Source organism: Arthrobacter sp. FW306-1B-F12A (assembly GCF_058781865.1).
The window spans coordinates 57,672-106,522 of the sequence record NZ_JBYSXD010000010.1 but is presented as its reverse complement, the minus strand read 5'-3'; the positions used below and the strand labels follow the sequence as shown (position 1 = coordinate 106,522).

Below are 48,851 nucleotides of genomic sequence, written 5' to 3'. Positions count from 1 at the left end.
CCAGCTCACAAGGAAAGTCCCATGGCATGGCGTGTCGCCGACCTGCAGAAACGACCGCATTAGCCGGTTAAGAGGGAGTTGCCCTTGCGGGACATTGACTGGACGGCGCCAGCGCCCTGAAGGAGATCGCGCCAGGAACGGTGCTGGTACTGAAAGCCTTGATCCGAATGCACCAGCGGCTGCTCGCCAGGATTCAGGCACGTCAGGGCCTGCCGTAGAGAGGCGTTGGTGAGGGTCAGGTTTGGGGATGTGCCGACCGTGTAGGAAATGATCTGACGGTCGAACAGGTCCATGACCGGTGAGAGGTAGAGTTTCCGTTCATTGACGCTGAATTCGGTCACGTCGGTCACCCATTTCTGGTTCGGGGCCGCGGCGTGGAACTCCCGGTTCAGTAGATTGGGCGCCACGACACCCTCGTTGCCCTGGTAGGAGTTGTAGCGTTTCTTCCGCCGGACCTTGCAGGCCAGTCCCAGGACACGCATGAGCTTCAGTACCGTCTTCTTCGCGACGTTCCAGCCCCGTTTGAGCAGTTCGGAGTGGATGCGCCGGTGCCCGTACCGTGCGTGATTGGCCGTGAAGATCTTTGTGATCCCGGCTTTGAGGTCCGCTTGCGGGTCAGGCGCTTGGAAACGTGCTTGGTGGTAGAAGAACGTCGAGCGGGCCAACCCGGCAATGTCCAGAAGCACATCGAGGCGGTGTTCGGCCTTGAGAGCGATGACGGCGCGGACCTTCAGCGCCGTTCCTCGTCCCTCAAGGCCTGCACTTTTCCCAGGAACGCCACCTCGGCCCGCAGCCGCTCGTTCTCACGGCGCAGCCGCTCCAGTTCCGACTCGGGTTTCGTTGCCACCCCTGGGGTCGTCCTCGGACGGCCTTTTGGTTTGGGACGCAGTCCTTCTTCGCCTTCGTTCCGGTACTGCCGTGCCCACTTCTCGATCAGCAGCGGAGAGGACAGCCCCAGCTCTTTCGCAAGGGCGCCTTTGGTCTCACCTGCGCGGAACCGCTGCACGGCATCAAGTTTGAACTCAAACGAGAACACCGGTCGGGTTGGCTTAGCCACCAGGGTCGTACCTCCGCGTATCCGCCACCGACCGTACAGCCGCTTGATGGCATTCCTACCAATTCCGAGTCGGGTCGCTACCGCCCGATCACCCCAGCCCTTTTCAAACAACGCTACCGCGGCCTCGCGCTGCTCCTCGGACAACGAACTTCTTCCATGCATAAAACTGCTCCCCGAAAGTCAGAACTGATTTCTCAGTCCAACTTCCGGGGAGCAGTTCAATGTGGACGGGGCCTTCTTTCGTTTGCGGGCTCAAGCGGCCGGTTCCCGGGCTTTGAGCTAGTGGGTACGGTACCCCGTGGATTGGCTTCGGGTGGACCGGACGCCCGGCCGCTGCAACGGGACCCACAACTTGTACCGGTCGGCACGGTAGTAGGACACGGAGTAGTCCACCATGGCACGGGCAACGAAGGCGTGGCGCTGAATCTTGAGCAACGGAGTACCGACGTCTACGTTCAACAGCCGCGCCGTTGATGGGGAAGCTGCCGTCGCTTCGATCATGTCCTCTCCCCACTCCATCACCAACCCGTATTTCTCACTCAGAACGTTGTATAGCGAAGTGGGGGGCGCATCGTCCAGGAGGCCTGGCACGCGATGGGCCGGGATGAAGTTCTCATCCACGCTCATGGGTTCGTTGTCCGCGAGGAGGAGCCGGCGGAAGCGGACCAACGGCGTACCTTCCTCCAGCTGGAGTTCCCTCGCCAGGAAGGCACTGGCTGCGATCTGTTCAAAGCTCAGGACCTTCGCTGCCGGAACCATGCCGCGGCGTTGCATTTCCTCGCTGTAGGACGTGAGCTTCACCTGGAGGTCCAGCTTCGGTTTGCGGACGAAGGTTCCCAACCCAACCACGCGTTCAATGACTTCCTCGCCGACCAGGGCGTCGATGGCCTGCCGCACCGTCATGCGGGCAAGTCCGAACCGTTCGGAAAGGTCCCGCTCCGAAGGCAACGCCGCACCGGGTTTGCACGACGCGGAGATATAGCTGCGCAGGATCTCGCGCAACTGAACGTAGATGGGAGTGCCGCTCTTGCGGTCGATCTCCCCCGCGATGCGGGATGCCTCAGCGGGCACAGCGGTCTCCGGCCACGAAATCTGTCATGAAATAAGCGTAGGCCAATCCACCGGCAGGTCTAGACCAGCTCGGCACTGTAAACGCTGGCGCCGTGTGGCGGCGCTACGCTTGTAGGGATCAAAATCGCAGTCGGCATCTGGCCGTCCGAGTCAAAGGAGCCGGTTTGCCCGAGCACAAAGCCATCGTCGCCGCAGAGATCGGCCTCCATGCACGGGCTGCCGCCGTGTTCGTGCGGGCTGTGACGGCCACGGGCCTTCCGGTGACGATCCGTAAGCCCGGGCAGCAAGCGGTGGATGCCCGGTCTTTGCTCGAGGTCATGACCGAGGATTTCGGCCATGGGTGCGAAGTGGTTCTGTCCGTCTCCCGAGAAGCGCTGCAAGCCGGCCGCACGCTCAATGAGGTCAACGATGCCTTGGCCGCTCTTTCGGCCGTCCTGGAGGCCGTAGAAGGGCAATGAGCGGGCCAGTGCGCTACGACGCACCGGCATGCAACATCCAGATACAACGACGGCGGGCCCCACCAAATGGTGGGGCCCGCCGTCGTTGTTCAAGTGCTTCTAGTGCGCGTGGTCTCCACGGCTGTATTCGAAGACCCAACCGACCAAGGCCACGAGGGCCAGGCCAGCGGCGACAAACGTGATCCAGAAACCTACGGCAAGGCCAAGGAAGCCACCGGCACAGGCCAGGCCGAGGACCAACGGCCACCAACTCCAGGGGCTGAAGTGTCCCTGCTCGCCGGCGCCCTCGTGGATCTCAGCGTCCGGACGGTCTTCCGGGCGCATGCCCACTCGCTTGCCCGTGAAACCGAGGTAGCCGCCGATCATGCCTGCGAGGCCACCGACCAGGAGAATGCCGAGGGTTCCGACCCACTCGGACCAGTGGGTCAGGAAGCCGTAGGCCACCGCGACAGGGACGAAGAAGAAGGTCCCGGCTCCGAAGATCCATGATTCGATTTTCACTTGGCGTCCTTCTGATCAGCGTTGCCGAGTACCTTTGCTGCCGGCTCGGGGCTCTGTGCAGTGTGGTGCTGGGCGAGTTCCGGATGGTGGAGGTCCAAAGCAGGACGTTCGGAACGAATACGGGGCAACGAGGTGAAGTTGTGCCGCGGCGGCGGGCAGGATGTGGCCCACTCGAGCGAAGCGCCGAAGCCCCAGGGATCGTCCACTTCTACCTTCTTGTTGCTGCGCCACGTGATGTAGACGTTCCAGAAGAACGGCAGGAGCGAGGCGCCAAGCACGAAGGACGAAATGGTGGAGAACTGGTTCATCCAGGTGAAGCCGTCCTGCGGCATGTAGTCCGCGTAGCGGCGGGGCATGCCCTCGACGCCGAGCCAATGCTGGATCAGGAACGTGCCGTGGAAGCCCAGGAAGAGGAGCCAGAAGTGGATCTTGCCGAGGCGTTCGTTGAGCATCTTGCCGGTCCACTTGGGCCACCAGAAGTAGAAGCCTGCGAACATGGCGAACACGACGGTTCCGAAGACGACGTAGTGGAAGTGCGCTACGACGAAGTAGGAGTCCGAGACGTGGAAGTCAAGCGGCGGGGAGGCCAGGATGATGCCGGTCAGGCCACCGAAGAGGAAGGTGACCAGGAAGCCGATGCTCCAGAGCATGGGGGTCTCGAAGGTGATCGAGCCTTGCCACAGTGTTCCGATCCAGTTGAAGAACTTCACGCCGGTGGGTACCGCGATCAGCATCGTCATGAAGGAGAAGAACGGCAGCAGCACCGATCCGGTGACGTACATGTGGTGGGCCCAAACGGTAACCGACAGGGCGGCAATGGCGATGGTCGCGTAGACCAGGCCCTTGTAACCGAAGATCGGTTTGCGGCTGAACACCGGGAAGATCTCGGACACGATGCCGAAGAACGGCAGCGCAATGATGTAAACCTCCGGGTGGCCGAAGAACCAGAACAGGTGCTGCCACAAGACAGCTCCGCCGTTCTCCGGGTCGAAGATGTGGGCGCCGAAGCGGCGGTCGGCACCGAGCGCGAAGAGCGCGGCGGCGAGCGGCGGGAAGGCCATGAGAACCAGGATTGCCGTCACAAGGGTGTTCCAGGTGAAGATCGGCATGCGCCACATCGTCATGCCGGGAGCGCGCATGCAGATGATGGTGGTAATGAAGTTCACGGCACCCAGGATGGTTCCGAAACCGGACAATGCCAGGCCGAAGACCCAAAGGTCTCCGCCCACGCCCGGGGTGAACGTCGTGTCCGACAAAGGCGCGTAGGCGAACCAGCCGAACGAGGCGGCACCTTGCGGGGTGATGAAGCCGGACACCGCGATGGTGGAGCCGAACAGGAAGAACCAGAAAGCCAGCGCGTTCAGTCGCGGGAAGGCGACATCGGGGGCGCCGATCTGAAGCGGCATGATGACGTTTGCGAAGCCTGCGAACAGCGGCGTCGCAAACATCAGCAGCATCACGGTGCCGTGCATCGTGAAGAGCTGGTTGTACTGTTCCTTGGTCTGCAGGATCTGCATGCCGGGCTCGAAGAGCTCGGCACGGATCAGCAGCGCCATGACGCCACCCAGGCAGAAGAACACAAAGGACGCGATCAGGTACATGTACCCGATGGTCTTGTGGTCAGTGGAGGTGATCCAGTTGACGACGATGCGTCCCTTGGACTTCGGTACTACCGGAGCGTCAAGGACTCCGGCGGATTGAGTGTAAGTAGCCACGTCGCTTCCCTTAATTCTTTGCGTTCAGGTTCGGGTTGCGGTCGTACTTCGAATCGAGAAGACCGGTGTTGCCGCTCTGGCGAAGCTGGTCCATGTGAGCCTGGAACTCAGCCTCGGAAACGACCTTCACGCGGAACAGCATCTCTGAGTGGTATTCACCGCAAAGTTCGGCGCACTTGCCGTCATAGGTGCCCTCCTTGGTGGGGGTCAACCTGATGTAGTTGGTCTTGCCCGGGATCATGTCGCGCTTCTGAAGGAAGGCGGGTACCCAGAAAGAGTGAATGACGTCGCGGGAGTTCAATTCAAGGTCAACGGACTTGTTGACCGGCAGGTACAAGGTGGGGAGCTTGTCCTTGTCCACGTTGTTGCCCGTGAGGTGCGCCTGGACGCCGGCCTCGTGAAGGTCTTCGGTGATGACCGGGCCCTTCACGTAGTTGAAGTCCCAAGCCCACTGCTTGCCGCGCACGTCAATCGTGACGTCGGCCGCCTGGGAGCGGTCATCGATTGCACGCTGGTCCTGGTCGGTGAAGTAGAAGAACACCAGCACCATGAACAGCGGAATGGTCAAATAAAAGACCTCCAGAGGGAGGTTGTAGCTAAGCTGCTTCGGGAAACCCGTGGTGCCCTTGCGGCGGCGGTAGGCGATGATGCACCAGACCAGCAGGCCCCAAGTAATAATGCCGACGGCGAGGGCGGCGATCCATGAGTTGACCCAGAGGTCCATGATCCGATCGGTGTTGCTGGTGGTTCCACGTTCCGTGGGCAACCAGCCTTTTTCTACCTCTGGTGAACATCCGGTCAAAACCAACGCGCCGGCTAGTGCCAAGCCAGTGATCGAGGTGATCTTTATGCGTCGGCTGCCGGTTCGGTTCTGCGAACTCACAGACGGCCCTTCCTCTTGTTGCTGCAGCCCGGCCGGCCGGAAGCCCACCGGGCACACTAAAGTTTTACTACCCGATGTAGAGCTTACCGCTACCGAGCGGTTTTCGCCGACATGCTGGCCCAGTGCGTCGGACCGGGTTCAACCCGTTCCTGAACTGGGCCAACAGCCTGCGAATGCCCGGGTTAGTGGAACGAATCGCCGCAGGCGCAAGACCCGCCGGCGTTGGGGTTGTCGATGGTGAAGCCCTGCTTCGAGATCGTGTCCTCGAAGTCGATGCTGGCACCGCTCAAGTAAGGCACGCTCATCTTGTCGACAACCACTTCGACGCCGTCGTAATCGCGGACGGCATCGCCGTCGAGCAGGCGCTCGTCGAAGTAGAGCTGGTAGATCAGGCCCGAGCAGCCGCCCGGCTGAACAGCGACGCGGAGCCGCAAGTCCGTGCGGCCTTCTTGTTCGAGAAGGCTCCGGACTTTACCCGCGGCGACATCGGTCAACTTGACCTCGTGCTCAGGAAGCTCGCCGCCCGCGAGCTGCGCTCCGGTGCTGTTTTCGTTGGTTGCAGTGCTCATTGGCCTACCTTCTTATGAAGCTCTTGGCGGCTGCGCCTTCGCGCGGCCTGCCCTTACCCAAATACGTGCGGGCTATAGCTACATGCTACGTCGAGCCGACGCATAGCTATAACTCCTAACGTAACCGGCCGGACCCTTACGTTGTTCCCGGTCGATGCAGGCGCGGGCTCAGAGGCCTTCCGTGTTCAACCGGGCGAGCATCAGCGCCTCAGCGAGCACAGCGTTGCGGAAATCGCCGATGTGGAGCGATTCGTTGGCGCTGTGGGCCCGTGAGTCGGGGTCCTCGACACCAGTCACCAGGATCTGGACATCCGGATAGGTTTCCGTCAGATCCGCGATGAACGGTATGGATCCACCAATCCCCATTTCAACGGCGGGCACGCCCCATGCTTCACCGAGTGCCCACATAGCGATCCGGGCTGCAGCTGACGTTGTATCGGTGGAGAAGGCGTTGCCCCGCTCCCCCGGCACAAACGTCACCTTCGCACCGAAGGGCGCGTTCGCCTCCAGGTGCCTGCCGACTGCGTCCATGGCGGCATCGGGATCCTGCCCAGGAGCCAGGCGCAGGCTGAACTTTGCCCGCGCGGCGGGGAGCAGCGTGTTGGATGCGACATCGACGGCGGGTGCGTCGATGCCGATGATGGACAACGCGGGCTTGGTCCAGAGCCTCGAAGCGATGCTCCCGTTGCCTGCGAGCCGTACGCCGTCGAGCACTGAGGCGTCAGCGCGGTACTGTTCCTCGTCCACGTCCTCTAGGACGTCATCCTTGGCAACCAGGCCCTCGATGGCCACGTTGCCCTCGTCGTCGTGCAGGGTCGCGATGAGTCGGGACAGAAGGGTCGGCGCATCCAGTACGGGACCACCGAACATGCCGGAGTGCACGGCGTGATCCAGCACCCGCACTTCGAAGGTGCCGTCCACCAAGCCGCGGAGACTCGTTGTCAGCGCGGGTACACCGACTTTCCAGTTGCTTGAATCCGCCACAACAATGACGTTCGCCTCGAGGAGCTCGCGGTGGGTTTCGAGGAAAGTGCGGAACGTCGGCGAGCCCGCTTCTTCTTCGCCCTCGAAGAACAAGGTGACCCCAAGGCCGAAATCGTCTCCCAGCACCTGGGTTACGGCGGCGTAAGACGCCAGGTGGGCCATGATTCCCGCTTTGTCGTCGGCTGCGCCACGGCCATAAAGGCGGCCATCGCGTTCCTCTGCGACGAAGGGCTCGCTGTCCCACAAGGTCACATCGCCCGGCGGCTGCACGTCGTGGTGCGCGTAAAGCAGGATTGTTGCTTTGCCCGGCGCGGCGACGCGGCGCGCAACTATGGCAGGTCCACCGGGATTCCCGTCGGCCTTGTCGCAGCGCAGGATCTGGACGTCCTGGAAGCCCGACTCGCGGACCAACGCAGCAACAGCCTCGGCACTCCGCTCCAGCTCCGCCGGGTCAAAGCTGGGCCAGGCGATCCCAGGGATAGCGACCAGGGCTTTCAAACGGGTCATGGTCTCGTCGAAGGAAGCATCGATCGAGGACTTGAGCGCATCAACATTGATTGTGCCGGAGCCGCTGGAAAAGGTCTGCGGGATCTCCGCATTCATTGAAGTCATGGCGAAAAGACTACCTCCGCGAGTGGTGCCGGGGAACCGGACCGGGCGGCGTGGCGGGCCCATTCGGGGGGCGGCACGTCACGGCGACTTTGGCGCGGTTCCTGCGGGGTATTCTGTAGTGGTGTTTGGACGTAAAAAGGATGAGCCGAGCGCTCAAGACCAAGTAGACCAGCTTGCCGCCGACGCTGCCGTGAAAGGCGTTGGCAAGGGCGCTCCCACGCCCAAGCGCAAGGAACAGGAAGCGGCCCGTAAGCGCCCCCTCGTCCCGACGGACCGCAAGGCTTCGAAGGAAGCCGAGCGCATTGCCGTGCAGGATCAGCGCCAGAAAATGCGCCAGGCCCTGGACACCGGGGACGAAAAGTACCTGCCGCTGCGGGACAAGGGACCCCAGAAGCGTTTTGCGCGCGACTATGTCGACGCCCGTTTCAGCCTGGGTGAGTACCTGATGTTCGGTGCCCTGCTTTTCGTGGTCATCTCCTTCATCATTCCTTCAGGAAGCGACGCCCTGAGCTATATCCTGATCGGCTTCTGGGTCATGTTCCTCGCGGTGTTCGCGGATGTGTTCATCCTTTCCCGCAAGTTGCGCAAGGGCTTGACGCAGAAGTTCGGCGACATCGAGCGGGGCACCGTCTGGTACGGCAGCATGCGTTCCCTGCAATTCCGTCGCTTGCGCCTGCCGAAGCCGCAGGTACAGCGAGGCCAGTACCCCGCTTAAGGCCCCCGATCCCCGAGGACAAGCGTCCGACGAAGCAGAAGGACCCTGGAACAGTTGTTCCAGGGTCCTTCTGCTTGACCGCACTTGGCTGTTCAGGAATGGTCCAGGTGTCTGGTTATCGGTTCCCTGCCTGGCGGCGACGCTTAACTGCGCCGTTTGGCCAAGGCCCTGTTGATGCCGGCGGCCCAGAATGGACCTTCGTAAAGGAATGCCGTGTAACCCTGCACGAGAGTTGCTCCGGCGTCGAGCCGCTCCTGGACGTCGGCCGCGGACTGCACTCCGCCGACCGCGATGAGCACAAGGCCCTCCCCCACCGCGGCCTTCAGCCGGCGCAGAACCTCAAGCGAACGCGCCTTGAGCGGCGCACCGGAGAGTCCGCCGGCACCGCACGCATCCACTTTGCCCGGGTCGGTTACCAGGCCTTCCCGGCCGATGGTGGTGTTTGTGGCAATGATCCCGTCAAGCTTGAGGTCCAAGGCGAGGCGGGCGACGTCGTCAATGTCTTCGTCACTCAGGTCCGGTGCGATCTTGACGAGTAGCGGCACGTGGCGGCCGGCCGATTCGTCTGCGGCGTCGCCGACGGCGCGAAGGAGCGGGCGAAGCGTTTCGACGTTCTGGAGCAGGCGCAGTCCCGGAGTGTTGGGCGAGCTGACATTGACTACGAGGTAGTCGGCGGCGGGTGCCAGGCTGCGGGCACTGACCAGATAGTCCTCGACTGCGTCGTCGAGCTCGACAACCTTGGTCTTGCCGATATTGACTCCGATCACGGGACGAACCCCTGAATGGGTCCGCTGCAATGCCGCCCGAGCGGCCTTGAGCCGCGGGGCCACGGCCGCCGCGCCGTCGTTGTTGAAGCCCATGCGGTTGATGACGGCCTTGTCCTCGATCAAACGGAAAAGCCGTGGCTTCTCATTGCCGGGCTGCGCCTGGCCGGTGATTGTTCCCACTTCGACGTGGCCGAACCCCAGTTCAGCGAGGGCCTCGATTCCGTGGCCTTCTTTGTCGAAGCCGGCCGCAAGGCCAAAGGGCGACGGGAACGTCAGCCCGAAAGCCTCCGTGCGCAATGAGGGGTGCGGGGCCGTCATTTTGGCCAAAACGCGTCCTGCGCCTGAGCGGTGTGCGAAGCGGATCGCCTGGAAGCCGATCTTGTGGGCTCTTTCGGCATCCATCCAGGAGAAGGCCAGCTTGAAGAATGTGGGGTAAACGCGCATGCTCCTAGTTTTCCGGTTTACGGGTCGCGCACCAAACCAAGCGGGTTACCGGGCGGTAGCATGTACGAATGCCGAGCAATCCACGTGATGGAGTTCACTCCCAGGCAATCATCGAAGCCGATGTCATCGTTATTGGCGCAGGATTGTCGGGACTGGTCGCCGCTGCCCAAGCCTACGCCGACGGCAAACGGGTTGCCGTCCTGGACCAGGAACCGTCCGCGTCCGTCGGCGGCCAGGCTCACTGGTCCTTCGGTGGCTTGTTCCTGGTCAACTCTCCCGAGCAGCGGAGGCTGGGCGTCAAGGACAGTGCCGAACTCGCCTTGGGCGACTGGCTGGCGTCCGCGGCCTTTGACCGGCCGGAGGACTCGTGGGCCAGGTTGTGGGCGGAGGCCTACGTGGATTTTGCCGCCGGCGAGAAACGCCGCTGGCTGAGATCGCTCGGCGTGCGGCTCTTTCCGTTGGTGCAGTGGGCTGAGCGCGGCGGCTACGGTCCCCAAGGCCACGGCAACACGGTCCCGCGGTTCCACGTCACCTGGGGCACGGGACCCGGCGTCGTGCAGCCTTTCCTGGCAAAAGTGAACGAAGGCGTGGCCCGCGGAAGGATATCCCTCCACTTCCGGCATCGCGCCACGGAAATGACGACGACGGCGGGCGGCGTCACCGGGGTCGGCGGCGAGATCCTTGGGGCGTCCGGCGCCGGACGCGGCGAAGCATCGTCCCGGACCGTCGTCGGGCGCTTTGAGGCGACCGCCGGAGCCATCATCGTGACGACCGGCGGCATCGGCGGGAACCACACTTTAGTGCGGAGGCAATGGCCCGACGGCGGTGCGCCGGAACATATGCTGAGCGGTGTACCCGCCTCCGTTGACGGCGCGTTTCTGGCCGCCGCCGCAGCCGCAGGCGGCAGGCTCATCAATGGCGACCGCATGTGGCACTACCCCGAAGGTATCCACAACCACTCCCCAGTGTGGCCTTCGCACGGTATCCGCATACTCCCCGGTCCGTCGGCGCTGTGGATTGACGCGACGGGCCGGCAGTTGCCCGCCCCGCTGTTTCCAGGCTTCGATTCACTGGGCGCCCTCCGGCACATCCTTGCGGGCGGACACGGACATTCATGGTTCGTGTGCAACCGCACCATCGCGCTGAAGGAGTTCGCCCTGTCAGGCTCCGAACAGAACCCGGACCTGACTGACAAGGACATCAGGCTCCTTGTTTCCAGGCTCAACCCAGGCAGCGATTCACCATTGCGCCTCTTCCTGGACCGTGGCGTGGACTTCCTGCACGCCGCGACGGCCACCGAGCTCGCCGCGAAAATGAACGCGCTCACGGGTTCAGCGCTGATAGATCCCGCCCAGCTCGATTCAGTCATCCACGATCGGGACGTGCAAGTGGCAAGCGGACTGGGCAAGGACCCGCAGCTCGCTGCGATCCGCGCGGCGCGGCGTTTCGCCACCGACAAGATCATGCGAGTGGCGCCTCCGCACCGGCTCACCGACCCGGAGCACGGCCCGCTCCTGGCTGTCCGGCTCTCCGTCCTGACCCGTAAGAGCCTCGGCGGACTTCAAACGGACCTCCGTTCGCGCGTGCTTGACGATTCCGGAGTTCCTGTCCCCGGCATGTATGCGGCGGGTGAGGGCGCCGGTTTCGGCGGAGGAGGAATCCATGGCTACCGGGCATTGGAAGGGACGTTCCTTGGCGGCTGCCTGTTCTCCGGACGTGCAGCCGGGCGCGATGCCGCGGCGAGTGTCTAAGCTGTTCCCATGGAGTGGCAGACCGATATCCTCGGTGCGGACTTCGAGAGTTGCGCCTTCGAGGCGGCCGGACCTGATGGCGTCGTCCGGCGCGCAACGCTGGTCCGGCATGTCCCGCGCCAGGGCGCGGACAGCCCGGGTGGCTTTCCCCCGTCCGCCAACCGTTCGGTCCTGTTCCTGCACGGATGGAGCGACTACTTTTTCAACGTCGCCTTGGCGGAGTTCTGGACGGGACAAGGCTTCCATTTCTACGCGTTGGACATGCACAACCATGGCCGCAGCCTGCAAGCGGACAGGCCTGGCGGTTACGTTGAGCACCTGAACGATTACGACGCCGAAATCAGCAAAGCCATCGATATGATCCGCTCTTCGGATGGGCATGGGCAGGAGCCCGGCTCGTTGACCCTGATGGGGCATTCCACCGGAGGCCTCGTGGCCGCTTTGTGGGTCAGCAGCCACCCCGGCTCCGTCCAGTACCTCGTCCTCAATAGCCCGTGGCTTGAAATGCACGGAAGTTCCGTGGTTCGCCGCGCCGCCCAGACCATGGTGAAGCCGCTGGCACGCTTCCGGCCCACGACCATCCTGCGCTTGCCCGAACGCGGCTTCTATTACCGCAGCATCAGCAGCTCGGCCGAAGGCGAGTGGCTCCTCGACGATAAATACCGCCCGCCTTTGGCTTTCCCCATGCGCGCCGGTTGGCTCAGCGCGGTCCTCAGCGGCCACACGAGGGTAGCCCGGGGGCTGAGAATAGACATCCCGATCCTGGTCTTGATTTCCGGAGCGAGCGCCAACGGCATGGTCTGGCAGGAGTCCATGCGGCATTCGGACGCCGTGCTGGACGTCAACACCATGGCCGTCCGAGCCATGACCCTTGGCCGGACCGTCACCCTGGAACGGGTGGACGGCGGCCTCCATGATGTCTTCCTGTCGGCCGGCCCGGTGCGCGCCGATGCCTACGACAGGCTAGCGCGTTGGATTCACGGGTACATCACCAACGAGCCGCGGACGGAACCTCCGGCAGGCTACGAACTTGGACAAGCGGGGGAAACGCCATGACCACTGAACTGGGGGTGCCGGTCTGGCAACATGACTTCCTGGGCGGTGGTTTCGAGGCCTTGGAGCTGGAACTTCCACCGGACGAGGAGGGTCCGGTCTGCGCCACCCTCGTCCGGCACGTCCGCCCGCTCGCCACGCAGACGGCGCCGCACGGACTCTTGGATGCCTTGACGGCATTCACTCGACGACGGCGCCGGCGCGACGTGCCCGTCACCCACGGGCCGCCGAGGGTGGTGCTGTACCTCCACGGCTGGGCAGACTACTTCATGCAGACAGAACTGGCCGAGTTCCTCGGCGCCTCGGGTTTCCATTTCTATGCCCTTGACCTGCGCAAGTTCGGGCGGAGCCTGCGGCCGGGCCAGACTCCCGGCTACACCACCGATCTCTCGGTCTATGACGAAGACCTTGACGCCGCCCTTCGTGCCATCCAGCAGGATGTTGCCGAACTGACGGGTAGCGCGGAGGTACCCACCGTCCACCTCCTGGCCCACTCTCTGGGCGGACTGATCGCGGCGCTGTGGGCTGACCGGAATCCTGGCCGTATTGCCACCCTGACGTTGAATTCGCCGTGGCTGGAACTCCAGGGCAGCAGCCTGATCCGCAGCATGGCGATGCGTCTGGTGGAACCGTTTGCGCGTACCGATCCCAAACGGCCCTTCCGTTTCCCTGAGATGCCGGCCTACTGGGAAAGCGTCAGCAATCTGGCCCACGGCGAATGGACCCTGGATCCGGAATGGAGGCCCCGGGCTTCGTTCCCGATCCGTGCAGGGTGGACAAAGGCAGTCCTGGCCGGGCACGCCGCCGTCGAACGCAAACTCAATATCGACGCTCCGGTGCTCGTGCTGCTTTCCGGCCGGACTCGGATCCAGGCCGAGTGGACCGCGGAGCTCATGCGCGTCGACGCCGTGATCGACGTCGAGCAGACTGCCCGCCGGGCGCTGGGCCTCGGGCGCCGGACGGCGGTTTTCCGCTATCCAGGTGCCCTTCACGATGTTTTCCTGTCACGGCGTACCGTCCGGCAGCAGGCCTACCGGGACGTGGCCATCTGGTTGGCATCCTATCCGGACTGAGCGGTTTCACGGCGCGCTCGTGTTAACACGGTGCGCTCGCGCTAAGTCGGTGCCGCGTTCAGCGGGGTGCCGCAGCGTCGACCGCGCCTCCGTAGCGGCGGTCCCTTTTGGCATAGATCTCGACGGCGTCCCACAAAGTCCTGCGGTCGACGTCGGGCCACAGGGTATCCATGAAGACGAATTCCGCATAGGCGGATTGCCACAAGAGGAAGTTCGAGAGGCGCTGCTCGCCGGAGCTTCGCAGGAACAGGTCCACATCCGGAAGATCCGGCTCATCGAGGTATTTCTGGATGGTCTTCTCGGTGACGGAGCCGGGCTTGAGGCGGCCATCAGCGACATCCTGGGCAATCGCGGCTACGGCGTCGGCGATTTCAGCGCGGCCGCCGTAGTTCACACACATGGTCAGGGTGCACGTGTCGTTGCCGCGCGTGTACTCCTCGGCTTCTTCCAGCTCCTTGATGACCGAGCCCCAGAGCCTGGGCCGCCGTCCCGCCCAGCGGATCCGCACGCCCCATTCATCAAGCTGATTGCGCTGCCGACGTAGCACATCCTTGTTAAATCCCATGAGGAAGCGCACCTCTTCGGGAGAACGGCGCCAGTTTTCGGTGGAGAAAGCGTAGACGCTGACGTACTTGATGCCCAGTTCGATCGCGCCCGCCATCACATCCAGCAGGGCCGGCTCCCCGGCTTTGTGACCCTCAATGCGCGGGAGTCCACGTTGGTTCGCCCAGCGGCCGTTGCCGTCCATGACAATGGCCACGTGCCGCGGTATCAGTTCTGCAGGTATGGCCGGCGGCCTGGCGCCCGAAGGGTGGTGGTAGGGGGCCCTCACCGGGGTGGTCCGCGCCGTTGCCGTCTTCTTTTTTCCCAGTGCCACTTTCAGCTTCGCTCCACATGTTTGAGGGACTTCAATGCTCGTTCAAGGTGCCATTGGAGGTAACTCGCCACCAATCCGGCGGCCTCGCGGCGATGCAAGGATTCGGACACATCCGCCGTAGCCCAGTCCCCCGTCAGCAGCGCACCCAGCAAGACGACGGTCTCGGGAGCGGGTGCCGGCGAGCCTGGCGGCCGGCAATCGTTGCAGATCATTCCGCCCAAGGGAGCGGAGAAGGCTGTGTGCGGACCCCTCGCCCCGCAGCGGGCGCAATCCGTGAAACTGGGCGCCCAGCCGCCGGTCGCCAAAGCGCGGAGCAAGTAGGAGTCCAGAATGAGCTCCGGCGGGTGGTCGGAACGGCTCAACGCGGCAAGTGCCCCGACAAGCAGGTTGTACTGGGCGGTTCCCGAATCGGCGTCGGCGTCGGTCAGCTTTTCTGCCGTTTCCGTCATGGCGGCGGCAACGGTGTACCGGGAGTAGTCGGCAGCGATCGAGCTCCCATAGGCGCCCTTCGCGACAGCCTGGGTGACGATGTCAAGAGTGCGGCCGGAAACGAGTTGCAGGTCGGCAACCATGAACGGCTCCAGCCGGGCACCGAACCGACTGCTGGTCCGCCGTACGCCCTTGGCAACTGCCCTTACTTGTCCGTGGTGCTTTGTCAGCAAAGTGATGATGCGGTCCGCTTCGCCCAACTTGTGGGTGCGCAGCACTACGGCATCGTCCCGATAGGACCGCGCTGCAAACGACGAAGGATTGGCCACAGTTAATCTTCGCACCACACCGGACCTTCTCGGGGCCGGCGAAGCCGTGCGGCGCCGTGTTGACGACGCCGCACGGCAAATGGCTATGCCCGGACGGCCCTGATGGCCCGGTTGACGGCAGAGATGACTGCCTTGAGTGCCGCGGTGCTCGTGTTGGGATCGATACCGACTCCCCAGAGGACCCGCTCGCCCACGGCGCATTCAACGTATGCTGCGGCAGTGGCGCTGCCACCTTCGGAAAGGGCATGTTCGGAGTAGTCCAGGACGCGGACGTCCACGCCGTCTTGACGCAGGATGTCCAGCATGGCCGCGATCGGGCCGTTGCCCGTGCCGGTCCGCTGGACCACCGTGCCGTCAATGCGCAGGGCCGCATGCAGGGTCAATTCGCCGGACTCATCGGTCTCGGTGCGGATGGAACCCAGCGAGTAGCGTCCCCACTGGCCATCGGCCGTGCTGGCCGGCAGGTACTCGTCCTGGAACATGGCCCACAACTGGGCACCGCTGACCTCGCCGCCCACAGTGTCGGTGCGGTGCTGGATGACGCCGGAGAATTCGATTTGTGCGCGACGCGGCAGGTCGAGGCTGTGCTCGTTCTTGAGCAGGTACGCCACCCCGCCCTTGCCGGACTGCGAGTTGACGCGGATGACGGCCTCGTAGCTACGGCCCAGGTCCTTGGGATCGATCGGCAGGTACGGAACCTGCCAGGTGAAGTCATCCACGGCCTTGCCAGCGGCGGCGGCGTCCTTCTCGAGGGCTTCGAAGCCCTTCTTGATGGCGTCCTGGTGCGAACCGGAGAATGCCGTGAACACCAGGTCGCCACCGTACGGGGAACGCTCGGGAACGGGCAACTGGTTGCAGTACTCGACCGTCCGGCGGACTTCGTCAATGTCCGAGAAATCGATCATCGGATCCACGCCTTGGACGAACATGTTCAGGCCTAGGGTGACCAGGTCCACGTTGCCGGTACGCTCGCCGTTGCCGAACAAGCAGCCTTCGATGCGGTCGGCGCCGGCCAGGTAGCCCAACTCAGCGGCGGCAACACCCGTGCCGCGATCGTTGTGCGGGTGGAGGGAGATGATGATGCCTTCACGCGGGTGCAGATTCCGGTGCATCCATTCGATGGAGTCGGCGTAGACATTGGGCGTGGCCATTTCCACGGTGGCGGGCAGGTTGATGATGACCTGCTTGTCCGCGGACGCTTCGAAAACGTCGGCGATCGCGTTGCAAACACGTGCTGCGTACTCGAGCTCGGTTCCGGTGAAGGACTCCGGCGAGTACTCGTACGTGATGTGTGTGTCCGTGAGGGTTTCCTCGTATTTCTTGCACAAGCGGGCACCCTGGAGGGCGATGTCCAGGATCCCGTCCTCGTCCTGGTTGAACACGACGCGCCGTTGCAGGACCGACGTGGAGTTGTACAGGTGGACGATGGCCTGCTTGGCGCCGACGAGGGATTCGTAGGTGCGTTCGATCAGGTGCTCGCGCGCCTGGGTCAGGACCTGGATGGAAACGTCATCCGGGATGTGGCCGCCTTCGATGAGCTGCCGCACGAAGTCGAAGTCTGTCTGCGAAGCGGACGGGAAGCCGACTTCGATTTCCTTGTAGCCCATCTTGACCAGCAGTTGGAACATTTTCAGCTTGCGGGCCGGGCTCATGGGGTCGATCAGTGCCTGGTTGCCGTCACGGAGGTCCACTGCGCACCAGCGGGGAGCCTTGGTGATGACCTTGTCCGGCCAGGTGCGGTCCGGCAGCTCGACATTGATCTGTTCCTGGAAAGGCAGGTACCGATGAATGGGCATTCCGGAGGGCTTTTGTGCGTTGCGCATGACTTGGGGCCTTTTCTCTTAATCTTTGATGGAAGATTGGCCGGGCATAGCTAACTCCGCAGCGAGGGTTGGCCTAGCGAATGATCGCCTACGAGGCCCCGCCGCGGCAGCTAAGGAGAAGCATTCCTGCACGCACCATTTCACAGTAACACGGGTGCGTATGATGACAATGCAATACCAGAAGCAACGTCCACTATGCAGACGCGTGAACGGTAGTGAGCCGGTTCCGCTCGTCGTCCGAAGGAGTTCTTGTGCCACAGTCGGGGATCACACTGTCCAACATCGATGAAAGCGTCAGGCCGCAGGACGACCTTTACCAGCACGTCAACGGGGCGTGGCTGAAGTCGACGGTCATCCCGGACGACCGACCGCTCGAGGGAACCTTCACCGCGCTCCGCGACGGCGCGGAACTAGCAGTCAAAGCGATCATCGAGGAAGCTGCAGCAAAGGGCGAAGACGCCAGCGGCATCGAGCGCAAAGTAGGCGGGCTCTACAACAGCTTCATGGATGAGGAAGCCACCGAGGCCAAGGGCATGGAGCCTATCCGCGCCCGGCTCGCGGAGGTCTTTGCCACGGCGTCGCCAGCCGAAGTGGTGGCCCTGACGGGGCGCCTGTTCCGCTCGGATGTTTCCGGCCTCTTCTCGATCTATCCCGCTCCCGACGCCGGGAACCCGGACCGGATCCTGTTGTACATCGGTCAGGGCGGCCTGGGCCTTCCCGACGAATCGTATTACCGGGACGAGAAGTTCGAAGGCATCGTCAGCGCCTATGCGAAATACGTCGCCAAACTCTTCGGCCTGGCGGGCATTCCCGACGCCGACACTGCCGCGGCGCGCGTCGTCGCCCTTGAGAAGGCCCTTGCTTCGCACCACTGGGACAACGTCACCCTGCGCGATCCGCAGAAGACCTACAACCTCAAGACCGCGGAAGAGGGCCGCGAACTGTTTCCACACCTTGACGCATGGTTCGATTCGGCCCGCATTGAAGCGGACAAGTACACCGAGCTGGTGGTCAGCACCCCGGACTTCTTCGCCGGTGCGTCCGCCCTTGTCGAGTCCGAGTCCCTTGCCACGTGGCAGGAGTGGCTGGCCCTGCGCGTGCTCAATGCCGCCGCCCCTTATCTTTCGTCGGCGTTCGTGGACGCAAACTTCGATTTCTACGGCACCACCCTGAGCGGCACTCCACAGAACAAGGACCGGTGGAAGCGGGGCGTCGCCGTCGTCGAAGCCGCCCTTGGGGAGGCGGTAGGCCAGATCTACGTGGAACGCCACTTCCCCGAAGGCTACAAGGCCAGGATGCAGACGCTGGTTGCCAAGCTGATCGAGGCCTACCGCGAGAGCATCACGGCCCTCGACTGGATGGGCGAAGACACCAAGGCGGAAGCGCTGAAAAAACTTGAGGCCTTCCGGCCCAAGATCGGTTTTCCGGACAAGTGGATCGACTATTCCGCCGTCGAGATTGACCCGAGCGACCTTTTGGGCAACGTCGAGCGGGCACACAACGCCGACGTCGACCGTCACCTCGATGAGGTCGGCAAGCCGGTCGATCTCGACAAGTGGCTCATGACCCCGCAGACCGTCAACGCGTACTACCACCCGATGCTGAATGAGATTGTCTTCCCCGCCGCGATCCTGCAGCCACCCTTCTTCACGGCGGAAGCTGACGACGCGGTCAACTATGGAGGCATCGGCGCCATCATCGGTCATGAAATCGGCCACGGCTTCGACGACCAGGGCTCCCAGTTCGATGGAAGCGGAGCGCTGCGGAATTGGTGGAGCGAGGAGGACCGAAAGGCCTTCGAAGGACTGGCGGCAAAGCTCGTAGCCCAATTCGACGCCCTTGCCCCCTACGCCGCCCCTGAGCACAAGGTCAACGGGAAGCTCACGCTCGGCGAAAACATCGGCGATCTCGGCGGCCTGACCATTGCCTACAAGGCCTACCTCTTGAGCCTTGACGGTGCTGAGCCGCCGGTCCTTGAAGGCCTCACCGGACAGCAGCGCTTCTTCATGTCCTGGGCTGCCGGCTGGCGCCAAGTCATCCGTCCCGAGGAGGCCATCCGGCGCGTCGCTACGGACCCGCACTCCCCCAACGAGTTCCGAACGAATGCCATCGCCAAGAACCTGGATTCGTTCCATGAGGCGTTCGCGGTGGAAGCCGGGGATGGAATGTGGCTGTCGCCTGAGGACCGCGTCAGCATCTGGTAGGCAGCAGCAGCTACCTCGCGACGAGTGCCGGGTTGACCGCCTGGCATTTCACGTCGCCTGCGGTCTGCTTGACGACGTCGGCCGGAACGGAGGCAACTCCGTACTTGGTTCCCGAATCGAAGTCACTGCCGATATAGACCTGGACTCCCACGATGCCGTTGGATGGTTCGACTTGCGAGGCCGGGATCCCCAGGAGATTCGCGACATCCGGCGCAACGTCGGCATAGCCTGCCCCGTAATACACAACGGTCTTGGGAACGGCAGCCGCGAGGAAGTGTGCGGCTTTCGTGAATCCGCCGCCAACCAGGGCGGCTGCGATCTCCTGGCCGCGGGATGCGATGCCTGTTCCGTCGGCAACGGTCACTGTCTGAAGGGCCTTGTCATAGGCGGGAACAGGCGGAGCGCTCGGCGCTGGCGCCGCGCTGCCGGACGGTGCCCCCGAGGCCGCAGGCGAGGGACTGGCCGAGGGAGCGGCCGTAGCCCCCGGGGTGGTCAGGTCGAGGTTCGCGCGCATGGCTGCGAACAGCTGGGTGGCCTGCGGTTGAACCAATTCGAGCCTGTTGGGATCGACGGCGGCGGGCTGGGTGGGAACCGACACGAACGCGACCTTGGACAAGTCAACGTCCTTGAGGCGGCTCCCGATGGTCAGGAGCGACTGGACGGACGCCAGGCCTTCGTCCACGGTCAGGTTCTTTGTCACGGCATCGGCAATGGACAGCAGGCTCTGCGGATTGCCCAGCGTGCCATCAGACTTGATCTTCCGGGTCAGCGAGGAGAGGAAACCCTGCTGCGCCTGGATACGGCCGAGGTCGCTTCCATCGCCAAAACCGTGGCGGGTACGGAGGAAGGCCAGGGCTTGTTCCCCTTGGACGCTCGATGTTCCCTTGGGGAGCCGGAGTCCGGAATCGGGGTCGTAGACGGCGTCGCTCACGCACACGTTGACTCCGCCTACGGCGTTGGACAGCTCCTTGACTGCGTTGAAGTCAGCCATCATGAAGTGGTCGATTTGCAGTCCCGTGAGCTTGTTGACTGTGTCCACGGCGCAACCGATCCCGGCTTCTGCCATGGCCGAGTTGATCATGACGTTCGAGTGGGGTTGATACACGGTATTGGTCTTGGGATCAGTGCATGACGGGACATTCACCAGGAGGTCACGGGGAAAGCTCGTGAGGCTCACTCTCTTGTTGTCCGCTGAAATGTCCAGCAGCATCATGACGTCTGACTGGCCGTAACCGGTGGAATCCTGCGTTGAACCGTATTGCGAGTTCTTGCCGTCCCTCGTGTCGGACCCGAGGATGAGGATCTGCAGGCGGTCCGTTGCATCGTTGGCCGCGGCTTCGGTTCTCGTGGCGCCCGCCGACAACGGTGCTTTGCTGATGTTCGATTGCAAGCGGATGACCCAGTAGGCGGCGAAAGCGATACCGGCAACCAACAGCACTGACACCGTCACGGCAGTGACCTTGAGCCAGAGCGGGAGGCCCTTCGGAGCATTCATGTGGCGGGGGGTGCCGGGAGCTTCCCCGTGGCGTGCAGCGCCGCGGGCACCAAGGGTGCCGGGCTCTTGTACGCGTGCATCGCGACGTCGCACGACTCGCTCAACCTTTCCTCGGAAAATGGGATTCGGACCATTTTACGGGCCCAAACTGGGAAATTCCCCAGCGGTTAGAACCCCAGCTTCACGAGTTGCTTCGGGTCGCGCTGCCAGTCCTTGGCCACTTTCACGTGCAGGTCGAGGTAGATCTTGGTTCCCAGGAGGGCCTCAATGCCCTTGCGGGCGTTCGTTCCGACTTCGCGCAGCCGGCTTCCGGCCTTGCCGATGATGATGGCCTTCTGGGACGGGCGCTCAACGTACAAATTGACCCGCACGTCGAGGAGCGGGTTGTCTTCGGAGCGGCCCTCGCGGGGCAGGATTTCCTCCACCACCACGGCCAGGGAGTGCGGAAGCTCGTCGCGGACGCCTTCCAGTGCTGCTTCCCGGATAAGTTCGGCGACCATGACGGCCTCCGGTTCATCGGTGAGTTCACCGTCCGGGTAGAGCGGCGGAGAAGGCGGCATGTGGCCGATGAGGACGTCGGCGACCGTATTGACCTGGAAACCGTCGGTCGCTGAAACCGGAACGATATCGGCCCAGCCTTGCTCGCCGAGGACTTCGCGGCCCAACGCGGCTACAGCCAGGAGTTGCTCGGTCAGGGCCTGGCGGTCAACAAGGTCGGTCTTGGTGACCAGGGCGATGATGGGCTTGCGTCCCACCGCGGCGAGCTGGGCTGCGATGTACTTGTCGCCCGGTCCGATCTTCTCGTTGGCGGGCAAGCAAAAGCCAATGGCGTCCACTTCGGAGAGGGTGTCCGCGACGAGATCGTTGAGCCTCTTGCCAAGGAGGGTGCGCGGGCGGTGGAGGCCCGGAGTGTCGACGAGGATCAGCTGCGCGTCGTCCCGATGGACAATGCCGCGGATCGTGTGCCTGGTGGTCTGCGGTTTTGCCGAGGTGATGGCCACCTTCTGGCCGACCAAAGCGTTGGTGAGGGTGGACTTGCCGGCGTTGGGACGCCCCACAAGAACCGAGAATCCTGCGTGGAAGCCGCCGAAGTCCTGATCGGCGTCGAACTTCTTATTGTGCTTGCTCACGTGGAACTCCCTGTTGCGTTGTGTCGGCCTCGTCGAGAAGGTCTTCAAGGTCAGTGTCTTCTTTTGGAATGGCTGCCGCAATGATATGGCTGACCCGGTTTCGCCGGCCTTCCAGCCTATCGGCTTTCAAGGAGATCCCATCCACGTGCACCGCGCTGCCGACGATGGGCACCTTGCCCAGGGTCTTGGCCAGGAGGCCGCCTACGGTGTCCACTTCGTCGTCGTCGAGGTCAATGTGGAAAAGTTCGCCGAGGTCGTCGATGCTCATCCGCGAACTGACGCGGTACGTGCCGTCACCAAGGTCAGTGACCTCGGCATCGTTCGAATCGTACTCATCGACGATCTCCCCGACGATTTCCTCAATCAGGTCCTCCAGCGTCACCAGTCCGGCCGTGCCGCCGTATTCGTCAATGACGACGGCGACGTGCGTGGACTCTTGCTGAAGCTCGCTCAGGAGGTCGCTGACAGGCTTCGATTCGGGAACGAAGCGTGCCTCGCGGGCTATGGCGTCAACGTCTTGGCGTACTGATGGTTGTTCGGGGCGGTGCAATGCGGCAGCGACGTCCTTCAAATAGAGAATGCCGCGGATCTGGTCCGCGTTCTCGCCGATGACGGGGATCCTTGAGTACCCGGAACGGAGGAACAAGGCCATGGCCTGCTCCAGGCTGGATCCGGACTCGATGCTCACAATGTCCGTTCGAGGAACCATCACCGAGCGCACCAAGGTGTCGCCGAAGTCGAAGACCGATTGGATCAGTTCGGCCTCGCTGTCCTCGATCATGTCGGATTCCGTGGCCCTGTCCACGAGTTCACGGAATTCTTCCTCGCTGAAGAATGCTTCGTCGCCGCTGGGCGCGCCGGGCGCTACCGTACTGCCGATCGCCACGAGCCAACCAGGGATGGGACCCAGGATCCAGCACAGGAACCTGATGAGTGGTGCCGAGTAGCGAACCACCCCGCCCGAGTGGGCGCGTCCGAGTTGACGGGGCGAGACGCCCACCAGAACGAATCCAATGACGGCCATGATGCCTGTAGCCGCCAATCCGGCAAGCCAAACGTTCTCTAGGAGGCTGTGCATGACGACGGCGACGGCCACTGCTGCCGCCATCTCGAACCAGACACGCCAGAACCGCAGTGCGCGAATGTGCGCAACGGGCTGGGCGAGGATACTGCGAAGCGAATTTCCCCTGCTCTTGACGATGGCTTGCTCCGCGTCGTGCCGCGGCAGGAAGGTGAAGGCAGCTTCAGCCGCGGTCAGCAGGGCGACGAAACTGAGGAATACCAACGCCATCCCGACCAGGATGAGCGAGGTCACAGCATGGTCTCCATGGGGGCGTCCTTGCCGAGGAACGCGGACAGCAGCTCACGCTGCAGGCCGAACATCTCTTCCTTTTCCTCCGGCTCCGCGTGGTCGAAACCGAGGAGGTGAAGGATTCCGTGCGTGCAGAGCAGGAGCATTTCATCCTGCGTTGAATGACCGGCGTTGCGCGCTTGAACCTCGGCTACCTGCGGGCAGATGGCGATGTCGCCCAGCATGCCCTGTGGAGCCGGCTTGCCGGGAGTACCTGGAGTCAGCTCATCCATCGGAACAGACAGGACGTCCGTGGCGCCGGGTTCGTCCATGAGCTCGATGTGGAGCTTTTCCATGGCGGGCTCATCCACCAGGAGGATGGAAAGTTCGGCCTGCGGGTGAATGTAGAGCCGCTCGAAGATGAAGCGCGAAAGCGTCACCAATTGTGCCTCGTCCACCTGGACGCCGGACTCGTTGTTGACCTCGATGCTCATCGGTGTTCTCCCCGTTTGTCATGGATGGGCGTGTGCTGGGCACGCACCCGGTGCTTTTCGTCCCACTTGCTGTAGGCGGACACAATGTCAGCGACGAGCCGGTGCCTGACGACGTCGGAAGCGTCCAGCATCGTGAAGTTCACGCCGTCGATCCCGCTGAGGATCTCCTGGACGATGCGCAGCCCGGAAGTGGCGCCGAAGGGCAAATCCACCTGGGTGATATCCCCCGTGACAACCATCTTGGATCCGAAGCCCAAACGGGTCAGGAACATCTTCATCTGTTCCGCCGTGGTGTTTTGCGCCTCATCGAGGATGATGAACGCGTCGTTGAGCGTGCGGCCGCGCATGTACGCAAGCGGTGCTACCTCAATGGTCCCGGCAGCCATGAGCCGCGGAATCGATTCCGGATCCATCATGTCGTGCAAAGCATCGTACAAAGGACGCAGGTAGGGGTCGATCTTGTCGCTCAACGTTCCCGGCAGGAACCCGAGGCGCTCACCTGCCTCGACGGCGGGCCTCGTGAGGATGATGCGGCTGACTTCCTTGAGCTGCAGTGCCTGGACGGCTTTGGCCATCGCCAGGTACGTCTTGCCGGTGCCCGCAGGGCCGATCCCGAAGATGACGGTGTTGTCGTCAATGGCATCGACATAGTTCTTCTGGTTGAGCGTCTTGGGCCGAATGGTGCGCCCGCGGCTCGAAAGGATGTTGTGGGTCAGGATTTCCACGGGGTTTTGCAGCGATTGGCTCCGCAACAAGGAAACAAGCTGCTGGAGCACGTCAGGGGTGATGACTGTCCCCTTGCCGACCAGGCCACGGACTTCCTCCAGAAGCCGCATGATCCTGGGAACGTCGCTTGACGGTCCGCTGAAGGAGAGCTCGTTGCCGCGCACGTGGAAGTCGACGCCGGGGAACTGGGCTTCGATGTAGCGCAAGGCCTCGTCATGGCTGCCAAGGGTCTGAACCATCTGATCCGAGTTGTCGAAGATGACAACTTCCGTCCGGGCGCCCGGGACAGAGTGGGGAAACTCGGCCGGACCTGTCTCAACGCTGCCGGCCTTGGGCCGCCCGTTCAATGATTCTGTCATAGTGCTGGCCTCGCGGCCTGTGCTCCTCCGGCTTGGTGATGTCCATCGATTTTCTCCGATGTCCGTCTGCTGGATGGGCGCAGGATCGTGGGCCTCGGATTGCTTTCAATCCTACGCCAGCCAGTCTCCGCGATGGGTCCGGACCGTGCCCGGCGGGGCTGCGGACGGCGGATTCGTGCCGCTTTGGTATCAACTCGGCATCGACCTCGTATCAATCGGATTGCAGTTGTCCGCCCGGGTATCGAAACGCCAGCCGGGGCCCCGGAGACTATGACAAGCTGATTCATGGGCAAAAATGCCCCTGTGCCCGGCCGCCGGGCGCATGACTCCCCCGCGCTACAGCGGCCGAACACGATCAGGAATCCAAAATCACCAGGCCAGCCGTCACCCCTCACGGCACACGCATCCGGAAACGTTCCGCGATGCTTGTGACCGCCTTGACGGCTGCCTTGTTCCTGTCGGGATGCATTGCCGATCGCACTGGACAGGGATCCACGACGCCGGTCCCCACCCCGACCGCTGCCCTGCAGACGGCCCCCGACAGCAATGCTCCGCTCGAAACGACCCAGGCCTCCAACAAGATCCCCGTGTACTGGATCGGGCGCAGCGACACGGACACCTTCCTGTACCGCGAATTCCGTGACAACCCAGGCAACGAGAACCCCATCACCACGGCGCTGCGGATCATGATGTCCCAGAAGCCTCTGGATCACGATTTCTTCACTCCCTGGCAGAACCCTGGCAGCCTGGCGACCTCGATTTCCGGTAAGAACGTGGTCACGGTCGATGTTTCCCGCGACGCGTTCAACTCCAATCTCGATGCCGGGATGGCACAGCGGGCGGTCCAGGAACTCGTCTATACCGCTACCGCTGCGGCCGCAAGTTCGGGCCTGATCGATTCAGGACAGCAGATCAAGGTGACCATCCTGGTTGACGGGCACACGGACTACATGGCATTCGGCCAGGTCAAACTCGGCGATCCGATGGTCCGCGACGCCTCCATGGTGGCGCCGGTGTGGATCATCGACCCGCAGGAGGACCTGACCTTGCCTTCCGGTCCGGTCAAGTTCAACGGCCGAAGCACGGACCCCTCGAAGAAGCTGCATTGGCAAATCCTTCGCGAGAACTCAAACGGCGACAAGTCCTCGTACCTCGCCGGGCAGGTCACTGCCTCGACCGTTCCGGGACAGGGTGGAACCTTCAGCTTCACAGTGGGGCTCGGAGCGGGCCGATACGAATTGCGGGTCTCCTTGATGGGACCCAACGACGCGGACATCGCGACTGATACCCGTACTTTCACCGTTCGCTGAGGACGTCCGCTGATCTAGGACGTGCTGCGGGCTACCAGCGCCCCAGGATGTCACTGGCGAGCACGACGGCGGCAGGACCCGCCGTCGACGAGCGAAGCACGTGGTGGCCCAAGAGCGCGGTGACGGCGCCGACATCGCTGAGCTTCGTCACTTCGCGCGGTGAAATGCCGCCCTCCGGGCCGACAATGAGCAGCACTTCCCGCCCAGCCCCGGCATCGGCGTCGGAAACCCCGCCGTGCCACTTCTCCAGGACCTCCCGTAGCGGACGTTTCGCGTCCTCGTGCAGGATGATCGCCAGATCGGCGGCGGCAACGGCCGCAGCCAGGCCGGAGCCGTCGACGGCGGCACGCACCTCAGGAATCCACGCGCGCCGCGCCTGCTTGGCGGCTGCCGTGGCGACAGACTGCCATTTCGCGTGGGCTTTTGCCGCCCGGTCACCCTTCCAGCGCACGATGGAACGTTCCGCCTGCCAGGGCACGACGGCGTCGATCCCGAGTTCCGTAGCCGTTTCGACGGCGAGCTCGTCCCGGTCGCCCTTCGCGAGGGCCTGGACCAACACGAGCCGTACGGCTGGCTGGTGTTCCTCCTGGACGGCGGAGGCAACGACCGTCAGGGTTCCCTGCCCGGATTCGGCCACCGTGCCCGTGAGCCGTTTGCCGGCACCGTCGGCGATATCGACGGCTTCGCCGATTTCCAGGCGCTTGACGGTGACAGCATGCCTGGCTTCGGCGCCGTCAAGCATGAAAGAGTCGCCAGGGCCGAGCCCGTCAAGCGATCCGGCAGCTGTGAAGAATACGGGGTTGCTCACCGCTACAGGTTACCGAGCTTGTCCCGCAGCTTCGCGAACATACCTCCACTGGCCACAAGCTTGCCTTCGGTGAACTGCTCCCCGCGCAACTTGGCCAGTTGGCGAAGCAGGTCTTCCTGTGCGGCGTCGAGCTTGCCGGGCGTCTCAACGTGCAGGTGCACCTTGAGGTCTCCCCTGCCGTAGCCGCGGAGATGGGTGACGCCCAGCCCGCGCAGGGTGATGACTTCGCCGGACTGCGTGCCGGACTTGACGTCGATTTCCTGGGGACCGTCGAAAGTCTCAAGCTGGAGCTCGGTACCCAGCGCCGCGGCGGTCATGGGGACGCTCAGCGTGGCGTGGAGGTCGTCGCCTTCCCGTATGTAGGTGGAATCGCTGTTGACCCGGATCTCCACGTAGAGGTCGCCGGGAGGCCCGCCTGCGGGGCCTGCTTCGCCTTGCGACGACAACTGGATGCGGGTCCCGGTAGCGACGCCGCCAGGCACCTTGACGGTCAGCGAACGTCGGCTGCGGATGCGGCCCTGGCCGTTGCACTCATTGCAGGGATCCTTGATGATCGAGCCGAAACCTTCGCACGATCCACACGGCGCGGCCGTCATGACCTGGCCGAGGATCGAGCGCACGGCCCGCTGGACCTGGCCCGAGCCGCCACAGATGTCGCAGCGTTCCGGGTGGGTGCCCGGTCGGCAGCATGAGCCTTCGCACGTGGGACAGATGACTGCAGTGTCCACTTCGAGCTTTTTGTTGACACCGAAGACGGCTTCGCGCAGGTCGATGCGGACACTGATCAAGGCGTCCTGCCCGCGGCGCATGCGTGACGCGGGGCCTTGCATGCCGCCACCTCCTCCGCCGAAGAAGGTGTCGAAGATGTCCTGGAAGGCGAATCCCTGGCCCGCGTAGCCGCCGCCGAAACCGTTGTCGGTCCCGTTCTCGTTGCCGGTGGCGTCGTAGACGCGGCGCTTCTGTGGGTCGGAGAGGACCTCGTAAGCGTGAGTCACCGCCTTGAATTCCTCTGCAGCGCCGGCCCCGGGGTTCACATCGGGGTGCAGCTTACGTGCGAGTTTGCGGTAGGCCTTCTTGATCTCCTCGCCGGTTGCTTCCGGCGAGACGCCCAGAACGTCATAGTGACTGCTCAAAGTCGGTATCTCTTCCTTGTTTACGGTTCCACTGCGTTTCTTGCGGGGCGGTTTCCAGCCGAGGCCGTCAGCCGCCCAGAATGCGGGAAAGGTAGCGTGCGACGGCACGGACGGCCGCCATGGTGTTGGGATAGTCCATGCGGGTGGGTCCAAGAATGCCGATCTTGGCACTGCTGCCCGGACCGTAGCCCGTGGCAACCACCGAAGCCTCGGAGAGGCCGTCGTAGGGGTTTTCGCGGCCGATACTCACCGTGACGCCCCGGGGGTCTTCCGCCATGTCGGACAAAAGCCGCAACATGACCACCTGTTCCTCAAGCGCTTCGAGGACCGGACCGATGCTCAGCGGGAAGTCCACGTTGGAGCGGGCCAGGTTTGCCGTGCCTGCCATGACCATGCGTTCGTCGCGGCTCCGCTCGGCAAGCCTTTCCAGGCCGTGGGCAAGGGCGCCGGCAAGGTTCCGAAGCGCCGGCGGGCACAGGGCAACCACCGATGGCAGCACTTGCGGCATGAGGTCGAGCTGGGAGCCGGCGATGCTTCCAAGGAATCGCGCCCGCAAGGCCATGAGTTCGTCGTCAGTGGTGTCCGTCGCGGCGTGCACAACGCCCTGTTCCACCTTGCCCGAATCGGCGATCAACACCACCAGGACCTGGCGCGGTGCCAAAAGGACAAACTCAATGTGCCGGACGCGCGCGCGGCTCAGGTGCGGATACTGCACGACGGCGACCTGGTTGGTCAGTTGGGAGAGGAGCCGGACGGTGCGCTCAAGGATGTCCTCGACGTCGTCAGGTCCCTCAAGCAAGGAGTGGATGGCCCGGCGCTCGGCGGCCGAAAGTGGTTTGACCTCGGAAATACGGTCGACGAACAGGCGATAACCCTTGTCCGTGGGAATGCGGCCGGCGCTCGTGTGCGGTGCGGCAATGAGGCCTTCTTCTTCCAAGAGGGCCATGTCATTGCGGATGGTTGCGCTCGACACTCCCAGATGGTGCCGTTCAACCAAGGCTTTGGAACCGACCGGCTCGCGGGAGTGAACGTAGTCCTCCACGATGGCGCGTAACACTTCAAGCTTGCGTGGTTCGCTCACTGCCCACCTCCAATCAACATTTCAACAGTTAGCACTCAACATGCCCAAGTGCTAACAAGTCTAGTATGAGCCACCTCGTTGTTAGCATTGGTACCGCTCGCGGCGAACATGATTCCCGCGCGGTCCTGCGCAATGCCACGGACCGTGACCGATCCCCTAGCGCAAAGTGGTGTGAAGACCGTGTCTTACGACAATTGGGGCCCGCAAGACCTCTCCTCGCCTGCCAAACGGCAACTGCCTGAGGTTCCTGTTGAACGCGGAATGGTTCTCGAAGACGTCCAGTCCGGCTGGGTCGGGGCCGTGACCAGGGTGGAGAAGTCCGGAGGCATGCACATTGTGGTGCTGGAGGATCGGCGGGGAAAGGCCAAGTCGTTCCGGCTTGGCTTCGGATTCCTGCTGGAGGGACAAGCCGTGAAGCTCCTGCCGCCTGCCCCACGCCCGGCCGCCGCCAAGGGGGCGGCGCCAGCAGGCAGGACAGCATCAGGATCCGTCCGAGTCGCCGGCCAGCGGGCCCAAGTCGCCAAGGCGAGCCGGATATGGGTGGAAGGTAAGCACGACGCCGAACTTGTGGAAAAGGTGTGGGGAGATGATCTCCGGGTGGAGGGTATCGTCGTCGAGCCGTTGCATGGCGTGGACGATCTCAAGGCGGCAATAGCCGCATTCTCCCCTGGCCCGGGCCGCCGTCTCGGGATCCTTGTGGACCACTTGGTCCCGGATTCGAAGGAGTCGCGGATTGCGGCCGACGCCATGACGCTGCCGGGCGCTGCAGGAAACGTCTTGATCGTGGGACACCCCTACGTGGACGTCTGGCAGGCAATCCGGCCCAAGGTGTTGGGGATCGAGCAATGGCCGACCATCGCGCGGGGCACGGATTGGAAGACCGGGATACTGAAGGCGTTTGGCTGGCCGCATGAAACGGCCGAGGACATCGGACTGGGTTGGCAGAAGCTGCTGGGCGCCGTCCACAGCTACGCCGATTTGGAGGCGTCTCTGCTGGGTCGCGTGGAGGAAGTGATCGATTTCCTGACCGTTCCGTGATGAATTACCTGCGTAGGGGACAGCAGTTGGTCGGCTGACCGCGTGCCAAGCAAGTATTCTGGGACAGCAACACTGCACCGATAGACACTCGAAGGAAGAAACTGTGGCAGACAACGCTCCTGACGATCGGGACGGCACCTCGGGCCAGTCCCAGTACCACGGCGTTCCTGCCAACGCGCTGCCCTTGACCGCCTCGGAAGACCGGCAGTGGGCAACCCTGGCGCACTTTGGAGGAATCCTCGGCTGCGTGCCTTCGCTCCTGATCTACCTGATCTTCCGCGAGCGTGGCCCGTTCACGGCCCAGGAATCCAAGGAAGCGCTCAACTTCACTTTGCCTCCGACGATTGCCGCAGTGCTCGCAAACATCCTGGTCCTGCTCCCGGTGGTGGGAAACCTGTTCGCGGTTTTGGCCACGGCGATTTGGGTCGCAGTGACCTGCTTCTCGGTGTCGGCCGGAATCCGCGTCAACCACGGTCAGCCGCACCGCTACCGCTTCAACCTGCGCTGGATCAAGTAGCCGGTCCTCGCGGCGGATGCCTATGTAGCCCCCCCCCGCTCCGGGCGCTGGCGCCTGCCGCTAGTCCGGAAGGATCCGGCGGACCACGGCATCGGCGAGTAGCCGGCCCTTGAGGGTCAGGACCAGCCGTCCTTGGAAGGCCGCTGCGGGTTCAACCAGGCCGTCGGCAATGAGGCCTGCGACGGCGTGGCGGCCCACCTTGTCGAGCGCGTCGACTTGAAGCCCGGTGCCGAGGCGCGCCTCCAGCATGATGCGTTCCACTTCCCGGGTTCCGGCGTCGAGCGTTTCCCGTCCAGCGGCCGGCGAGGCCCCGCTACCGAGCCTGTTGGCATAGGCGGTGGGGTGCTTGACGTTCCACCAGCGGACGCCGCCCATGTGGGAATGCGCACCGGGTCCGATGCCCCACCAGTCGTCTCCCCGCCAGTAGGCAAGGTTGTGTTTGCACGCCTGTTCGGGCGTACGGGACCAATTGCTGACCTCGTACCAGTCCAGACCGGCGGCGCTGATCAGCTGATCGGCGAGTTCGTACTTCGCGGCGTGGTCGTCGTCGTCGATCCCGGGAACCTCGCCGCGCCGGATCTGTGCCGCCAGCTTGGTGCCTTCTTCCACAATCAGCGCGTAGGCGCTGATGTGGTCCGGACTGTAGGACAAGGCAGTCTCCAGGGAGATCTGCCAATCAGCCATCGACTCGCCGGGAGTGCCGTAGATGAGGTCGAGGCTCACGGCAAGGCCGGCGTCGCGCGCCCATTGGACCACCAAGGGGACGCGGCTGGGTGTGTGCGTACGGTCCAGGACCTTGAGCACGTGAGGGACTGCCGACTGCATGCCGAAGGAAATCCGCGTAAAGCCGGCATCCGCGAGCAGCTGGAGGGACTCCGGCGTCATGGAGTCCGGATTCGCTTCAGTGGTGACTTCGGCTCCGGCTTCCAGTCCCCAGTGCCCGACGGCGGCCGTCAGGATGCGTGCGAGATCTTCAGCAGGCAGGAGGGTCGGCGTGCCGCCGCCGAAGAACACCGTGCTCAGGGGCCGCTGCGGCAGCCCGGAGGCTTCCATGGCCCGGACGGCGAACTCCACTTCCGAAATGGCAGTGGACGCGTAGGCGTCCTGGGAGGCGCCGCCGCCAAGCTCAGTGGCGGTGTAGGTGTTGAAATCGCAGTATCCGCAACGCACGGCACAGAACGGTATGTGGACGTACAGTCCAAACTTGCGCGAATCGACACCGTCGAGCACCTGCGGAGGCAAGATGCCGTCCGCAGGTGCAGGATCCCCAAGGGGAAGAACGCTAGGCACGGAACTCCCTCCGGGGCCGTTCTGTGCCCGCCTGTACCGCAGTGTTCCGGGCGGACAGCCGCATTACTTCTTGGCCTTGTCCTTGGATTCGTCGGTGGTCAGCGCTGCGATGAATGCTTCCTGTGGAACTTCCACGCGGCCCACCATCTTCATGCGCTTCTTGCCTTCCTTCTGCTTTTCCAGAAGTTTGCGCTTACGGGTGATGTCACCGCCGTAGCACTTCGCAAGGACGTCCTTGCGGATGGCGCGGATACTCTCGCGGGCGATGATCCGGGAGCCGATGGCGGCCTGGATAGGGACCTCGAACTGCTGGCGGGGAATGAGCTCGCGCAGCTTGCCTGTCATCATGACGCCGTAGGCGTAGGCCTTGTCCCGGTGGGTGATAGCGCTGAAAGCGTCAACCTGCTCACCCTGGAGCATGATGTCCACCTTGACCAGGTCGGCAACCTGCTCGCCGTCGGCCTTCCAGTCCAGCGATCCATAGCCGCGGGTCTTGGACTTGAGGATGTCGAAGAAGTCGAATACGATCTCGGCCAGCGGCAGGCGATACCGGATTTCCACCCGGTCTTCCGAGAGGTAGTCCATGCCGCCCATGACCCCGCGGCGGCTCTGGCACAGCTCCATGATGGCGCCCACAAACTCATTGGGAGCCAGGATGGTGGCAGACACCATTGGTTCGCGCACCTCGGCGATTTTGCCCGTGGGGTATTCGCTGGGGTTGGTGACGTGCAGGACGCGTTTGTCCTCAAGCGTGACCTCGTACTCAACGTTGGGAGCGGTGGAGATGAGGTCGAGGTTGTATTCTCGCTCGAGGCGTTCACGGGTGATTTCCAAGTGCAGCAGGCCCAGGAAGCCCACGCGGAAACCGAAGCCCAGGGCTGCGGACGTCTCCGGCTCGTAGACGAGCGCGGCGTCGTTGAGCATCAGCTTCTCGAGGGCATCCCGCAGAACGGGATAGTCCGTGCCGTCCAAGGGGTACAAGCCGGAGAAGACCATGGGCTTGGCATCGGCGTAACCGGCCAGGGATTCCGAAGCGGGCTTGGCCAGGTTGGTCACGGTGTCGCCGACCTTCGACTGGCGGACGTCCTTCACGCCGGTGATCAGGTAGCCTACCTCGCCGACGCCCAGCCCTTTGGAGGGAGTGGGTTCCGGAGAGCTGACACCGATTTCCAGGAGCTCGTGGGTGGCGCGGGTGGACATCATCTGGATCCGCTCGCGTGGGTGCAGCATGCCGTCCACGACACGGACGTAGGTGACCACACCGCGGTAGGTGTCATACACGGAGTCGAAGATCATGGCGCGGGCCGGAGCGTCCGGGTCGCCGACAGGGGCTGGAAGATCGCGGACGATCTTGTCCAGGAGGGCCTCCACGCCGACGCCGGTCTTGCCGGACACGCGCAGCACGTCCTCGGGATCGCCGCCGATCAGGTTGGCGAGTTCCGCGGCATACTTTTCGGGCTGGGCGGCCGGGAGGTCGATCTTGTTGAGCACCGGAATGATGGTGAGGTTGTTTTCCATCGCCAGGTAGAGGTTGGCCAAGGTCTGGGCCTCGATGCCCTGGGCGGCATCCACCAAGAGGACCGCGCCTTCACAGGCCGCAAGGGAACGGGAAACCTCATAGGTGAAGTCAACGTGGCCGGGGGTATCGATCATGTTCAGGGCGTAGCTGGTGCCGTCGAGTTCCCAAGGCATGCGCACAGCCTGGGACTTGATGGTGATGCCACGTTCGCGTTCGATATCCATGCGGTCCAGATACTGGGCCTTCATGTCGCGGGACTTAACGACGCCGGTGTACTGCAACATGCGGTCGGCCAGGGTGGATTTACCGTGGTCGATGTGGGCGATGATGCAGAAGTTCCGGATGATGGCCGGATCTGTCGCGGCGGGCACCGGTTCGGTGCGGGCCATGGGAGACACGCAGGGTCCTTACTGTCGATACTCACACGGCCGGACTCCGGACTGGTCTGGACCATTCCGGCCGAAGCCGCATATCTGAACTAATAGTCTCCCATGAACATGACGCGGCTTGTGCACTGTGATCGGGCGCCGTCGCAATGTGGGAGACGTATGTGCACGACTTGTGTGCGAGGCGTTTTGTGCGACCCGGCACGGCAAGGGAAAGTACGGTAGTTCCATGGCACCCGATACACATTTGCTTGGCAGACTACTCAGAGGCTCCCTGGGCTACCTCCGACGGATCATCGGATCCCCGGCCGGCACACCCCCTCACCGGTCCCCGAAGGCCGGGGCCCCGGCGAAGGCGGGCCAAGCCCGGAGCGCAAGCACCGGCGTCGGGCAGCTCTCCCCCTCCTACCCGGGCGACTTCCGCGGCGCCGTGGCTCCGCGGTACTCCCCCAATCCGGACGGCAAACCGGACCCCGGAGAGATCGTGTGGTCCTGGGTTCCGTACGAAGAGGATTATTCCCAGGGCAAGGATCGCCCGGTCCTGTTGATAGGGCACGACGGCGCGTGGCTGCTCGGGCTGATGCTGACCAGCAAAGACCACGACAACGGCCGCCGTTCAGATGACTACGTCGACATCGGAACTGGGTCCTGGGACCCCCAAGGCCGGCCCAGCGAGGTCAAGGTAGACCGGGTGGTTCGCATCAATCCGGCGGACGTCCGGCGCGAGGGTGCTGTCCTCGACAAGCGCGCTTTCCAAGTTGTGGCGCGTCGGCTCAACGGGCAACACGATTCGGCGTAGACCCGAAATCCCCGGAAAAGGGCCGAGTCTGATAATATTTATGGCTGTGTGTCCGTGCAGGTCGACGGCCACTCATGGTTGGCTGCCATAGGCATCCCCACGCCGCTCAGTCGATGGCCAACCTGAAAACCCTCTAGACCATTTTCCGCATTAAAAAGAGAGTTCACACACGTGGCTAATATCAAGTCCCAGAAGAAGCGCATCCTCACCAACGAGAAGGCTCGCCTGCGTAACAACGCCGTCAAGTCTGAGCTGAAGACGGCCATCCGCGCCGTTGCCACCGCCGTTGAGTCCACGGACAAGGATGCCGCTGCAAAGGCTCTTGTTGCTGCTAGCCGTAAGCTGGATAAGGCTGTCAGCAAGGGCGTTATTCACAAGAACAACGCTGCAAACCGCAAGTCGGCGATCTCCAAAAAGGTCAACGCACTCTAAGGTTTATCCAGTTCGACTGAGCTGAACGTGAGGCCGGCACCCATTTGGGTGCCGGCCTCGCGTCTTTAAGATTCGAGGCACGCCGGCGGACGGGCGGGGCTTACTGACGACGCGGAAAATGCCTATCGACCCAGGTATTCGGGCGTCGCCAAGCATTGCGCGTAGCGCCCGACAGTCTGGGTGTCGCGCGGACCTAGCGTCCGCGGGCCGAGGTGGCAATGACGGTGACAGCGTGCTCCACCGCGTACACAGGATCCCGCGAGAGGCCCTTCACTTGGGCGTCCGCTTCAGCCGTGACCTGGATGGAACGGATCAGGCCCTCGGGAGTCCAACGGCGAACGTCGCGTTGGGCCTGTTCCACGAGCCATGGCTGCATGCCAAGCTGCTTGGCGATCTGTGCCGACGATCCCTGGGCGCCGGCTACCTTGGCCAGGGTGCGGAGCTTCGCGGCGAGGGCGGCTACCAGTGGCACCGGGTCAACCCCGGTGGCGAGGGCATGCCTGAGGCTGGACAGCGCTTGCGGCCCGTTGCCGGCCATGGCGGCGTCAGCAACCTTGAATGCCGTGGCTTCCACGCGGCCACCGTAGTAGCGTTCGACGGTGGCTGCGTCCACCGTGGTGGTGGCGTCCGCGATGAGCTGGTTGCATGCCGCAGCGAGTTCGGAGAGGCTGGCTCCGACTGCATTGACGAGGGCTTGGACGGCTTCCGCTTCGATGCGGCGGCCGCCTGCCTTGAATTCCGAGGCGACGAATGCTGTTTTCTCGGCGTCCTTTTTCAAGGGTTGGCAGTCCACCACCGGCCATCCGGAGGACTTGATGGCGTCCAGGAGTTTCTTTCCGCGCACCCCTCCACCGTGGCGAAGGACCAACACGACGTCGTTCTCCGGTTGGGCTACGTATTTCAAGGCATCGGCAAGGAAGGCATCGGTCATGGACTCGAGGCCCTCGATCTCGATGAGTTTTGCCTCATCGAACAGTGACGGCGTGACCGCCATTGCGAGGGAACCGGACTCGTAGCTTCCGGCATTGAGCTTGCTGATTTCCACTTCCGGTGCTGCGGCACGCACTTGCGATCGGATCCGATCCATGGCCCGGATTCCGAGGTATTCCTCAGGGCCGGTGATGAGCACTACCGCGGATGGGGTAACGTCCCGCCAGCTAACGGTGTTCGCCGCGGAAGTTTTAGCCTTGGAGACCTGGGCAGCAGCCAATGTTGCTTCCTTCCAGAAGGGTTTTGCAGAATTCCAGTCTCCCACGTTCAGCGGGTCCATCGGCGACGAAGAGACGACTCCCCTGCGGCTATGAGGAGCACCAAGCGGCCGTGCAACCACAGTACGGCGGAGACCACCCGCGTCGGATGCAAGACCAGCCACACAAGCAGGACTGTCCCAACAGACCAGAGACTCATGGTGGCGATTCCAGCGGGACCTTCCGGCCACGGCAAGGACGCTCCGGGAAGCCCGGCGAAGAACCTGGCGATTGCCGCCACCATTCCCGCGCTGGCCCCGGCAACGGCTATCGGAACAATTGCAAGCCAGGGAAGCAGCGGGACAAGGGGGACAGCAATGGTTCCCAGGATCGTCACGGGTGCGACAAACGGAGCAACTGCGATATTCGTCAGCAATGAGTAGCTGGAGAACTGCGGTTGCAAGGCTACGATGACCGGGCTGCACAGAAGCTGCGCCGCCAAGGGGACGGCAACGGCGGACGCTAGCCAGGAAGGTACCCAAGACGGAGCCCAGGAAGCGATAGGCCGTGCCAACAGGACAATTCCCAGGGTAGCGAGGACGGACAAGAGGAACCCCACACTCGTACCAAGTGAGGGATCCAGGGTGAGAAGCCCAGTGACCGCTAGGCAGAGAAAGCCCAGGCTCCTGCCCTGCCGGCCGCTACTTAGCGCGGTGAGGCCGATAGCACCCATGACCGCTGCCCTCAGGACGCTTGCGTCCGGCCCCACCATCATGACAAAGGCCGCCAGGCCACCAAGGGCCACGATTGCCGCGACTCCCCTAGCAAGCCTGAAGCTCCTTGCCAGTAGCACCAGGCCGCCAAGAATGAGGCTGCAATTTGCGCCGCTGACCGCGGTGAGATGGGTGGTGCCGGTGGTTTTCATCGCCACCTCCAGGCTTTCGTCCAAGCCCGTGGTGTCGCCCGTGACCATTCCAGGCAGGAGACCGGCGGCGTCGCCCTGCAACCACTCGGCGGCGGAACTGAATTGCCTTTTCAATTGGGCGGGACCGTGGGGAACGTCGGCAGGTCCTTGTGTCGGGTGCCTTGCTTCTGGCTTGTTCTGTGTGTCTGGCTTCCGCTGCGAGTCCGGCCGCATGGGTGGGGTGGCGGCGGCAAGAACGCCAGCCTCGACTTGTCCTGGCTTTGCAGGCTTCAGTTTTCCGGCTGTTCTTACCTCCTGTCCCGTGACAACCTGCCCCCAGCCTTCGGCTCCGGTCAGCAGAATTCTGGTGCGGGAGCGGATCAGCATGCCGTCGGCCGCAATATCAATCACTTCGGCCGGCACGGCCCACCGTCCCGATCCACGGGAATCCGTGCCTAACTCGCGAGGATCACCCACGATCAACACATGAATGACCACCGAATCGCGCGCCGCTGCAACGTCGGCAACCGGTCCGTCGTCGCGCTGTCCGGCTTGCATTGCGGCGTGGGCGGCCACGGCCGCGCCGAACAAACACGCAACGGCCAACGTGGCAGGAAACGTCCTCAGGCTACGAGGAGCCCTGGCCCGAGTGGCGAGAAGAAGACACGCGGCGAGGGCCAAAGCCACGCACACAACTCCCGTCCAGAGGGAAGGTAGATAGGCGGCCGCAAGGGAGACAGCCCACGTGAGAACGGCAGACGGGGCCAGCCGAAGGTCTACGCGGCCGGGGCTCAGCTTGACTCCGCTCACCCTAGACCGTCACCAAGGGCAGAAGCGATTCCATCATCTTGGGACCAACACCATCCACGGCATCGAGGTCCTCCACGGCAGCGAACGGGCCGTGCTGCTGCCGCCATTCGACAATGCGTTTGGCCAGGACGGGGCCGACCTTGGGCAAGGCGTCGAGCTCCTCGGCCGTCGCGGTATTGAGGTTGACTTTTCCACCGCCAGAAGTCCCGGTTCCCGCGCCACCGGCTGTGGGCGCACCGCCAATTGGCCCCGCAAGCTGTGACGGAACAGCCTCCCCCAGCCGCGGAACATGAATCTTCGCCGAGTCCTCCACGATGGCGGCAAGGTTGAGGCTGTCAAGCTGGGCAGTTGTATCCGCACCACCAGCTGCGGCGATCGCGTCGAATACCCGCGCACCGGCGGGCACCCTGACAATCCCGGGGTTCTTCACGGCACCCGCCACGTGGACTATGAGGAGTTGGGCTCCATCGGGTGATTCCAGGTCCCCATCGACACCGCCATTTCTACTTCCCGCGCCCGCTTCGGGATTTCCTCCCGCATGTGAACTTCGAACGAGGGGCTCAACCAGAGGCTGCCCGGACCAGGACTGCCAGAAGAACCAAATCACCAGCAACAAACAAGGCAAAGCCAACAACACGGCTACCCGCCATGGAGTGCGCCACCGAAGCCTCGATGGAGGTCCTGCGTCTTCGGACACCCCTTCGGTGCCTGACTGCTCCCCCACATCGTCCATAGCCGGTCCGGATGTCATCAAGGCCTGCAATGGAAGCAGAGGCTCCGTTTTGTTGACGTGGCCAGGCTGAGCCTCGGCCTCGTGGTCCGTCGGTGGCGCAAGACGAGCAACGAATCGGAGCCGGGCGGCACTCGCAGCATCATCCGCGGGTGAGGCTCGGTTCCTACGTGGCATATCCACGAGCCTAGAAGGTCCGAGCCGGCAGCAGCAGCACGGACCGGTGCTATGTGGACAGGCCCGCCGCAGAGTGCTTGTGGAGGATAAGTGGGCACAGGAGAACGCCCATCTCGGGACTCATAACTGGAAGTAGTGGTTTCTCCGGGGTTTGCGGTGCGGGTCGATGTGCGGTGGCGGGATGAACCAGGGCACGCCCGCTTGGACCTGGATGTGCCAGTCTTCCTTGTGGATCAGATGATGGTGATGGCTGCAGAGCAACGTCCCGTTCGCGGCGCTCGTGACTCCGCCGCGGGACCAGTACTCGATATGGTGGGCCTCGCACCACGGGGCCGGCATGGTGCACCCGGGGAAAGCGCAGCCCTTGTCCCGCGCAGTGATGGCTTTGCGGATGTGCGGCGGGAAGATCCGTGAGGCCCGTCCGATGTCCAGGACCTGGCCCTCGCCGCCCAGGACCACGGGGATGATGTCGGCGTCGCAGGCCAGTTTGCGCACCGTGGCGGCCGGGACGGGCCCGGTGAACGTGAAGGACCCGGTGCCCAGACCTCGCCCGGGTTGCCCGGGCCGGGCGGGTACGCCAAAGAGTGCGGGGTGGCCGGGCCGGGAAGGCTGCCCGTCTTGCGAAGCTTGCCCGGTGTGCGGATCCCGGTGGTCCTGGGGGAAGAGGTCGCGGTGGTCGATGGTGGCCATGATCTGCGGGCGGTGGCCGCCCGTGGCGGGCAGGGATCCCGCGGCCAGGGCGAGCTTGCAGGCACCGACCAGACCGTCCAGGAGCTTCTGCGCCCGCGACCGCCGGTCCGGCGCCCCGGCACTCCCGGACGACTCGCCGGATGCCTCGCCGGGGGAATCGCCGGAAGAATCGCCGGATGGTCTCCCGGACGCCTCGCCGGAAGGCGCCGCGCAGACCTGAGCTGTGCCCTGGGTTGCTGCGCCCTGGGGTGTGCGGGTTCGGGGGTTGGTGGCGGTGTTCATGACCGTGAGCAGGTGTTCGTATTGCTCGGTGGTGGCGAAGATCTCCACATGCGCCAGGCCGTGCCTGGGGCGGCGCAGGAACGCTCCCTGGTGGTGGCGGAGGGATTCTTCGGACGGTTCCGGGCCGTCCTGGTCGATCGCCTCGATCCAGCGCCGGGCCACCCTGGCCAGGAAGTCCTGGTCGTTTTCCTCCGCGGTGCGGGCCAGGGCGTATTCCATCTCCGTGGCCTTCTCCGGGCTGCACAACGGACGCACCTTCGCCACGGCCATCGTGATGATCCAGGCCGAGCGGGACCCGATCACCCCGGACGCCAGCGCCGCGGCGGTTTCCCCGTGCCGGGCAGGGACCGTTTGCCCGGTGAGGCTCCGGCCGGGCAGCAGCTCCCGGGCGAGGGCGAGCCGGTGCCTGGCCTCGGCGGCACCGATCCGCAGCAAGGACCGCAGGTGCTCGGCCGTGGACCTGAACTCCCCGCCCCGGGCGCTGCCCGTTCCCGGGGAAGGAGCCGCACCGGCCTGCGCGTCCGCGTGGGCCGCGGTGGTTCCGGACGTCCAGCCCGCGCCGGCGCCTGGATCCGCGCCGGCGGCCCAGCCCGTGGTCCAGCCCTGCCGGCTGACGGGTTCATCGTTCCGGGCCCTGTCCAGCCCGGCAGCGGCGGCCACCTGGAGATAGTCCAGGGTCCGGGAGAGCTCCTCCACCCCGGACGCGAACGCAACAGCCTCCTCGAAACCGGTGACCCCGACGTCGTCCGCGGCTTTGTCCGCCAAAGACCTCGCTGCCGCCACGGCCCCGTCCAGAACGGCCAGCCGGCCGCCACCATCCGGCGGATCCACCAACACCAGCCCGCCCGGGACCGCGGCAAGGGACGCGGCCAGACGCGGACGACGGGCATGACGGGACACTCCGAAATACCCGCGGGAGGCAATGCCCTGCCGGGTGTCGACGCATCCGATCGCTTCCATGGAAACACTCTGCCCGGAGGCTACGACATTTTTAGGCCTTCGCTCAGGATGCGCATTGCCTCATTTGAAAACTTACGCCTAGCGCCGCCGTTCGAAAGTGTGGCGGCGGTTGGGGGTTACGCCCATTTTCATGGAGCTAAGGACGGACCGGCAAAAAGCTCAGGACCTCCGCCCGCGCAGATTGACGCGGTTACGGTTTGCTCCGCATCGTGTTCGCCGGATCCGGTATGGCTTTCGCGCTGTCACCCAAAAGCGTCGCGGCGCCAGGCGTACTGCTTTCCCCCACAACCACGGCCAATACGCCGAGCCCGGCGTGGGCCGCGAGAACGGCCGGCAGTGCGCTGATCTGTGCAGGCGGGCAATCGGGGCACCCCTCGCCGAGCCGGGCCGCGAGCCTCTCTGCCTCTGCCAGGTTTCCAAAGTGATGCACGGCGAGCCGCGATTGTCCTGGCGGCCGGGAATTGACATCGGCGGCAACGATTTCTTCCAGCCGGGCAACGGCCTTCGCAGCCGAGCGCACCTTCTCGAGCGGTACGATCTTGCCGTCGGCGACCGCGAGGATCGGCTTGATGGACAGCATTGTCCCGAGCCAAGACGCAGCAGTGCCGATACGACCCCCGCGCCTAAGCTGCTCAAGGCTCGGCACATAGAAGTAGACCTTGGTGCGGCCCAATCGCTCCTCGGCAAAGTGCCGGACTTCGGCTGCCGAACGGCCGTCCGCGGCGGCAACCAGCGCGCTTTGGACGCCCATGCCTTGAGCCATTCCTACGGTGCGGGAGTCAATGACTTCGACCGGAATGGAGACGCGTTGCGCAGCCAGCCTGGCGGCGTCCGCGGTGCCGGACAACCCAGCGGAAATGTGGATGGAGACGACGGCTTCGAAACCGCGGTCCCGTGCGGCTAGATAAGCCTGTTCGAACTGGCCGGGTGAAGGACGTGAAGTCTTTACGGACGATCCCGCGGCCAGGGCCAGCGCGAGCGTCTGGGTGATGTCGTCCTCCCCCTCGCCGTAGATCTCTTCGCCCACCATGACGGGCATCGGCACGACGGCGAGGCGGCCGTCCGCGACGAAAGCCTTGACCCACTCGGCCGGCAGAGCGGCAGCCGAGTCGGTGACGACGGCGATGCGCACGACGCGCGCCGGCTCTGCTCCGGCGCGTCCCGGCGTCGTGGACTGGCGCAGGCGGGCCAAACGTTCCTTGAGCCACAACCAAGCGGGTGGTTCGCGGTCCGTCAAGGGAGCCTCCTGGAGCTGGTGGCCGGCCGCCGGCAAGCGCCGGTGGCCGTTTCCCGACTAGGCCGGGACGATGTTCACCAGTTTAGGCGCGCGCACGATCACCGTGCGGATGCCGCGGCCATCGAGTGCACGCTGTACGTTTTCGCTTGCGAGAGCGAGCTCTCGCAGCTCATCCTCACTGAGGTCCGGCGAGACGTCCAAACGGTCGCGGACCTTGCCCTGGACCTGCACGACGGCCGTCACGGTGTCCTGGACCAGAAGCGAAGGATCGTGGGAAGGCCAGCCGGCGTTCGCCACGGAGGCCGGGTGGCCCAACTGGTTCCACAGGTCCTCGGCCGTGTATGGCGCGAAGAGGCTCAGGATGACCGCCACGGCCTCGGCGGCTTCACGGACGGCGGGGTCTGCGCCACCGGCACCGGAGTCGATGGTCTTGCGGGTCGCGTTGACGAGCTCCATCAGCTTGGCGACCACGACGTTGAACTTGTTGTTGTCCAACAGCTCAGCGGCGTCGGCAATGGTCCTGTGGGTGACGGTGCGCAGCGTGCGGTCACCAGTGGAGACATCGACGCCGGGCTCGCTTGCGACATCCTGGCCAAGGCGCCAGGCGCGGGCGAGGAACTTCGCGGAGCCCGACGGCGAGACGTCCGCCCAGTCGACGTCGTCCTCCGGCGGCGACGCGAAGACCATGGTCAGGCGGACGGCGTCGACGCCGAACTTATCCAGTTGCTCGCCAAGGTCCACGCCGTTACCGAGGGACTTGCTCATGGCCTTGCCGCCGTTGAGGACCTGCCCCTGGTTGAGCAAGGCGCTAAAGGGTTCGTCCGCGTCGAGCATGCCCATGTCGTGGATGACTTTGGTGAAGAATCGCGCGTACAGCAAGTGGAGGATGGCGTGCTCGACGCCGCCCACGTACTGGCCGACCGGCATCCAGTCGTTGATCTTGGCAGGATCGAACGGTCCCTCGGTGAAGTGCGGGGACACGAAGCGCAGGAAGTACCAGGAAGAGTCCACGAACGTGTCCATCGTGTCCGTGTCGCGCTGGGCGGCGCGTCCGCAGTTCGGGCACTCGACGTTGACCCATTCCAGCGCCGCGGCCAGGGGTGACGTGCCCCTCGGCGACAGCGCCTCGCCGCGCAGGTTTTCGGGCAGCGTGACAGGCAGCTGATCGTCCGGCACCGGCACTTCGCCGCATTCGGCGCAATGGATGATGGGGATCGGGGTACCCCAGAAACGCTGGCGGCTCAGGAGCCAGTCGCGCAGGCGGAAGTTGACGAACTTCTCCCCTGTACCCAACTTCTCCAGGATGTCGATGGCTGCGGGGATGGCATCGGCCTTGGACAAACCGTCCAGTTCGCCGGAGTTCATCAGGGTGCCCTCGCCGGCGGTCGCAATGCCGGTCTCCGCCGGATCTTCCCCGCCGGTGTTGAGGACCGGACGCACCGGCAGGTCAAACGCGCGGGCGAAGTCGAGGTCGCGCTGGTCGTGCGCAGGCACTGCCATGATGGCGCCCGTGCCGTAGTCGGCGAGCACGTAGTCGGCTGCCCACACGGGCAGTTTTTCGCCGTTGAGCGGGTTGATGGCGTAGCGGCCGGTGAACACGCCGGTCTTCTCGCGCTCAGTGGACTGGCGCTCGATGTCCGACAGGGCCTTGACCTTTTCGCGGTACGCCATGAGGGCATCGTGTTGTTCGGGCGTGACCAAGTCCAGCGCCAGGTGCGCGTCCGCGGCGACGACGAAGAACGTTGCCCCGTACAGGGTGTCCGGGCGCGTGGTGAAGACAGTGACTTCGCGTTCGGGACGGCCGTCCGTGGCTTCGATCGCGAACCGGACGTGGGCACCCTCAGAGCGGCCAATCCAGTTGCGCTGCATTGCCAGCACCCGCTCGGGCCAGTGTCCCTGGAGCTCGGACATGTCGTCGAGCAAACGGTCGGCATAATCGGTGATCTTGAAGTACCACTGATTCAGGGACTTCTTCGTGACAGGGGTCCCGCAGCGTTCGCACGCGCCGTTGACTACCTGCTCGTTCGCCAGGACGGTCAGGTCCTTCGGGCACCAGTTAACCGGGGAATCCTTGCGGTAGGCCAGCCCGCGCTCGTAGAACCGCTTGAACAGCCACTGCGTCCAGCGGTAGTACTCCGGGTCCGAAGTGTGCAGCCGGCGGGACCAGTCGGCAGAGATCGCGTAACGCTTGAACGACGCGGCCTGCGTGTCGATGTTTGCGTACGTCCACTCGCTGGGGTGTGCATTGCGCTTGATGGCGGCGTTCTCCGCGGGCAGGCCGAAGGAGTCCCAGCCGATGGGGTGCAAGACGTCGAAACCCTTCTGGCGGAGGTATCGCGCCACGACGTCGCCCATCGCGAAGGCCTCAGCGTGGCCCATGTGGAGGTCGCCTGAAGGGTACGGGAACATGTCCAGGACGTAGCGCCGCTCGCGGGAGCCGTCGTCGACAGGAGTGAAGACTTTGAGGTCTTCCCAGACCTGCGGCCACTTGGCCTCCATCGAGGCGAAGCTGTAGACACCCTCCTCGGGCGTCTCGCCTGCCACTGTTGACTGTGCTCCGGTTTCTGTCTCCGGCTGAACGCTCACTGCTGCCCTCTTCTGTTCTTCCATGACGGTTTTGCCTCCTGCTCCGGGCCCCGGAAGGTCCCGGACACACAAAAGCCCCTCGGCAAGGAGGGGCGGCCGCTCGGTTCGCGATGCTTTAGATCGACGTATACCGGGCGGCTAGCTAAGCAGAAGGATCGCACGCATAAAGCCACCTTACCGCACCAAGCCCTTGGCGTGGTTTCAACGGCTGCGCGTAGGTGAAGGTTGAGGGAGGCCGCACTTCGCCCGGGTGTGGTGGGCACCGCGAAGCGGGCGGGGCAAGTGCGGCCTCCCTCAACCGAGGTGAGACCTACTTAACGTCCTCGTCCACCCAATCCATGGACTTGGTAACAGCCTTCTTCCACAGGCGCATCTGCCGCTCCTGCTCTTCGGCCGGAAGCTGCGGCTCCCAGCGCTTGTCCTCGCCCCAGTTGGAGCTGAGTTCGCCGAGGTCTTTCCAGAAGCCGACGGCGAGGCCCGCCGCGTAAGCGGCACCCAAGGCCGTGGTTTCCACGACCTTCGGACGGACCACAGGCACGCCCAGGATGTCGGCTTGGAATTGCATGAGCGCCTCATTGGCGACCATTCCGCCGTCGACCTTCAACTCAGTCAGCGGAACGCCCGAGTCCGCGTTGACGGCGTCGAGCACCTCGCGGGTCTGGAATGCGGTGGCCTCGAGTGCCGCGCGGGCGATGTGGCCCTTGTTGGCAAAACGGGTCAGGCCAACGATGGCACCGCGGGCGTCGGCACGCCAGTACGGGGCGAACAGTCCGGAGAACGCGGGCACGATGTAGACACCGCCGTTGTCCTCGACGCCTGCCGCTAGCGTCTCCACTTCGGGAGCGGAGCTGATCAGGCCGAGGTTGTCGCGGAGCCACTGGATCAGTGATCCCGTGACGGCGATGGAGCCTTCCAATGCGTAGTGCGGTTTCGCGTCGCCCAGCTTGTAGCCCAGCGTGGTCAGCAGGCCGTTCTTCGAGTGGACGATCTCCTCGCCCGTGTTGAAGATCAGGAAGCAACCGGTGCCGTAGGTGTTCTTGGCTTCGCCCGCCTGGAACGCCGCCTGGCCGAAGGTTGCCGCCTGCTGGTCGCCCAGGATGCCTGCGACGGGCACTTCGCGCAGCAACTGCGAGGTGTGCACCGTGCCGTAGACCTCGGAGGAGGACTTGATGGCGGGCATCATTGACGCCGGCACGCCGAACGCGTCGAGGATGTCCTGGTCCCATTGCAAGGTGTCCAGGTCCATGAACATGGTGCGCGAGGCGTTGGTGACGTCTGTGGCGTGTACGCCGCCGTCCACGCCGCCTGTCAGGTTCCACAGGACCCAGCAGTCGGTGTTGCCGAAGATGAGGTCCCCGGCTTCGGCCTTGGCCCGCGCTCCTTCAACGTTGTCCAGGATCCACTTGATCTTGGTTCCCGAGAAGTAGGTGGCCAGGGGAAGGCCGACCTTTTGCTTGAAGCGCTCTGGGCCGCCGTCCTGGGCCAGCTCGTCCACGATGGACTGCGTGCGGGTGTCCTGCCAGACGATCGCGTTGTAGATGGGCTCGCCCGTGTTCTTGTCCCACACGACGGCGGTTTCGCGCTGGTTGGTGATGCCGACGGCTGCGATGTCGTGCCGGGTCAGGTTGGCCTTCGACAACGCAGAGCCGACGACCTCCCTGACGTTGTCCCAGATCTCCACCGGGTTGTGCTCTACCCAACCGGCTTGGGGGAAGATCTGCTCGTGCTCCATCTGGCCGGTGGAGACAATGTTGCCTGAGTGATCGAACACGATGGCACGCGAGCTGGTGGTTCCCTGGTCAATGGCGATGACGTATTGCGACATTTTGACGTCCTTGTCTGCTTGCTTTGGTGTGGATGCGGTGTAGGTACTGAGCGGTTTGCTACTTGGCGACAGTGGCCATGATCGGTATGGAGTGGGCGACGAGTCCGGCGATGGTTCCACCCAGGAGCGGGCCGACAATCGGAACCCAGGAGTAGGCCCAGTCGCTGGAGCCCTTGCCCTTGATCGGCAGAAGTGCGTGGGCGATACGCGGACCGAGGTCACGGGCGGGGTTGATTGCATAGCCCGTCGGGCCGCCAAGGGACGCGCCGATGCCGACGACGAGCAATGCCACCGCGAGCGGCCCTAGGCCGGAGGGAGTGCCGCCGAAGGTCAGGATCACGAAGACCAGTACAAACGTGGCGATGATTTCGGTGACGAGGTTCCAGGGGTACGAGCGGATGGCCGGTCCCGTGGAGAATACGGCGAGTTTGCTGGCTGCCAAGGGCTCGGCGTCGAAGTGCTGCTTGTGCGCGAGCCAGGCGAAGACAGCGCCTAGGAAGGCGCCGAGCAGTTCTCCACCGAAGTAGGTGAACGTGGATGCCGCACTTACGGCCACACCGGGGGCGAACTCGGCCTTACCGTCAACCAGGAGACCAAGCGTGACCGCCGGATTCAGGTGCGCACCGGACATGGCCGCTACGTAAACGCCGGCAAATACTGCGATGCCCCAGCCAAAATTCACCATCAGGAACCCGCCGCTGTTGCCCTTTGTGCCCTTGAGCGCGACGTTTGCCACAACGCCGCAGCCAAGGAGGGTAAGCATTCCGGTTCCGAACACTTCGGAAAGGAAAACAATTCCGAGAGACATCTTTGACTCCTCATTTTCTTCTGTTGTCAGCCCTGCAGGTTTTGTGGGGGCCGTTGGGACGGCGTCTGTTAGCGCCGTCCCGATTGCGGTCCCCCCTTCCGGAGCGGAAGACCGCAACCCTTGTGTCCAGGCTTCTTGGCCGGAACAATCAAGCTGATGTGACGTACATTACGTTCATGCGACGAGGCTGTGAACAGTCACGCCATGAAAACGTAGAAGCACCTCCTGGGCATGCTGGATTTCCGCTTGACGCTTCGCCGAATCCCAGCCAAGCTGCGTGGCGAGGACTTCGGCGATTTCGTTCAGGAGCTCTCCGGTCACGAGTCCCCGGAAGGCCAGCGAGGTGCGGCGGATGAGGACATCCACGAGGTGCCCGATTTGTTCGTTGGCGGCCATGAACTCGAGTTCCCGGACGCTGAGCTCGTTCGTGGAGCGGAGCTTCCGGTCTTCGCCTGCCCCGAGGTAGGCGATGACGTCCTCGGCGCGCGTGCCGTAGCGGGTCAACAGGCCGCTGACCCGGTCGGCGTCGAGCCCGGGAGCCATGTGCTTCTTGACCCAGTCCTGGATTCCGTCTTCGCTGTCCGGGAAATCCAAGCCGCCTCCGATGGCGAGTTTCGCCGTCGAGACCTTCCGCTCAAAGCCCAGCTCGCGGAGGACGTCGTTGCTCAGGTGTTCGGCGAGGGCCCGGAAAGTGGTCCACTTGCCGCCGATCAATGAGAGTACGACGGCGGCCTTGCCGCCTTGGGCGGCCGCGGCACCGGAGGCTTCCCGTCCGCTTCGCTCGATGCGGTAGTCGCGGGATACGAAGCCCGGCTGCGTGTCATCGTGACGGGGAAGCGGCCGAACGCCGGCGAAGCTGTAGACGATGTGGCTGCGCTCAACCTTGATGGAGGGGAAGACGTGGCCGACCAGGTCGAAGAAGTAGTCGATCTCGGCTTCGGTGCACACGGCATCCTGCGCCATGTCCGCCTCGACGTCGGTGGTGCCCACCAGGACGCGGTCACCCATGGGGTAGATCAGGACGATCCGCCCGTCGGTGTGTTCGAAGAAGATCTCACGGCCGCCGCACGCTGCGAGCAATTCCGGGTGGTCCAGGACAATGTGGGAGCCCTTGGTTCCGCCCATGAAGCGGCTCGCGGCACCCATCGCCGCGTTGGTGAGGTCAACCCAGGCGCCGGTGGTGTTGACGATCACGTCGGCCTGGAAGCTGAATTCCTCGCCAGTGAGCTCATCGCGCAGCAAAACAGCGCCGGCTGAGTCGGCCGCGGAGGCCATCGAAACAAGGGAGACGTAGTTGCTGGCCCGGGCGCTGCCGCCCGGCAAGCCGCTTCCGATGCCCGCCTTTTCGCCGTCCTGCAGCACATCGAGCGTCAGGCGCTCCGGGTTGTGCACGGACGCGTCGAAGTAGGTGGCTGCGTATTTGATGCCGGGGTGCAACCGGGGCAACTCAGCCAGGGCCTTCTCCTTGCCACGGAACTGATGGCGGGGGACGCTGCCGCCGTCGCGGGAGAAGAAGTCGTACATGCTCAAGC

At 63.9% G+C, this 48,851-nt stretch carries 42 protein-coding genes and 1 pseudogene (1 of these 43 only partly in view); 11 read left to right on the top strand and 32 right to left on the bottom strand.

The genetic code is table 11. From position 1 onward, the window contains the following. Window positions 1-59: 59 nt before the first annotated feature. The 4 genes and pseudogenes from AC3WJU_RS07700 to AC3WJU_RS07685 all read right to left on the bottom strand — a co-directional run bounded on the left by AC3WJU_RS07700 (window position 60) and on the right by AC3WJU_RS07685 (window position 2,128). Window positions 60-686 (bottom strand): IS3 family transposase, encoded by a 627-nt coding sequence (locus AC3WJU_RS07700; RefSeq protein WP_492259566.1) that lies wholly within the window; start codon window positions 684-686, stop codon window positions 60-62. A 44-nt stretch (window positions 687-730) separates the two neighbouring features. Continuing rightward, on the bottom strand, window positions 731-1,057 hold the full coding sequence (locus AC3WJU_RS07695; RefSeq protein ID WP_492259571.1) for a helix-turn-helix domain-containing protein: 327 nt from the start codon (window positions 1,055-1,057) through the stop codon (window positions 731-733). A 27-nt stretch (window positions 1,058-1,084) separates the two neighbouring features. Further along, a pseudogene (locus AC3WJU_RS07690) lies at window positions 1,085-1,219 on the bottom strand (helix-turn-helix domain-containing protein); the annotation flags it as partial. 117 nt (window positions 1,220-1,336) lie between these two features. Next, complete coding sequence (locus tag AC3WJU_RS07685; protein ID WP_059390001.1) at window positions 1,337-2,128, bottom strand: GntR family transcriptional regulator; 792 nt, start codon at window positions 2,126-2,128, stop codon at window positions 1,337-1,339. Window positions 2,129-2,292: 164 nt separating this feature from the next. Here AC3WJU_RS07685 and AC3WJU_RS07680 point away from each other — a divergent pair, with 164 nt between their 5' ends. After that, window positions 2,293-2,586 carry an HPr family phosphocarrier protein gene (locus tag AC3WJU_RS07680; RefSeq protein WP_306959838.1) on the top strand — a complete coding sequence of 98 codons (294 nt, stop codon included), beginning with the start codon at window positions 2,293-2,295 and terminating at the stop codon, window positions 2,584-2,586. Window positions 2,587-2,685: 99 nt separating this feature from the next. On the opposite strand, the gene AC3WJU_RS07675 is transcribed toward AC3WJU_RS07680, so the two are convergent. From AC3WJU_RS07675 to AC3WJU_RS07655, 5 genes are all read right to left on the bottom strand, one after another. Continuing rightward, window positions 2,686-3,087 (bottom strand): cytochrome c oxidase subunit 4, encoded by a 402-nt coding sequence (locus tag AC3WJU_RS07675; RefSeq protein WP_284989024.1) that lies wholly within the window; start codon window positions 3,085-3,087, stop codon window positions 2,686-2,688. After that, window positions 3,084-4,802, bottom strand: a complete 1,719-nt coding sequence (ctaD, locus tag AC3WJU_RS07670) for an aa3-type cytochrome oxidase subunit I (protein WP_059390002.1) — start codon at window positions 4,800-4,802, stop codon at window positions 3,084-3,086. Before ctaD ends, AC3WJU_RS07675 begins: the two co-directional genes overlap by 4 nt. Window positions 4,803-4,812: 10 nt before the next feature. Beyond that, on the bottom strand, window positions 4,813-5,685 hold the full coding sequence (gene ctaC, locus AC3WJU_RS07665; RefSeq protein ID WP_059390003.1) for an aa3-type cytochrome oxidase subunit II: 873 nt from the start codon (window positions 5,683-5,685) through the stop codon (window positions 4,813-4,815). A 182-nt stretch (window positions 5,686-5,867) separates the two neighbouring features. Further along, window positions 5,868-6,254: a HesB/IscA family protein gene (locus AC3WJU_RS07660; protein WP_059390004.1), complete on the bottom strand. Its 387-nt coding sequence runs from the start codon at window positions 6,252-6,254 to the stop codon at window positions 5,868-5,870. A gap of 168 nt (window positions 6,255-6,422) precedes the next feature. Next, window positions 6,423-7,850: a dipeptidase gene (locus tag AC3WJU_RS07655; protein ID WP_492259565.1), complete on the bottom strand. Its 1,428-nt coding sequence runs from the start codon at window positions 7,848-7,850 to the stop codon at window positions 6,423-6,425. Window positions 7,851-7,971: 121 nt separating this feature from the next. Here AC3WJU_RS07655 and AC3WJU_RS07650 point away from each other — a divergent pair, with 121 nt between their 5' ends. Continuing rightward, window positions 7,972-8,565: a DUF3043 domain-containing protein gene (locus AC3WJU_RS07650; protein WP_492259564.1), complete on the top strand. Its 594-nt coding sequence runs from the start codon at window positions 7,972-7,974 to the stop codon at window positions 8,563-8,565. A gap of 143 nt (window positions 8,566-8,708) precedes the next feature. Here AC3WJU_RS07650 and AC3WJU_RS07645 read toward each other — a convergent pair whose 3' ends face one another. Further along, window positions 8,709-9,776, bottom strand: a complete 1,068-nt coding sequence (locus AC3WJU_RS07645) for a quinone-dependent dihydroorotate dehydrogenase (protein WP_441438139.1) — start codon at window positions 9,774-9,776, stop codon at window positions 8,709-8,711. A gap of 68 nt (window positions 9,777-9,844) precedes the next feature. On the opposite strand from AC3WJU_RS07645, the gene AC3WJU_RS07640 reads away from it, so the two are divergent. The 3 genes from AC3WJU_RS07640 to AC3WJU_RS07630 are packed head-to-tail and all read left to right on the top strand — an operon-like array spanning window position 9,845 to window position 13,653. Continuing rightward, window positions 9,845-11,527 carry an FAD-binding dehydrogenase gene (locus AC3WJU_RS07640; protein WP_492259563.1) on the top strand — a complete coding sequence of 561 codons (1,683 nt, stop codon included), beginning with the start codon at window positions 9,845-9,847 and terminating at the stop codon, window positions 11,525-11,527. A 9-nt stretch (window positions 11,528-11,536) separates the two neighbouring features. After that, a complete protein-coding gene (locus AC3WJU_RS07635) occupies window positions 11,537-12,583 on the top strand; it encodes an alpha/beta hydrolase (RefSeq protein ID WP_284989018.1) in 1,047 nt (348 codons plus the stop codon). Next, window positions 12,580-13,653, top strand: a complete 1,074-nt coding sequence (locus AC3WJU_RS07630) for an alpha/beta hydrolase (protein ID WP_307053460.1) — start codon at window positions 12,580-12,582, stop codon at window positions 13,651-13,653. Before AC3WJU_RS07635 ends, AC3WJU_RS07630 begins: the two co-directional genes overlap by 4 nt. A 58-nt stretch (window positions 13,654-13,711) precedes the next feature. Here the strand turns inward: AC3WJU_RS07630 and AC3WJU_RS07625 are convergent, their stop codons facing one another. The 3 genes from AC3WJU_RS07625 to leuA form a co-directional block, all read right to left on the bottom strand. Beyond that, window positions 13,712-14,530: an isoprenyl transferase gene (locus tag AC3WJU_RS07625; RefSeq protein WP_441438137.1), complete on the bottom strand. Its 819-nt coding sequence runs from the start codon at window positions 14,528-14,530 to the stop codon at window positions 13,712-13,714. Window positions 14,531-14,532: 2 nt separating this feature from the next. Beyond that, window positions 14,533-15,288 carry a DNA repair protein RecO gene (gene recO, locus AC3WJU_RS07620; protein ID WP_284989013.1) on the bottom strand — a complete coding sequence of 252 codons (756 nt, stop codon included), beginning with the start codon at window positions 15,286-15,288 and terminating at the stop codon, window positions 14,533-14,535. A gap of 83 nt (window positions 15,289-15,371) precedes the next feature. Beyond that, window positions 15,372-17,111 (bottom strand): 2-isopropylmalate synthase, encoded by a 1,740-nt coding sequence (gene leuA, locus AC3WJU_RS07615; protein WP_284989012.1) that lies wholly within the window; start codon window positions 17,109-17,111, stop codon window positions 15,372-15,374. 251 nt (window positions 17,112-17,362) lie between these two features. On the opposite strand from leuA, the gene AC3WJU_RS07610 reads away from it, so the two are divergent. Then, on the top strand, window positions 17,363-19,315 hold the full coding sequence (locus AC3WJU_RS07610) for a M13 family metallopeptidase (protein WP_492259562.1): 1,953 nt from the start codon (window positions 17,363-17,365) through the stop codon (window positions 19,313-19,315). Between the two features lie 10 nt (window positions 19,316-19,325). On the opposite strand, the gene AC3WJU_RS07605 is transcribed toward AC3WJU_RS07610, so the two are convergent. The 5 genes from AC3WJU_RS07605 to AC3WJU_RS07585 all read right to left on the bottom strand — a co-directional run bounded on the left by AC3WJU_RS07605 (window position 19,326) and on the right by AC3WJU_RS07585 (window position 24,810). Continuing rightward, complete coding sequence (locus AC3WJU_RS07605; RefSeq protein WP_307053462.1) at window positions 19,326-20,903, bottom strand: LCP family protein; 1,578 nt, start codon at window positions 20,901-20,903, stop codon at window positions 19,326-19,328. Between the two features lie 74 nt (window positions 20,904-20,977). After that, window positions 20,978-21,940 carry a GTPase Era gene (gene era, locus AC3WJU_RS07600; RefSeq protein ID WP_059390009.1) on the bottom strand — a complete coding sequence of 321 codons (963 nt, stop codon included), beginning with the start codon at window positions 21,938-21,940 and terminating at the stop codon, window positions 20,978-20,980. Further along, a complete protein-coding gene (locus AC3WJU_RS07595) occupies window positions 21,924-23,255 on the bottom strand; it encodes a hemolysin family protein (RefSeq protein ID WP_284989006.1) in 1,332 nt (443 codons plus the stop codon). Before AC3WJU_RS07595 ends, era begins: the two co-directional genes overlap by 17 nt. Next, entirely contained in the window at window positions 23,252-23,725 is a 474-nt protein-coding gene (gene ybeY, locus AC3WJU_RS07590) for an rRNA maturation RNase YbeY (RefSeq protein WP_059390010.1), read from the bottom strand. The genes AC3WJU_RS07595 and ybeY overlap by 4 nt, the downstream gene beginning before the upstream one ends. Continuing rightward, on the bottom strand, window positions 23,722-24,810 hold the full coding sequence (locus AC3WJU_RS07585; protein ID WP_059390011.1) for a PhoH family protein: 1,089 nt from the start codon (window positions 24,808-24,810) through the stop codon (window positions 23,722-23,724). The genes ybeY and AC3WJU_RS07585 overlap by 4 nt, the downstream gene beginning before the upstream one ends. Window positions 24,811-25,232: 422 nt before the next feature. Here AC3WJU_RS07585 and AC3WJU_RS07580 point away from each other — a divergent pair, with 422 nt between their 5' ends. Further along, window positions 25,233-26,120, top strand: coding sequence for a GerMN domain-containing protein (locus tag AC3WJU_RS07580; protein WP_059390012.1), 888 nt, complete (start codon window positions 25,233-25,235; stop codon window positions 26,118-26,120). A gap of 31 nt (window positions 26,121-26,151) precedes the next feature. Here the strand turns inward: AC3WJU_RS07580 and AC3WJU_RS07575 are convergent, their stop codons facing one another. The 3 genes from AC3WJU_RS07575 to hrcA all read right to left on the bottom strand — a co-directional run bounded on the left by AC3WJU_RS07575 (window position 26,152) and on the right by hrcA (window position 29,142). Next, window positions 26,152-26,928, bottom strand: a complete 777-nt coding sequence (locus tag AC3WJU_RS07575; RefSeq protein WP_441438134.1) for a 16S rRNA (uracil(1498)-N(3))-methyltransferase — start codon at window positions 26,926-26,928, stop codon at window positions 26,152-26,154. A 2-nt stretch (window positions 26,929-26,930) separates the two neighbouring features. Further along, window positions 26,931-28,061: a molecular chaperone DnaJ gene (dnaJ, locus tag AC3WJU_RS07570; protein ID WP_059390014.1), complete on the bottom strand. Its 1,131-nt coding sequence runs from the start codon at window positions 28,059-28,061 to the stop codon at window positions 26,931-26,933. 67 nt (window positions 28,062-28,128) lie between these two features. Continuing rightward, window positions 28,129-29,142: a heat-inducible transcriptional repressor HrcA gene (gene hrcA / locus AC3WJU_RS07565; RefSeq protein ID WP_059390015.1), complete on the bottom strand. Its 1,014-nt coding sequence runs from the start codon at window positions 29,140-29,142 to the stop codon at window positions 28,129-28,131. 180 nt (window positions 29,143-29,322) lie between these two features. On the opposite strand from hrcA, the gene AC3WJU_RS07560 reads away from it, so the two are divergent. Both AC3WJU_RS07560 and AC3WJU_RS07555 read left to right on the top strand, forming a co-directional pair. Beyond that, entirely contained in the window at window positions 29,323-30,180 is an 858-nt protein-coding gene (locus AC3WJU_RS07560) for a DUF3097 family protein (RefSeq protein ID WP_492259561.1), read from the top strand. A gap of 103 nt (window positions 30,181-30,283) precedes the next feature. Next, window positions 30,284-30,697 carry a DUF4870 domain-containing protein gene (locus tag AC3WJU_RS07555; protein WP_059390016.1) on the top strand — a complete coding sequence of 138 codons (414 nt, stop codon included), beginning with the start codon at window positions 30,284-30,286 and terminating at the stop codon, window positions 30,695-30,697. Window positions 30,698-30,757: 60 nt separating this feature from the next. On the opposite strand, the gene hemW is transcribed toward AC3WJU_RS07555, so the two are convergent. Both hemW and lepA read right to left on the bottom strand, forming a co-directional pair. Further along, window positions 30,758-31,987 carry a radical SAM family heme chaperone HemW gene (gene hemW, locus AC3WJU_RS07550; protein ID WP_492259560.1) on the bottom strand — a complete coding sequence of 410 codons (1,230 nt, stop codon included), beginning with the start codon at window positions 31,985-31,987 and terminating at the stop codon, window positions 30,758-30,760. A 63-nt stretch (window positions 31,988-32,050) separates the two neighbouring features. After that, window positions 32,051-33,904 carry a translation elongation factor 4 gene (gene lepA, locus AC3WJU_RS07545; protein ID WP_492259559.1) on the bottom strand — a complete coding sequence of 618 codons (1,854 nt, stop codon included), beginning with the start codon at window positions 33,902-33,904 and terminating at the stop codon, window positions 32,051-32,053. Window positions 33,905-34,121: 217 nt separating this feature from the next. On the opposite strand from lepA, the gene AC3WJU_RS07540 reads away from it, so the two are divergent. After that, window positions 34,122-34,691 carry a type II toxin-antitoxin system PemK/MazF family toxin gene (locus AC3WJU_RS07540; protein ID WP_492259558.1) on the top strand — a complete coding sequence of 190 codons (570 nt, stop codon included), beginning with the start codon at window positions 34,122-34,124 and terminating at the stop codon, window positions 34,689-34,691. Window positions 34,692-34,862: 171 nt separating this feature from the next. Beyond that, window positions 34,863-35,123 (top strand): 30S ribosomal protein S20, encoded by a 261-nt coding sequence (gene rpsT / locus AC3WJU_RS07535; protein WP_028267110.1) that lies wholly within the window; start codon window positions 34,863-34,865, stop codon window positions 35,121-35,123. A 193-nt stretch (window positions 35,124-35,316) separates the two neighbouring features. On the opposite strand, the gene holA is transcribed toward rpsT, so the two are convergent. The 9 genes from holA to AC3WJU_RS07490 all read right to left on the bottom strand — a co-directional run. Continuing rightward, window positions 35,317-36,333: a DNA polymerase III subunit delta gene (gene holA, locus AC3WJU_RS07530; RefSeq protein ID WP_492259557.1), complete on the bottom strand. Its 1,017-nt coding sequence runs from the start codon at window positions 36,331-36,333 to the stop codon at window positions 35,317-35,319. A gap of 47 nt (window positions 36,334-36,380) precedes the next feature. Then, window positions 36,381-38,024: a ComEC/Rec2 family competence protein gene (locus AC3WJU_RS07525; RefSeq protein ID WP_492259556.1), complete on the bottom strand. Its 1,644-nt coding sequence runs from the start codon at window positions 38,022-38,024 to the stop codon at window positions 36,381-36,383. A gap of 1 nt (window position 38,025) precedes the next feature. Then, the gene (locus tag AC3WJU_RS07520) at window positions 38,026-38,505 is read right to left on the bottom strand and encodes a helix-hairpin-helix domain-containing protein (protein WP_275937076.1); all 480 of its coding nucleotides are present in this window, start codon (window positions 38,503-38,505) and stop codon (window positions 38,026-38,028) included. A 546-nt stretch (window positions 38,506-39,051) separates the two neighbouring features. Beyond that, complete coding sequence (locus AC3WJU_RS07515; protein ID WP_492259555.1) at window positions 39,052-40,863, bottom strand: HNH endonuclease signature motif containing protein; 1,812 nt, start codon at window positions 40,861-40,863, stop codon at window positions 39,052-39,054. 190 nt (window positions 40,864-41,053) lie between these two features. Further along, a complete protein-coding gene (locus AC3WJU_RS07510; RefSeq protein WP_492259554.1) occupies window positions 41,054-42,100 on the bottom strand; it encodes a DegV family protein in 1,047 nt (348 codons plus the stop codon). Between the two features lie 57 nt (window positions 42,101-42,157). Then, window positions 42,158-44,686: a leucine--tRNA ligase gene (leuS, locus tag AC3WJU_RS07505; protein ID WP_492259570.1), complete on the bottom strand. Its 2,529-nt coding sequence runs from the start codon at window positions 44,684-44,686 to the stop codon at window positions 42,158-42,160. Window positions 44,687-44,996: 310 nt separating this feature from the next. After that, window positions 44,997-46,511 carry a glycerol kinase GlpK gene (gene glpK / locus AC3WJU_RS07500; protein WP_059389182.1) on the bottom strand — a complete coding sequence of 505 codons (1,515 nt, stop codon included), beginning with the start codon at window positions 46,509-46,511 and terminating at the stop codon, window positions 44,997-44,999. Between the two features lie 58 nt (window positions 46,512-46,569). Further along, window positions 46,570-47,319 (bottom strand): MIP/aquaporin family protein, encoded by a 750-nt coding sequence (locus AC3WJU_RS07495; RefSeq protein WP_284989287.1) that lies wholly within the window; start codon window positions 47,317-47,319, stop codon window positions 46,570-46,572. A 174-nt stretch (window positions 47,320-47,493) separates the two neighbouring features. Beyond that, a protein-coding gene (locus AC3WJU_RS07490) for a glycerol-3-phosphate dehydrogenase/oxidase (protein ID WP_492259553.1) crosses the window boundary here: on the bottom strand, window positions 47,494-48,851 show its 3' portion. 442 nt of this gene lie beyond the right edge of the window; only the last 1,358 of its 1,800 coding nucleotides appear in the window; its start codon lies beyond the right edge, outside the window — the gene reads right to left on this strand; the stop codon is at window positions 47,494-47,496.

What these genes read in the sequence shown, in the direction of transcription:
- AC3WJU_RS07660 (WP_059390004.1), bottom strand. Translation starts at nt 6,254, where the DNA reads ATGAGCACTGCAACCAACGAAAACAGCACCGGAGCGCAGCTCGCGGGC.
- AC3WJU_RS07655 (WP_492259565.1), bottom strand. Translation starts at nt 7,850, where the DNA reads ATGACTTCAATGAATGCGGAGATCCCGCAGACCTTTTCCAGCGGCTCC.
- AC3WJU_RS07645 (WP_441438139.1), bottom strand. Translation starts at nt 9,776, where the DNA reads ATGCGCGTTTACCCCACATTCTTCAAGCTGGCCTTCTCCTGGATGGAT.
- AC3WJU_RS07640 (WP_492259563.1), top strand. Translation starts at nt 9,845, where the DNA reads ATGCCGAGCAATCCACGTGATGGAGTTCACTCCCAGGCAATCATCGAA.
- AC3WJU_RS07635 (WP_284989018.1), top strand. Translation starts at nt 11,537, where the DNA reads ATGGAGTGGCAGACCGATATCCTCGGTGCGGACTTCGAGAGTTGCGCC.
- AC3WJU_RS07630 (WP_307053460.1), top strand. Translation starts at nt 12,580, where the DNA reads ATGACCACTGAACTGGGGGTGCCGGTCTGGCAACATGACTTCCTGGGC.
- leuA (WP_284989012.1), bottom strand. Translation starts at nt 17,111, where the DNA reads ATGCGCAACGCACAAAAGCCCTCCGGAATGCCCATTCATCGGTACCTG.
- ybeY (WP_059390010.1), bottom strand. Translation starts at nt 23,725, where the DNA reads ATGAGCATCGAGGTCAACAACGAGTCCGGCGTCCAGGTGGACGAGGCA.
- AC3WJU_RS07585 (WP_059390011.1), bottom strand. Translation starts at nt 24,810, where the DNA reads ATGACAGAATCATTGAACGGGCGGCCCAAGGCCGGCAGCGTTGAGACA.
- AC3WJU_RS07580 (WP_059390012.1), top strand. Translation starts at nt 25,233, where the DNA reads ATGCTTGTGACCGCCTTGACGGCTGCCTTGTTCCTGTCGGGATGCATT.
- AC3WJU_RS07540 (WP_492259558.1), top strand. Translation starts at nt 34,122, where the DNA reads ATGGCACCCGATACACATTTGCTTGGCAGACTACTCAGAGGCTCCCTG.
- AC3WJU_RS07515 (WP_492259555.1), bottom strand. Translation starts at nt 40,863, where the DNA reads ATGGAAGCGATCGGATGCGTCGACACCCGGCAGGGCATTGCCTCCCGC.
- glpK (WP_059389182.1), bottom strand. Translation starts at nt 46,511, where the DNA reads ATGTCGCAATACGTCATCGCCATTGACCAGGGAACCACCAGCTCGCGT.
- AC3WJU_RS07495 (WP_284989287.1), bottom strand. Translation starts at nt 47,319, where the DNA reads ATGTCTCTCGGAATTGTTTTCCTTTCCGAAGTGTTCGGAACCGGAATG.